This window comes from Butyrivibrio sp. NC2007 (assembly GCF_000421405.1).
Classification (GTDB): Bacteria; Bacillota; Clostridia; order Lachnospirales; family Lachnospiraceae; genus Butyrivibrio.
The window spans coordinates 173,015-230,685 of the sequence record NZ_ATWY01000001.1 but is presented as its reverse complement, the minus strand read 5'-3'; the positions used below and the strand labels follow the sequence as shown (position 1 = coordinate 230,685).

At 41.2% G+C, this 57,671-nt stretch carries 47 protein-coding genes and 1 riboswitch (2 of these 48 running past the window's edge); of the genes, 5 read left to right on the top strand and 42 right to left on the bottom strand.

The features are described 5' to 3' along the window. Positions 1 to 996, bottom strand: partial view of a tyrosine-type recombinase/integrase gene (locus G632_RS0100935; protein WP_022767156.1) — the 5' portion only. It extends 81 nt beyond the left edge of the window; 996 of the gene's 1,077 nt are visible here — the first part of the coding sequence; it begins with the start codon at positions 994 to 996; the stop codon falls past the left edge of the window. A gap of 132 nt (positions 997 to 1,128) precedes the next feature. Here G632_RS0100935 and G632_RS0100930 point away from each other — a divergent pair, with 132 nt between their 5' ends. After that, positions 1,129 to 2,253, top strand: coding sequence for a D-alanyl-D-alanine carboxypeptidase family protein (locus G632_RS0100930; RefSeq protein WP_022767155.1), 1,125 nt, complete (start codon positions 1,129 to 1,131; stop codon positions 2,251 to 2,253). Positions 2,254 to 2,325: 72 nt separating this feature from the next. Here G632_RS0100930 and G632_RS0100925 read toward each other — a convergent pair whose 3' ends face one another. The 28 genes from G632_RS0100925 to G632_RS0100790 all read right to left on the bottom strand — a co-directional run bounded on the left by G632_RS0100925 (position 2,326) and on the right by G632_RS0100790 (position 36,336). Beyond that, positions 2,326 to 3,162: a CPBP family intramembrane glutamic endopeptidase gene (locus G632_RS0100925; protein WP_022767154.1), complete on the bottom strand. Its 837-nt coding sequence runs from the start codon at positions 3,160 to 3,162 to the stop codon at positions 2,326 to 2,328. Positions 3,163 to 3,189: 27 nt separating this feature from the next. Then, complete coding sequence (locus G632_RS20795) at positions 3,190 to 4,029, bottom strand: CPBP family intramembrane glutamic endopeptidase (RefSeq protein ID WP_022767153.1); 840 nt, start codon at positions 4,027 to 4,029, stop codon at positions 3,190 to 3,192. A gap of 124 nt (positions 4,030 to 4,153) precedes the next feature. After that, complete coding sequence (locus tag G632_RS20790; RefSeq protein WP_022767152.1) at positions 4,154 to 7,585, bottom strand: starch-binding protein; 3,432 nt, start codon at positions 7,583 to 7,585, stop codon at positions 4,154 to 4,156. A gap of 252 nt (positions 7,586 to 7,837) precedes the next feature. Continuing rightward, on the bottom strand, positions 7,838 to 8,833 hold the full coding sequence (dhaK, locus tag G632_RS0100910) for a dihydroxyacetone kinase subunit DhaK (protein ID WP_022767151.1): 996 nt from the start codon (positions 8,831 to 8,833) through the stop codon (positions 7,838 to 7,840). A gap of 17 nt (positions 8,834 to 8,850) precedes the next feature. Beyond that, complete coding sequence (dhaM, locus tag G632_RS0100905) at positions 8,851 to 9,246, bottom strand: dihydroxyacetone kinase phosphoryl donor subunit DhaM (protein ID WP_022767150.1); 396 nt, start codon at positions 9,244 to 9,246, stop codon at positions 8,851 to 8,853. A gap of 3 nt (positions 9,247 to 9,249) precedes the next feature. Next, complete coding sequence (gene dhaL / locus G632_RS0100900) at positions 9,250 to 9,870, bottom strand: dihydroxyacetone kinase subunit DhaL (protein ID WP_022767149.1); 621 nt, start codon at positions 9,868 to 9,870, stop codon at positions 9,250 to 9,252. 216 nt (positions 9,871 to 10,086) lie between these two features. Further along, complete coding sequence (locus G632_RS0100895; protein WP_022767148.1) at positions 10,087 to 10,671, bottom strand: DUF6033 family protein; 585 nt, start codon at positions 10,669 to 10,671, stop codon at positions 10,087 to 10,089. Positions 10,672 to 10,889: 218 nt separating this feature from the next. Further along, the gene (locus G632_RS0100890; RefSeq protein ID WP_022767147.1) at positions 10,890 to 11,525 is read right to left on the bottom strand and encodes an AAA family ATPase; all 636 of its coding nucleotides are present in this window, start codon (positions 11,523 to 11,525) and stop codon (positions 10,890 to 10,892) included. Between the two features lie 40 nt (positions 11,526 to 11,565). Further along, positions 11,566 to 12,498: an RluA family pseudouridine synthase gene (locus tag G632_RS0100885; protein WP_022767146.1), complete on the bottom strand. Its 933-nt coding sequence runs from the start codon at positions 12,496 to 12,498 to the stop codon at positions 11,566 to 11,568. Beyond that, positions 12,498 to 13,040 carry a signal peptidase II gene (gene lspA / locus G632_RS0100880; RefSeq protein ID WP_022767145.1) on the bottom strand — a complete coding sequence of 181 codons (543 nt, stop codon included), beginning with the start codon at positions 13,038 to 13,040 and terminating at the stop codon, positions 12,498 to 12,500. Before lspA ends, G632_RS0100885 begins: the two co-directional genes overlap by 1 nt. Before the next feature lie 13 nt (positions 13,041 to 13,053). After that, positions 13,054 to 14,157 carry a 3-dehydroquinate synthase gene (gene aroB / locus G632_RS0100875; RefSeq protein ID WP_022767144.1) on the bottom strand — a complete coding sequence of 368 codons (1,104 nt, stop codon included), beginning with the start codon at positions 14,155 to 14,157 and terminating at the stop codon, positions 13,054 to 13,056. A 75-nt stretch (positions 14,158 to 14,232) separates the two neighbouring features. Beyond that, the gene (locus G632_RS0100870; RefSeq protein ID WP_022767143.1) at positions 14,233 to 14,754 is read right to left on the bottom strand and encodes a cell division protein SepF; all 522 of its coding nucleotides are present in this window, start codon (positions 14,752 to 14,754) and stop codon (positions 14,233 to 14,235) included. Between the two features lie 86 nt (positions 14,755 to 14,840). Beyond that, complete coding sequence (locus tag G632_RS18420) at positions 14,841 to 16,421, bottom strand: HlyD family efflux transporter periplasmic adaptor subunit (protein WP_022767142.1); 1,581 nt, start codon at positions 16,419 to 16,421, stop codon at positions 14,841 to 14,843. Between the two features lie 84 nt (positions 16,422 to 16,505). Beyond that, a complete protein-coding gene (locus tag G632_RS0100860; protein WP_022767141.1) occupies positions 16,506 to 16,925 on the bottom strand; it encodes a hypothetical protein in 420 nt (139 codons plus the stop codon). A 69-nt stretch (positions 16,926 to 16,994) separates the two neighbouring features. Next, the gene (locus G632_RS0100855; protein WP_022767140.1) at positions 16,995 to 17,900 is read right to left on the bottom strand and encodes a D-alanyl-D-alanine carboxypeptidase family protein; all 906 of its coding nucleotides are present in this window, start codon (positions 17,898 to 17,900) and stop codon (positions 16,995 to 16,997) included. 43 nt (positions 17,901 to 17,943) lie between these two features. Next, a complete protein-coding gene (gene mgsA / locus G632_RS0100850) occupies positions 17,944 to 18,339 on the bottom strand; it encodes a methylglyoxal synthase (RefSeq protein ID WP_022763947.1) in 396 nt (131 codons plus the stop codon). 4 nt (positions 18,340 to 18,343) lie between these two features. Continuing rightward, complete coding sequence (locus G632_RS0100845) at positions 18,344 to 19,474, bottom strand: FtsW/RodA/SpoVE family cell cycle protein (RefSeq protein ID WP_022767139.1); 1,131 nt, start codon at positions 19,472 to 19,474, stop codon at positions 18,344 to 18,346. A gap of 8 nt (positions 19,475 to 19,482) precedes the next feature. Then, complete coding sequence (locus tag G632_RS0100840; protein ID WP_022767138.1) at positions 19,483 to 22,335, bottom strand: penicillin-binding transpeptidase domain-containing protein; 2,853 nt, start codon at positions 22,333 to 22,335, stop codon at positions 19,483 to 19,485. Continuing rightward, positions 22,328 to 22,885: a rod shape-determining protein MreD gene (gene mreD / locus G632_RS0100835; protein WP_242826694.1), complete on the bottom strand. Its 558-nt coding sequence runs from the start codon at positions 22,883 to 22,885 to the stop codon at positions 22,328 to 22,330. The genes G632_RS0100840 and mreD overlap by 8 nt, the downstream gene beginning before the upstream one ends. Then, complete coding sequence (mreC, locus tag G632_RS0100830; RefSeq protein ID WP_022767136.1) at positions 22,857 to 23,726, bottom strand: rod shape-determining protein MreC; 870 nt, start codon at positions 23,724 to 23,726, stop codon at positions 22,857 to 22,859. Before mreC ends, mreD begins: the two co-directional genes overlap by 29 nt. Next, a complete protein-coding gene (mreB, locus tag G632_RS0100825) occupies positions 23,727 to 24,731 on the bottom strand; it encodes a rod shape-determining protein (protein WP_022767135.1) in 1,005 nt (334 codons plus the stop codon). A 79-nt stretch (positions 24,732 to 24,810) separates the two neighbouring features. Beyond that, positions 24,811 to 26,097, bottom strand: a complete 1,287-nt coding sequence (locus G632_RS0100820; RefSeq protein ID WP_022767134.1) for a methionine gamma-lyase family protein — start codon at positions 26,095 to 26,097, stop codon at positions 24,811 to 24,813. After that, a complete protein-coding gene (gene miaA / locus G632_RS0100815) occupies positions 26,087 to 27,022 on the bottom strand; it encodes a tRNA (adenosine(37)-N6)-dimethylallyltransferase MiaA (RefSeq protein ID WP_026512298.1) in 936 nt (311 codons plus the stop codon). The genes G632_RS0100820 and miaA overlap by 11 nt, the downstream gene beginning before the upstream one ends. Continuing rightward, positions 27,022 to 28,971, bottom strand: coding sequence for a DNA mismatch repair endonuclease MutL (mutL, locus tag G632_RS0100810; protein ID WP_022767133.1), 1,950 nt, complete (start codon positions 28,969 to 28,971; stop codon positions 27,022 to 27,024). Before mutL ends, miaA begins: the two co-directional genes overlap by 1 nt. Continuing rightward, positions 28,971 to 31,649, bottom strand: coding sequence for a DNA mismatch repair protein MutS (gene mutS / locus G632_RS0100805; RefSeq protein ID WP_022767132.1), 2,679 nt, complete (start codon positions 31,647 to 31,649; stop codon positions 28,971 to 28,973). Before mutS ends, mutL begins: the two co-directional genes overlap by 1 nt. Beyond that, positions 31,646 to 33,097, bottom strand: coding sequence for a tRNA (N6-isopentenyl adenosine(37)-C2)-methylthiotransferase MiaB (gene miaB, locus G632_RS0100800; RefSeq protein WP_022767131.1), 1,452 nt, complete (start codon positions 33,095 to 33,097; stop codon positions 31,646 to 31,648). Before miaB ends, mutS begins: the two co-directional genes overlap by 4 nt. Before the next feature lie 24 nt (positions 33,098 to 33,121). Continuing rightward, positions 33,122 to 34,354 (bottom strand): peptidase T, encoded by a 1,233-nt coding sequence (gene pepT, locus G632_RS0100795; RefSeq protein ID WP_022767130.1) that lies wholly within the window; start codon positions 34,352 to 34,354, stop codon positions 33,122 to 33,124. Next, positions 34,351 to 36,336: an alpha-amylase family glycosyl hydrolase gene (locus G632_RS0100790; RefSeq protein ID WP_022767129.1), complete on the bottom strand. Its 1,986-nt coding sequence runs from the start codon at positions 36,334 to 36,336 to the stop codon at positions 34,351 to 34,353. Before G632_RS0100790 ends, pepT begins: the two co-directional genes overlap by 4 nt. Positions 36,337 to 36,475: 139 nt before the next feature. Between G632_RS0100790 and G632_RS0100785 the strand changes: the two genes are divergently transcribed. Then, complete coding sequence (locus tag G632_RS0100785; RefSeq protein WP_022767128.1) at positions 36,476 to 36,847, top strand: DUF1292 domain-containing protein; 372 nt, start codon at positions 36,476 to 36,478, stop codon at positions 36,845 to 36,847. Here the strand turns inward: G632_RS0100785 and G632_RS0100780 are convergent. Genes G632_RS0100780 through G632_RS0100765 form a run of 4 tightly spaced genes read right to left on the bottom strand, consistent with a single transcriptional unit; the run spans position 36,781 to position 43,231 of the window. Beyond that, positions 36,781 to 38,703, bottom strand: a complete 1,923-nt coding sequence (locus G632_RS0100780) for an ATP-dependent helicase (RefSeq protein WP_022767127.1) — start codon at positions 38,701 to 38,703, stop codon at positions 36,781 to 36,783. The two genes, G632_RS0100785 and G632_RS0100780, sit on opposite strands and share 67 nt — an antisense overlap. Further along, positions 38,693 to 40,156 carry a glutamate--tRNA ligase gene (gene gltX / locus G632_RS0100775; protein WP_022767126.1) on the bottom strand — a complete coding sequence of 488 codons (1,464 nt, stop codon included), beginning with the start codon at positions 40,154 to 40,156 and terminating at the stop codon, positions 38,693 to 38,695. The genes G632_RS0100780 and gltX overlap by 11 nt, the downstream gene beginning before the upstream one ends. Before the next feature lie 21 nt (positions 40,157 to 40,177). Continuing rightward, on the bottom strand, positions 40,178 to 40,615 hold the full coding sequence (locus tag G632_RS0100770) for a dUTP diphosphatase (protein WP_022767125.1): 438 nt from the start codon (positions 40,613 to 40,615) through the stop codon (positions 40,178 to 40,180). A gap of 51 nt (positions 40,616 to 40,666) precedes the next feature. Further along, on the bottom strand, positions 40,667 to 43,231 hold the full coding sequence (locus tag G632_RS0100765) for a heavy metal translocating P-type ATPase (protein ID WP_022767124.1): 2,565 nt from the start codon (positions 43,229 to 43,231) through the stop codon (positions 40,667 to 40,669). A 165-nt stretch (positions 43,232 to 43,396) separates the two neighbouring features. Here G632_RS0100765 and fsa point away from each other — a divergent pair, with 165 nt between their 5' ends. After that, on the top strand, positions 43,397 to 44,050 hold the full coding sequence (gene fsa, locus G632_RS0100760; RefSeq protein WP_022767123.1) for a fructose-6-phosphate aldolase: 654 nt from the start codon (positions 43,397 to 43,399) through the stop codon (positions 44,048 to 44,050). 228 nt (positions 44,051 to 44,278) lie between these two features. Here the strand turns inward: fsa and tyrS are convergent, their stop codons facing one another. Then, a complete protein-coding gene (gene tyrS, locus G632_RS0100755) occupies positions 44,279 to 45,499 on the bottom strand; it encodes a tyrosine--tRNA ligase (RefSeq protein ID WP_022767122.1) in 1,221 nt (406 codons plus the stop codon). A gap of 11 nt (positions 45,500 to 45,510) precedes the next feature. Continuing rightward, on the bottom strand, positions 45,511 to 47,004 hold the full coding sequence (locus G632_RS0100750; protein ID WP_022767121.1) for a carboxypeptidase M32: 1,494 nt from the start codon (positions 47,002 to 47,004) through the stop codon (positions 45,511 to 45,513). Positions 47,005 to 47,111: 107 nt separating this feature from the next. Further along, positions 47,112 to 47,207, top strand: a riboswitch (THF riboswitch). A gap of 60 nt (positions 47,208 to 47,267) precedes the next feature. On the opposite strand from G632_RS0100750, the gene G632_RS18415 reads away from it, so the two are divergent. Further along, complete coding sequence (locus G632_RS18415; RefSeq protein WP_022767120.1) at positions 47,268 to 47,879, top strand: folate family ECF transporter S component; 612 nt, start codon at positions 47,268 to 47,270, stop codon at positions 47,877 to 47,879. A gap of 49 nt (positions 47,880 to 47,928) precedes the next feature. Here G632_RS18415 and G632_RS0100740 read toward each other — a convergent pair whose 3' ends face one another. Genes G632_RS0100740 through G632_RS0100725 form a run of 4 tightly spaced genes read right to left on the bottom strand, consistent with a single transcriptional unit; the run spans position 47,929 to position 52,340 of the window. Then, positions 47,929 to 48,951: an NAD(P)H-dependent glycerol-3-phosphate dehydrogenase gene (locus G632_RS0100740; protein ID WP_022767119.1), complete on the bottom strand. Its 1,023-nt coding sequence runs from the start codon at positions 48,949 to 48,951 to the stop codon at positions 47,929 to 47,931. 15 nt (positions 48,952 to 48,966) lie between these two features. Beyond that, the gene (locus tag G632_RS0100735; protein WP_022767118.1) at positions 48,967 to 49,647 is read right to left on the bottom strand and encodes a glycerol-3-phosphate acyltransferase; all 681 of its coding nucleotides are present in this window, start codon (positions 49,645 to 49,647) and stop codon (positions 48,967 to 48,969) included. Between the two features lies 1 nt (position 49,648). Beyond that, positions 49,649 to 50,977: a ribosome biogenesis GTPase Der gene (gene der / locus G632_RS0100730; protein ID WP_022767117.1), complete on the bottom strand. Its 1,329-nt coding sequence runs from the start codon at positions 50,975 to 50,977 to the stop codon at positions 49,649 to 49,651. 16 nt (positions 50,978 to 50,993) lie between these two features. Further along, positions 50,994 to 52,340, bottom strand: coding sequence for a DUF512 domain-containing protein (locus tag G632_RS0100725; protein ID WP_022767116.1), 1,347 nt, complete (start codon positions 52,338 to 52,340; stop codon positions 50,994 to 50,996). Between the two features lie 106 nt (positions 52,341 to 52,446). Between G632_RS0100725 and G632_RS0100720 the strand changes: the two genes are divergently transcribed. Continuing rightward, entirely contained in the window at positions 52,447 to 53,643 is a 1,197-nt protein-coding gene (locus G632_RS0100720; protein ID WP_022767115.1) for a ribose-phosphate pyrophosphokinase, read from the top strand. Positions 53,644 to 53,688: 45 nt separating this feature from the next. Here G632_RS0100720 and G632_RS0100715 read toward each other — a convergent pair whose 3' ends face one another. The 3 genes from G632_RS0100715 to pgeF all read right to left on the bottom strand — a co-directional run. Further along, the gene (locus tag G632_RS0100715) at positions 53,689 to 56,175 is read right to left on the bottom strand and encodes a sensor histidine kinase (RefSeq protein WP_022767114.1); all 2,487 of its coding nucleotides are present in this window, start codon (positions 56,173 to 56,175) and stop codon (positions 53,689 to 53,691) included. Then, positions 56,172 to 56,867, bottom strand: coding sequence for a response regulator transcription factor (locus tag G632_RS0100710; RefSeq protein WP_022767113.1), 696 nt, complete (start codon positions 56,865 to 56,867; stop codon positions 56,172 to 56,174). The genes G632_RS0100715 and G632_RS0100710 overlap by 4 nt, the downstream gene beginning before the upstream one ends. A 104-nt stretch (positions 56,868 to 56,971) precedes the next feature. Continuing rightward, on the bottom strand, positions 56,972 to 57,671 hold the 3' portion of the coding sequence (gene pgeF, locus G632_RS0100705) for a peptidoglycan editing factor PgeF (protein ID WP_022767112.1). It continues 173 nt past the right edge of the window; only the last 700 of its 873 coding nucleotides appear in the window; the start codon falls outside the window, past its right edge — the gene reads right to left on this strand; it ends in the stop codon at positions 56,972 to 56,974.

The following is a 57,671-nucleotide window of genomic DNA, read 5'->3' as shown; positions in this document are numbered from 1 at the left end:
ATGCTTTCTGGTTGTATTAACGTCCTTGTGACCAAGTACATCAGCAACCAGATATATATCTCCGGATTCTCTGTACAAGTTTGTACCAAAAGTACTCCTCAGTTTATGGGGAGTTATTTTTTTGAGAGTAGTAACATTTCTGGCATATTTCTTAACAAGATTTTCAACTGCTCTTACAGTTATGCGCTTGTTCTGAAGTGATAAGAAAAACGCTTTTTCACTTCCTTCGCAGGCCGGAATGAGCTTTCGCTGCTCATAATAATCGAGAAGAGCAGTTCTTACTTCGTCAGGGAAATAGATGGTTGTGTTATAACCACCTTTTCTATGAATACTAAGACCGTTATTATCGTAGTCAATATCGTCAATATCAATTCCAACACACTCAGAAACACGAATACCGGTTCCAAGAAGCAGAGTTAACATTGCAAGATCTCTGAGCTTGGTCTTTTCATGGTATTTCTGCTGTGATTTGGTGAGTTTTTCACCGGCTTCAACCTGATCCAATAATATGGCTACCTCATTTGGCTCAAGTCTGATGATTTCATGCTCATGGAGCTTGGGCATATCAACAAGCTCAGCTGTATTGCGTTCTATAAGCTCGCTCTTATAAAAATATGTAAACATGGAACGAAGGGCAGACATTTTTCTCTTTTTACCCTGTTCGGTGTTAGAAAGCTCTTTTTCATCCTTCTCATAAAGTGAGAGATACTCCATATATTCCTCGAGGTCTTCACGAGAAACTCTGTTAAGGATCTCCAGTGAGAATTCAGGAATAGGTGTTTTTGAAAGAGACGGATTGTTGTTTTTAAGGAACTCAAAAAAGATGCGAAGATCATAGGCGTATCCAAGTCTGGTTCTGGCGGAGGTTCTCTGCTCGATACCTCTGAAATACTGTCTGCAGAACCTGGGAAGGGTATCTAAGACTTCTCGCATCCTGATAGTGTTTAATTTATCCTGTTCGTTATAGTATTTTTCATCTTTTCTATTGTTTTGCATAGGTCAATTATACCACTAATTGATTCTACCTAAAATAACGCACCAAATATTGTGGCTTTTTTATATTGATGAAGGCATGGCAAAAATGGTAATATATAGCCTGTACATTTCTATTTTGGGTGGAAAAAAGTTTTGGGAAATTCTAGGGCAAATTACAGAAGAAAAGACGGTCAGAGATTGACCGCAGCTGAATATAGAAAAAGGCGTCAAAAAGAAATAATTCTGCATCTTAGCATGCTGACAGCAATATTCTTAGCACTTATCGGAACCAGCATTTTTATTATCGTTAAGGTAACTCATAAGTCTTCAAAGCCTCAACAAGCTGAGATAGTCGAGGATAATTCCACAGAAGAAGTCACAATAATTGATACGGTCGTAGAGGATGTGGAAATAGAAGAGGAGAATGAGTATCTTCTTAAATCAGACGATTCTGCGAACTTTTTTGATGGCTATGTGATCGAACAGGATGAGAATACCGCATATATTGCCAGCGAAGAGGTACAGAGTTCATACGGACTACTTATAAACCTTGATACAGGTAAGGTTGTAGCTTCCAGGGATGGAAATGTCCGCATAAATCCTGCATCCATGACTAAGATTTTGACGCTTCTTGTTGCTGTTGAACATCTCGACGACATTGACAATCATTTCACAATGACTCAGGAAATAGGAGATTACGTATTCAAGAACGATTGTAGTGCAGTTGGATTCGAAGTTGGCGAGGAAATTCCGATCAGAGATCTTTTGTACGGAACAATCCTTCCGTCCGGAGCCGATGCAGCAATGTGTCTTGCAGAATATATTGCCGGCAGCCAGGAAGCTTTTGTGGATCTTATGAATGATAAACTTAAGGAACTTGGCCTTTCTGATACAGCTCATTTTACCAATTGTGTAGGCGTTTATAACGAAGATCATTACTGTACATTGATGGATATGGCCATGATTTTAAAGGCTGCTGAGGAAAACAGTCTTTGTCATGAAATCTTGAATGCAAGAACTTATTTAACATCACCAACATTACAGCATCCTGAAGGACTTCAGATTTCCAACTGGTTCCTTAGAAGAATTGAGGATAAAGATACAAACGGTGATGTTGTCGGTGCAAAAACAGGCTTTGTAAATCAGTCAGGATGTTGCGGAGCAAGTTATCAGATATCCAATGACGGAAGCCATTATATCTGTGTAACAGCAGATGCATGGAGCTCATGGAGATGCATCTATGACCAGGTAGATATCTACAAGACGTATACCAGCTGATTTAGGGAGCTGATTTAGGCGAAATCCTGCATTAACTATTCATAAAACCTGTGTTTTGCGAATAGTTGCCCATCACCACTCGCGCCTGATTTTTTCGAAATCGATAGTCTTTCCAACCTTCTTCCATACAATAAACGTCAGGACTATATTTATTGCAGCAATTGCAAAATATGTTATAAGGATCCGAACTCCGTCTTCACCGGTATTAATATACGATGAACCGGAGTTTTTCACTTGAACAAAAAGACCTTCTGTATAACCTGCAAAAAAGTCAAACAATCCATGTGTGACACCACAGGCCCATATATTTCTGGTTTTCCAATACAGAATAAGAAGGGCTAGTCCGAAAACGCCTGATTCCAATGTCTTGGCTATAGCCTGCCCCCATGCTATAGCGGATGTGGCATCAAATTCTCCGATAATATGAGCTGCCCCAAATACCAATGAAGATACTATTGCACTAAGGGCAAAAACATATTTCTTTTCCCTGAACTTATAGATTATTGCATCGTTTATAACTGCTCTGAAAGCCAGTTCCTCAAAAAGGCCCACGGAAATGAACATAAGAAATACGATGATAAATTCCAATACCGGGTTATCTTTCAGTGGGACCTGCTCTTCTATATTCGAGATCAGCAAAACCGAACCCATAATAAGTGACATCACAAGAAATCCTATAGAATTCTTGATGACATATCCTGTGGAAACATAACTGGATGTCAGGGTCTTATCTCCTGATATCTGGTACAGGAAAAAACATACAGCTCCGCAAAGCATGGTTCTTACAATAAAGAACTGAAAATTTGTCTCTGTATGTACAGTCTTGAAACACACAACCACGTATACTATGCAGAGCGCAGCTGTTATAAGCGGAGATCTTTTCATAAATTCAATATACTTTTTTAGCATTCTTATTCTCCTACTCTGATAATCACATTATTTATTCCACTTTTCTTTCCAAAGTTCCATTATCTCTGGGTAATGTTTAGGTGATAATAGGATAAGTGAAGTTACTATTCCAATCGCAGATGCCACAAGATTAACCCAGTCACTGGCAACAAGCTGTGTCGAAAGACCACCTGATGAAGAATAGTAACCGTTAATAAGCCCGGCAAAATCCAGTGTAAAATGCGCGATCATTACAATCCATAGATTAGCAGTACGCAAATATACCGCACCCAAAATTGCGCCAACTCCGACACAATATATTAGCTGAAAAATACCAGCCACAAGATTTGCGCCTGAAAAGATATTGGTTATATGTATGCCGGCAAACAATAATGTCGACAACCAGAATATATGTTTAATCTGCTTCTCGGACTTGATAGTTCTCATGTAGTTAGCCACACCAAGTCCTCTGAATGCTGCTTCCTCTGTAAATCCGGGTGAAAGTGCGGATAAAAACGCGACAAGCACATTGCCAAATCCAAATGTGTGAATATCAATAGCTGCACCAATATAATCAGCAATAAGGAAAGGAAGCATAACCACAATGCCCCACAAAAAGCCTTTCCAGCCAAGAATGCCTTTGAAGTCAGGCCTGAACCAAAGTGTAAATATAATTACTGCTAAAATAACAAATATAGCGGCTCCGATACCGGACGCAGATGTCACAGTAGAACCCAATCCGGACAGTTCTTTTGCATAACCCGGTATAATGTTTGAGAGTGGTTTATCTATAAGGTCTGCGCCAATAGATGAGAAAACCAAAACAAAGACTAAAAGAATAAAATATCCGATAATTGGATGATCTAAAATGGTATGTTTTCTTGCCATTGGGAGTTCCTCCTGAATGAAAAAATGTACATATTTACAAATATATTATATCAAAATAAAAGGCACTCTCAAACTTACCGGGAGTGCCTTTTACTTAAACAATATAGGGATTTAGATGTTTTAATTACCAGAACAATCTCTTTAAGATGCTAGCTGCTACAGATACAACAGCTTTTACAACTGTTTTAACAACCTTAACAACAGGTGCAATAATCTTAGCGATAGGAATTATTACTACAGGTTTCTCGGGCTGAGTAGGCTCTTCTGGCTGTGTGGGCTCATCAGGCTCTGTGGGCTCAGTAGGATCTGTAGGTTCAACCTGTCCCGGATCGTCGGGATTTGTAGGATCTTCAGGCTCTACCTGTCCTGGATCGTCGGGATTTGTAGGATCTTCAGGCTCTACCTGTCCTGGATCGTCAGGATTTGTTGGATCTTCAGGTTCAACCACTTCGATTCCAAGGAACTTAAGTACGGCTTCTTTGCTCTCAAAAGAGTCTGTTGAGCTGCTTGTAAAGAAGCTCTTTTCTACTGTAATGTTCTTGTTATCTGCGAGCTGAGAACCGGCACCGTTGTTGTTAAAGATGTAAGTAAGTGTACCTGTCTCAATAGCCTTTGTAGGAACTTCTACGCTGTACCAGTTTGTACCTTCCTCTCGATCCATGCCTTTTCCGGGCCATCCGCCAATGAGGTTGTTGTACTCTCCGTTTTCGCCGCCGTAGATGTAAAGGGCTACATTCTCCCAAGCTTCATCTTCTGCCTGTTCATTGTAGAAGTAAACGGTTGTGTAGCTAACGTCTTCTCCTGTTGCAATTGCTGCAAGTGCATCCTTCTTGGAGCCGTATTTCTGGAAGCTGATTCCATTGTGTAAGAAGAATCTGTACTTCATATCAGTAATCTTCATATCACTGGTCTGCTTACCGTTATTGCCGTTGTTAAAGATGATGTTGAGGTCTTCACTTGCACCTGCATTAAGTACAATTTTGTACCAGCCATCTTCTTCCTGAGTCATCTCTGTGCCGGGCCATTCTCCGAGAGATGTTGCACCCCAGGTGTATGCACAAACTGTTTCCCATCCCTGGGTGTTGTAGAAGTATGCTGTTGTGAAGTTTCCTGATACTCCAACTGCCTCTTCTGCTGCTTCTTTTGTGGTAAATCTGTTTACTACAACCTGTCCGCTTGATTTCTCAGCATCAGGTGCTACATAAATATCCTTGCTTGAAGGTGTGATATTCTCAATATTTACGGTCTGCTTGCTGCCACCATCATTGAATATTACGTTAAAAGAGTCTATATCGCCCTTTACTTTTACGTCGGCTCTCCACCAGCCTTCGCCCTCGTTTACAGCTGCTGTTCCGGGCCATCCGCCAAAGAGCTGTGCACCGTCTGAAAGCCATCCGTATACGTTAACATTGGACCAGCCTTCAGTACCAAAGAAGTATACGGGATATGTATGGATTCCTATAGCTTCTTCAGCCTCTTCCTTGCTGAAGTAGAGCTTATCCGACTCATATGTTGCAAATGTTCCTGTTGAAGCAGAAACCTTATAAACAGGTGAAGTCTTGCTTCCGTCGCTGTTTTCGAAAGTAACCTCAAACTCATCATCAAGTACTGTTGCCCAGTACCATCCGTCATTATCATTTACTGTTGAAAGTTTCTCACCGTTTGCATTTGCTACTACATTATCCCAATTATCTGAATTGTAGAAAGAAACGATTGTTCCTGTTCCTTCCTGCTTATCTGAAAGAACTGCAACTGATCTTGCATCAACACTTCCGTAGATAACGCCGTCTTTTACAAGGAAGATATCATCACTTCCCTCAACCATGTTGGTATATGTACCATCTTCAAGAACTGTTTCAGCATTGATTGTTGTTCTTCCAAGTCCGCTGTTGATGATTACAGCGCCCTGTACATCATCGCCTTTTCTTTCTACCATTACAGTCTGAATGTTTCCGCCGGGATTGGAGATGTACTCATCAGCGTCAAGCATCTGCCTGCGGAAAAGATTTACCGCCTTTACTTCAGGAGCCTTATAAATATCGCTACCTGCTGCTCCCATCATGTTGTTACCATATGGGTTATCCTGTGAGCTTCCATCAGGTCTTGAGAAGAAAAGAGGTGTTCCTGCTTTTCTTGCACCGATAAATGACCATCCAAGTATAAGCTGCTCATCATTTATAGATTTCCAGCAGCTCTCTGAGTCATTCATGTAGTTGTCGTGTGACTCAACCCATGTGATAAGCTTCTCTTCGTCTGCTTCATATGTTCTGCCATTAACAGTCTCGTTGCCAATCTGATAGTCTGTGATCTTATTTATTGAAAGATTGCCACTTGCAAGAGCAGAACGAAGGCTTGAACCATAATTGCTTGCTGTTGTTCCGCCAATGTACTCCTGATATGCAGGAAGTCTGTCGCTTGCACCCTGAAGAACTTCACCGTAAACGAAAAGCTCATCATAGCTCTTTGTACCAACTTCTGTTGAATACTCATTAAGAGCTTCTCTCATATTTGGATAGAATGTATTTCTATCAACATCTGCATAATCTGATGGTACAGGATCATCAGGAAGTGAAATATGCTTAGCTGTATCAATTCTGAATCCGTCGGCACCAAGATATACACAGTCCTTTAAGAACTCATAGAAGTATTCCTGGAAGCTGATATTCTCTGTATCTACATCTGGAAGTCCACCCATAGCATAATATGTAAGCTCGAGTCTGTCTGAATATCCGCCACCGATCATACCTGTTGTATGATAAAGAGCATCTTTTCCACCTGCTGCATTGATCAGATCCTCGGACACATTGCCCATAGAAGGTGTTGTGTGGTTAGGAAGAATATCTACAATAACTGCGATGCCATATTCGTCTGCAACATCGCACATATGCTTGAATTCATCTCTTGTTCCGAGCTGATAGTTCCCGATTACCCAGTCTGTAGGCTGATAATGGTAATACCACATTCCGTCGGGACCATGGAGGTTCATACCGGGGTTGGTATCAAGACATTCATTTATAGGTGATGTCTGAACTGCTGTATAACCTGCATCAGCAATATCAGCCATATTATCTGCAATTGTGTTAAAACTCCAGCAAAATGCCTGGAGAATAGCGCCGTCGTGAATGTTGCTTCTATTTACTGAAGCATTATCTGATGGCCTTGGATCTCTTGAAGCACGATGTGTAGTAACTGTTTCGTCTGCAGCAGTTACTGTAAATGCCTGCGCTTTGATTTCAGAAGTCACATCATCTTCTGAAGTTTCTTCTACTTCTTCAACTTTCTCTTCTTCAGTTTCTTCAAGTTCTTCAACTTCTTCAACTTCTTCTGTGTCTTTTTTTACTTCTTCTTTAACTTCATTAACATCTTTTTTTACTGCTTCGTCTGAATCTACTGTACTCTGATCATCAGCATTAATCTGATCATCGTTTTCTACAGTATTTTCAATCGCAGTTACCTCTGTAGCTGCAACAGGAACACTTCCCAAAGTGCTCAAAAATACAGACATACTAAGGCCTGCAGCAGCCAAACTCCTTAGCCACAACTTACTCTTTTTCATGACACCTCCTAATTTGATTAAAGTTTTTTGCTAGTACTGTTAATCGATTAACTCCCAACAAGATAATTATATTTTTTGTCCCCTTTTACTGTCAATTGTGTATAAATATCGAATCTTTCAAAGGCCTGTTATTAATTATGCTTAGTAAAAATGGTTAATTTGCTATATTTTAGGTTAAACGTTTACCTTGCTAAATTTTTGGCAAAAAAAGACTCTGCCACAATGTGACAGAGCCTTTTGAAAATATACAATTTATGCCTGAACAAATGCAGGTGTATCTGCAGGAGCATCAAGGAGTTTCTTGAGTTCATCATCAACCTTAAGAAGTGTGATGGAGAAGCCTTCCATATCAAGGGATGTCATGTAGTTTCCTACAAGAGTTTTATAAACCTTGATATTCTTCTTAGCAAGCTCATCTGCAAGGTGCTTATTAGCTACGAACAGCTCCATAAGAGGTGTTCCGCCCATTCCGTTAACCATAACTGCTACTTCATCGCCTGCATTGTAGATACCTTCAGCCAGGATCTTGCCAAGGAGTTTATCTACGATGTCATTAACAGGGCTGATCTTCTCACGATGTGTGCCGGGCTCACCATGGATACCGATACCGATCTCAACTTCATCCTCTGCAAGGTCAAAGCTGCGCTTTCCTGCTGCAGGAACTGTGCAGGCATCAACAGCCATACCCATTGAACGAACATTAGCGATAACCTTCTCAGCAACTGCCTTAACATCAGCAAGGCTTCCGCCTGCTTCAGCGCATGCGCCTGCGAGCTTGTGAACAAAGATTGTTCCTGCGATTCCTCTTCTACCGGTTGTCCAGGTACTGTTCTCAACTGCTACGTCATCAGCGGTGATAACCTGATCTACTTCGATTCCTTCATCTCTTGCCATGTCGGCAGCCATCTCGAAGTTCATAACGTCACCGGTATAGTTCTTGATTACAAGAAGTACGCCTTTTCCGCCGTTAGCGGCTTTGATAGCTTCAAAGATCTGGTCAGGAGTAGGTGATGTGAAAACTGCGCCAGCAATAGCGCCGTCAAGCATACCTTTTCCAACGTAGCCTCCGTGTGCCGGCTCATGTCCGCTTCCTCCACCGGAAACAAGAGCAACCTTGCCGTCTGATCCGCCGGCTCTTACAACAACATCAAATCCATCAAGTCTCTTAAGGTACTGAGGATAAGCTGCTATCATACCATCCAGCATCTCGTCAACTACATTGTCAACCCCATTGATTAGTTTCTTCATGTCCCTGCCTCCTTAAATTATGAATTTATTTTTTTTACAGTCCGCGTCTGCTCGGCGGCTGCAATAACTGCGTCCATATTCTGACCGCATGCGGCTGTAACAGCTGCTGCGATAGCTCCTTCCACTATCGGAGCATCAGCAAGCTTAACATCTATGCCTTCTCCGTCAAGGAGCTCTATTGCTGTCTCTGCGCTCATGATTCCACTTCCGAGATCAGCTAAAAGAACTACTCCGTCACCGTCGTTTGCTGCCTTAATGGCCTCTGATATCCTGACAGCATCAGTACCTATCTCGCCATCCTCCATTCCTCCGGCTGCGATGATTCCCTTATGACCTGATGCAATCTGATCGGTTAAGTCTTTTATTCCGTCAGCAATCTTGCTGCTATGTGATACCAAAACAAGTCCTACCATGGCTTACCCCTTAATAAAATCTCTGATAACTTCAAGTGTCATAGTTGCTGATGTAGCACCCGGATCCTGATGACCGATACTTCTATCGCCAAGATAGCTTGCACGTCCCTTTGTTGCAGCAATGGTCTTAGTGAACTCTATACCTTCATTTGCTGCCTTACATGCTTCATCGAGTCCGTCTGAAAGGCTTCCGCCTTCTGCAATCTTGGCTGAATATGCATCAAGTGCAGGAATTAAGGAATCAAGCATGGTCTTTTCACCTTTTTCAGCTTTTCCTCTCTTCTGAATACCTGCAATAGCAGCTTCCAGGGCAAGCTTAAAATCTTCTGCAGAAAGAGAATCTTTTCCTGCAAGCACTTTTGCAGCTTCCATATATGCTGTTCCGTATAAAGGACCTGAAGCTCCGCCAACTGTTGACAGAAGTGTCATTCCTGTCTTTTTAAGTGCTGCTCCGATGTCCGGATCGTCCTGAGCAACTTTTTCAATAACGGATGTAAAACCCCTTGCCATGTTTACACCGTGGTCAGCATCTCCGATCTCTCTGTCCAGGTCGGTCAAAAAATCTTTGTTTTCAATAATCTTTTCTCCGATACACTTTAGGCATTCATAGATTCTAGTAGACATATGCAATTTGTCCTCCCGATTTGTTATTGTAAAAGCCTTGCTTAGTATATTATAACAAAACGGTACGGAATTTCCATACATAATGTGTGTAAAATGGCTAATTGTTTAAACAATTTCGAAATATCCTTTGTATTATATTTACAATCTATTGTTTCTCTTGATTAAAAATAAGCATAAAAAAAGAAGCCTGCCAGATATGCTGACAGACTTCTCTTATTATTTGGCTTTCGAAGCCATAAAGTTCTTGATCAGGTCATCTACGGTATCTGCTTTGAACGAACCACCATTGATGTCCGCAAAGAAATTCATTACCCCGTTTTTATCCGTTCTGATGCCGAAATTTGAGATTTCATCCTGCTCATCGGTACTTCCACCGATCTTCTCGCTCATGTCAGATATGGTCTTCATAGCGTCATCTATCTGACCCATGAGCTTGTCCTTTGCTTCTTTATCCTTTGGATCATCTGAAGCAAGGAGTTTCATTTCATCCTCTGAGAGGATGATGCTGTATTCTAAATCTCCGCCAATCTGTGATAAGTCATCTCCGGGTCCTGCCACGAAAACATCGGCATTATCGTATTTCTTTTGCAAAAGATCTACTACCTTGCCGTACATCTCAACCTCAGGTGAAAGTTCTACCTTGGCACTCTCACCAAAAGGATTTGCAGCTTTCTGTAGCTTTCCACCATTATCGACCTTGGACGATGTGTTAACTTTTCCCGCTACCTTACCAGTCTTTATATTTCCCGGATCATTTCCGCGAAAGAGCTGGCCGATACTACCTCCTATGTTGTTAGCCATATGCTTCCTCCTTGAAAGATACACGCAGATTCCATTCTGCGGATGGAGTAAATTGGTTCCTCTTTTAGCAGGGTACAGTTACCCTTATTCTTTGTTAGGCTCAGTGTATCATCATGTTATTGAAAATATTATTAAATATGTATTAAATTTGCCCCAAAATGAAACAAACTTCCGGAAAACAGAAAGTCTTCCGGAAGTAAAATTTCATAAATGTATCATTATGATTTTCTTGAATTCTCAAAATCCTCTATGTACTGGATGATGAACTTAACTGTACCATCAATACCGAGAATACTGGAGTTGATGCAAAGGTCATAGCTATCGGCTCTACCCCACTTCTTGGATGAGTAGTAATTATAGTAGCTCTGACGCTGTTTGTCCTTCTTGTTCATCATTTCTCTTGCCTTGTCATCTGTTGTGATGTCATCAAAGCGTTCTTTTAATCTCTTGATCTTGCACTCTTCGTTGCCATGGATAAAGAGATTTAAGACATTATCGTAATCAGCCAGCGCATAATCGGCACATCTGCCGACAATTACACATGGGCCTTCATCAGCAATCTTTTTGATGGTATCAAACTGAGCAAGAAATACCTTGTGGCTTATGGGCATATCTACAAAGCTTGATGCATTGTAGCCAAATGAATAGGTGTCCATGACCAGATTATATAAAAATGAATTTGTTGGCCTTTCGTCGTGATTCTGGATCATTTCCTCGCAGAATCCGCTCTCCTTGGCTGCTCTGCTTAGAAGCTCCTTGTCATAGCATTTGATACCGAAATGCTCTGCAAGCTTTTCTCCGATTTCTCTTCCCCCTGAGCCGAACTGACGGCCGATTGTAATAATTGTATTCATACGCAGATGCTCCTTCGTATTTTTATAATTTCATTTTATACTATTTGAGAATCTCAATCAAATGGGAAAAATATTCAGGCAGTGGTGCATCCACTTCCACATATTCTCCTGTTGTGGGATGGATAAAACCAAGGGTCTTGGCGTGGAGACACTGTCCGTTTGTTTTAAACTTACTTTTCCTGGATGGACCATACACTTCATCCCCAAGAAGCGGATGACCGATATGAGCCATATGCACGCGAATTTGATGTGTTCTGCCGGTTTTTAGCCTGCATTCTATATAAGTCATCTTATCTTCTTCAAATCGCTTTAAAACGCGAAAATGAGTAAAAGCCTCTTTTCCACCGTTCTTAACTACTGCCATCTTTTTTCTGTCAGTCTGACTTCTTCCGATGGGAGCGTCAATGTCGCCCTCATCTTCTTTTATTACTCCATAGCAAATTGCGTGATATACACGATTTATTGAATGCTCTTTGAGCTGTTCTGCTATCTTGATATGCGCATTGTCATTTTTGCATATTATTACAGATCCGGTAGTATCCTTATCAATCCTATGAACAATTCCCGGGCGCATAACTCCGTTAATTCCGGAGAGATTGTCTTTGCAATGATACATTACTGCATTGACGATAGTGCCTTCATAATGTCCGGCTGCAGGGTGTACAACCATATCCTTAGGCTTGTTGACGATAAGAACATCGTTATCCTCATACAGAATATCAAGAGGAATATCCTGAGGAACAATTTCGGGTACTTCCAGAGGCGGAATCTCGAGTTCGATCCTGTCGCCTTCTGAAACATTATAGCTGGCCTTTACGCTTTTTTCGTTGCATTTTACTTTATCATCGTCTATCAGTTTTTTGATGTAGGAACGTGAAAGAGAATCCATAAGCTCGCTAATAAGCTTATCGATCCTCAGGCCTTCATATTCGTCTGTAACAACAAATTCAAATCTGTCGTTTTCGCGTTCCATTATTTTATTTCCCTGTATTTTTTCTGCTGTTTGAAGCTAAGGAAATTGAAGTCGTTTTCTTTGTAATAGAAAAGGAAAAGAATCACAAAGAAGAAGGTTGATACAGTAACATAAATGTCTGCAACATTAAATATCGGGAAGTTGATTATCACGAAATAAATGAAATCAACAACATAATCCTGTCTGATCCTGTCTATCATGTTTCCTGCAGCTCCGCTTGCTATCATAACAAGAAGAACATGCATAACGTTATACTTTTTATCATCTGGCATTCTGAACAGAACATATGCGATGATAAATAAAATCAGCACTGCAACAAGGATGAAAAAGACCTTTTGATTCTGGAGCATACCAAAGGCTGCTCCGCTGTTTTTCAAAAAGTTAAGTTCAAGTACGCCCTTTATAAGAGGTATAGCGGGTTTGTCTTGGAGATACTCACATGCAAGATACTTTGTGAACTGATCAAGCACAACCAGTAAAATGATCATGATCATATCAACAGCCAGGAAGATTTTTTTCTTTTTTGACATTTTTGTATTCATAGCTTAAAACCTTTTAATCGTTATTTTCAATATAGATAATTTCATCAAGAGCCTTGCTCATCTCATCCCTTGTTACAGTCTCATCAATGAAGGCTTTTCCGATCTTTTTTAGAAGAATAAATTTAATCTTGTCGGAATCGACTTTTTTGTCTGATTTTGTAAGCTCAAGCACAGCTTCCTTATCAACATCTTCGATTGAAATCGGAAGATTGAAAGGAACAAACATATCCCTTATTTCATAGTACTCTTCCATGGAGATAAGTTCTCTTTTCCAGGAAATGAATGCAGCTGCGATTGAGCCAAGTGCAACGCATTCTCCGTGTGTGAGCTCGAAATTCTTGTGCTTTTCAATGGCATGGCCAAGGGTGTGACCATAGTTTAAAAGAGCTCTCTCTCCCTTTTCGGTTGGATCCTTCTCTACAACTGCTCTTTTTATATCACAGCTCTTTTTGACCATTTCCATTACTACTTCAGGGTCTTTATCATTTATCTCGTACATGTTCTCGATAAGGAACTCATAGAATTTCTGATCCTTGATAAGACCGTATTTCATAACTTCAGCAAAACCTGAAGCATATTGTCTGTCGCTGAGTGTCTTAAGAGTTGATACATTGATATATACAAGGCGAGGCATGTAGAAAGCGCCGACCATGTTTTTTACGCCTTCAAGATCAACGCCTGTCTTGCCTCCGACGCTGCTATCTGACTGAGCCAGAAGTGTGGTCGGTATCTGGACAAAAGAGATACCTCTAAGGTAAGTTGCAGCAGTAAAGCCGCACATATCGCCCACAACTCCTCCTCCAAGGGCAACCAAAAGGTCGTGTCTGTCAAAGTGCTTTTCCATGAGGAATTCATAGATTTTTTTGATCTCATCAAGCTGTTTGTTTTCTTCTCCTGCAGGAATCTCATAAATGACAACTGTGTCTGAAATGCTTTCAAGGCTTGTTTTTACTTCTTCGCCGTAGATTTTACCAACGTTTGAGTCTGTAATTACGGCAATTTTTCTGCCTTTAAAGCCAAGGGATTCTACCTCACTTGAAAGTTCGGAAAAATCTGTTGTAAAAACAATATCGTAGCAGGGTTTTTCCTGATAATTAACGGTTAATCTGTTATCCATTTTACTTCTTCTCTTTCTGATTTAATCAAAATAAAAAGCTGTTGACTGTAAAGCTACATGTCAACAGCCTGATATTTAGTCTATTTGCTGTGGCCCTTCTGATATGCCGCCACCAAAGGTTCCGCTTAAGATATTCTGGAAGTCACCGGAGATATCAACAGAAGCAGGTGTGATAATGAATATATATCTTGAAATCTTCTGAAGGTTACCTGCTATAGCAAAGCATGAACCTGATGTGAAATCGATTATTCTCTGTGCGATATCAACATCAAGACCTTCTAAGTTAAGCACTACTGTGCGGTTAGCAAGAAGTGTCTCAGTGATCTCTCTTGCATCCTCTACAGAAGTTGGCTTGATAACGCAAACTTCCATGCCTGAAGCAGATAATGATTTCTTTGTTCTGCTTGGAGCAACCTTGGGAGCAGATTTCTTCTGCTTCTCTTCAGTTACTTCTATGCTTGGGTCATCCTTTCCAATAGGTGCCTGATTATTGATGGAATCTACCTTGGAAGTAAATCCCTCGTCCGGCTCATCATAGTAGCCATCCTCTTCCCCATTAAGTTGAATTGCATTTAAAAACTTGTCCATAAAGCTCATAACAATATACTCCTCGCAATTAATCCCAACAAACCTTTATAATTTTAACGTAAAATGACACATTCTGTCAAATACAGTTAAGATTTTTATCCGTTATTTTCTGAGGTTTCCTCATTTGTGACTTCTGTGTCAGAATTTTCTTCCGTAATCTCTTCTGAGGATTCTTCAGAGCTCTCTACTGTGATTTCTTCTGCAGTTTCCTCTGTTGCAGGCTCTTCGGATTCTTCAGGTAAAGCCTGTGAGGTCTCGCTGACTGACTCTTCTGTTGTTTCTTTTGAAGAATTCTGATCTACAGTTGATGCATCAAGAACAATGTAGTCAAATACGTTCAGTCCGTAAGTTGTATTGGACTTAACAATGGAATATTCATCATTCTGGTATAGGATACTGATCTGTCTGAAATCAGCATAGCCCTTATTGATATTGTAAACTCCGATAAGAGTATCTGTCTTGCTTATGGTATATCTCTGATTTGAATCGGTAAGGATAAGATTATCTCCGCTTCTTAGGTTCTCTGTGCCGAGATAATACATGGTCTCTGATTCATTATAAATATCAACGTTTATAAACTCAGAGGTTTCATTTCCCTGTTCATCGTATTTAACTCTTAGAACACCGGTTTTTCCGTCATTGCCCTTTATTATGTAGTTTTTTGGAACCAGGTAAAAGTTCTTGTTTACTATGGATGAATTGGGAATTTTCAGTCCGGTCTCATCTTCGGTGATAAGCTCAATATTTATAAATCTGTCTCTGCAGAAAGTAATCATTGAATTGGTGAAGGTAAACTTTACAAAGGTTTCACCTTCCGGATTCGTATATGAGGAAACCTTACCCCAGGATTCATGCTGGTTCTTTATAAAACGAACCTTAACATACTCGAGATCAAGAAGTTCCTGTACTTTCTCAGGATCATCCTCTTGTATTACAACGGACCACTCTTCATTTGTACATAGCTTATATACAGGGTCTCCTGATTTCACAAGAGTGTTGTTTATCAGCTGAGTTTTCTCGTAGGTTGACTCATCAAATACAGCAGATGTCATGTTTTCAAGTGCAAGATCTTCATAACCATCTATTGAATATATAACAATGCCGGTATTCTGCGCATATTTGTAATTGATGGACTGAAGTGTTGCACTGTTGGCATTAAGTGACTGGATGTTGGAAAGGATACTGTTATTTGAGAGCTTCTGAACAGTTCCGTCAATACTTACCTTAAAGTCATATACTGGATGGAAATTATGAGGGTCAAAGGATGATTCGAAGTTTACGATCTGAGTACGAAGCTCAGCGAGGTCATCCTCACTAAGTGATACCTCTTCGCTTCCCTGAGACTTAAGATACTCAAGGAGCTGACCTGATTCATCAACGGTGTAAACAAGGTTCCCAACAGCTACTCTTCCGCCTTCTGTGGCAAAATAATTGACATATCCGGCTGTGTCGCTCTCTACAATCTCCTCGGTACGTAGAGCAACAGCATCATAGATATTGTTGGTGGAAAGAGATCCTTCCTTTACCTCATAACCAACCATATGATCCCTGCGAAAATATGTGATAACACTGATGATGATATAGATTGCCATTACGGCAAAAAACACCATTCCAATATTTATATTATTGATATTTTTGGGATATTTGGTAACCTTTCGCTTCTGACTCCCCGCCATCTGTTACCTGTCCTTAACTTGAAATTTTCAGAATATAAGCCGCGGATAGCCGCGGCTTATAAGAATAGTCTTATTAAAAATTGATCAAAGTGAAATGATTACCTTTGATTTTACTGACTCCGGAAGTTCGGATTCATCCAATGAGAGACTAAGCACAAACTCTACCCCGAACTTCTCACTGAGCTTGTCTAATTTCTCAATAACCTCTGAGATGTCTTTTCCTTCAAGACAAGAGATTTTCAAAAAGCTATCAAAATACATTTGCTGGAGATCATGGTCCTGTGAAATGATACCACTGACAAATCCAATAAACTCATCTGGATTGGTGATACTGAAATCCGGTACTACAATTAAACGGATTTTGTTGTTAAGCTCATACATGTGCTTGGTGTTCTTGTCAAGAAATACAACACTTCCAAGAACGTTCTTTACCTCGGTGTTAACCTTGTCTAATAGGCATTTTGTCTTTCCTTTTCCCTTTTTCCCAACAATTAACTGAACCATCGGCATACCCTCCTGCAAGTAGAAATTTTTATAAAAATATTATAAGTCTTTAATACCCAAAAGACAACCTTAATTCACGATTTCATTCAGCAATGAAGACATATCGCTGTAGAGAAGTCCTGAGTCTGTATCTCGCATGATTACTGCAATGTAAGGGTTAGAAGCAGTATCTCTTGCAAGAAGTATAAGACAATGACCTGCAGCCTGTGTGGTACCTGTCTTGCCACCGATTACGGTAACTCCTGCCGGCTGCTGTTTATCACCCTTTAAATAAGCATTTGTTGTACTGACAGTTACCTCTTTTGAAGCTCCGGTGGAGTCGAGATAACTGGTTGAATACTCTGTAGTATTGATGATCTCGCTGAAAGTATCATATTGCATCGCGGCATTAAAGATCAGATACATATCATATGCTGTAACATAGTGCTCATCTGCAGTAAGGCCATGTGGATTTTGGAAATGAGAATTGGTGGCGCCTATAGCCTGCGCTTCCTTGTTCATCAGTCCAACGAAATCCTCAATCGAATTTCCTACGTTTGAAGCTATTAAATTGGCTACGTCATTGGCTGAATAAATGAGAAGAATACGAAGAGCCTGATCAAGAGTAAGTCTGTCGCCCTCTTTCAGACCGATTTTCTGAGCTCCGCTCTCATTGACATAGACATCGGATCCGGCAACCAGAACCTGATCAAGAGATCCGTATTTTAGCGCAACAAGCGCTGTCATAACCTTTGTAAGAGAAGCAGGCTGAACCTGCAAATTGACGTTCTTAGCAAAGAGAGTCTCTTTTTTGTTCAAGTCAAAAAGTCCTCCACATGCCACGTCTTCTATGGAGACCTCTGATGTATTAACATCCTGGTCTGCAACACATAAATCCGAAGCAAATGTAGGATAATAAAGAGTCTTTCTGTTATCTCCTTGTGATGAGGTTACTTCATATTTTGATGAATACGAAAGTCCGGAGCAACCAGTCACACAAAAAATCCCCAATAAAACAATACTAAAAGCTCTAAGCAGCTTATTTGTACATCTCACGCCACTCAAGGTCTCCTCTGTCAAGTGATTTGATCAGTAGTTCCGCTGATGCAAGGTTGGTTGCAACAGGTATGTTGTGCATATCACATAAAGTCATCACATTGTTGATATCAGGCTCATGTGACTTAACAGTAAGCGGGTCTCTTAAAAAGATCACAAGGTCGATCTCGTTGTGCTCGATTGCAGCGCCAAGCTGCTGTGAGCCGCCAAGATGTCCGGCAAGATACTTATGTACTGTCAGGTTTGTAACCTCTTCTATCAAACGCCCCGTTGTACCTGTTGCGAAAAGATCATTCTTACTTAGTATACCCCTATATGCTATACAGAAGTTCTGCATAAGTCTCTTTTTTGCGTCATGTGCTATAAGTGCGATATTCATTAACTTATACCCTCCCTGTAATATATTTATTGCCTTGAAGTCTCACGTTTAGGACAAATCCGATAGCTGCGTAAACACTTATAAGTGAAGTAAGTCCGTAGCTCACGAAAGGTAGAGGAATACCTGTGTTGGGCATAACTCCGGTTGCAACCCCCATATTAAGGAAGCCCTGGAATCCGATCCATGCGCCGACGCCTGCTGCTATCACTTCTCCGGCCTTGGTCTTGGCACGAAGTGATATCATGAAGCACCTGATAGCTATAAGAAGAATAAGTGCAACAACAAGACATGCACCTACAAATCCAAATTCTTCACCTATAACCGTAAAAATAAAGTCCGTCTGAGACTCTGAAATGAAACCACCGTTTAGAACCGAACTGATCTCATTTGTATTGTAACCCTTGCCATAAAGCTGGCCGGAGCCTATCGCCATCATAGAATTCAGTGTCTGATAAGCATCAGAATTGGCATAATCCTCAGGATGAAGCCATGCAAGAATACGCCTCTGCTGATAATCATGTAAAAGACTGCTCTCACCTTGTACTGCATTGTAGATAACAAACAGTGCAGCTGGAACCGTAACTCCAAGTACTGACCATACAATCTTCCTGTTAATGCCTGCAACATAGAGGATTGATGCAAAAATAACCATTACCATGATGCAGGTTGAAAGGTCAGGCTGAGAAGCGATAAGACCTAAAGGAGGAGCCAAAAACAGCAGACAAATAACGATAAATCCTAAGTTCTTGACTTTATCCTTATATTTCATAATAAACTGCGCATAAAATAAAATCAATAAAATTTTGGCCGTCTCGGAAGGCTGGAAAGTGATGCCAAAGAGGTTTATCCACCTCTGCGCTCCGTTGGTACTACTGCCAAGAGGTGACAGTACAAGACCCAAAAGAACGATATTTGCTATGTAAGCAATTATGTATAGCTTAGTGAACCATAAATAATCAAGAAGCGAGATAAAAACCATAGCAAATATTCCCATCACCATACCCGCTATCTGCTTGTTCTGAGATGAGGGATCTGCGGAACTGATCGCCATTATTCCGATGATTGTCAGCAAGATGACCATGAGCACAAGAAAAAAGTCATAGTCAACCAGCTTGTATTTCTTAAAGTAATCCATATTGTTCCTTAGTCAGCGTTTGTTGCTCCATCCTGAAGTGTCTGCGCTGTACCTGATATAATATCGTCTTCGTCTCTGAGTTCGAAGTAATATGAAAGAGCTTCTTTTGTGATCTGAGCAGCATAGCTTGATGTATATCCGAATGCTATTCTTGTTGCTATAGCTATTTCAGGATTTTCATAAGGCGCATAGCAAACAAAGAGTGAGTGGTTAGGCCTGTTGGCTGATTCCTGAGCCGTTCCTGTCTTACCTGCTACTGTAACACCAAGATTTGCATAATATGACTTATCCTGAACAACCTGTCTCATACCGGTATGGATAGCATTCCAGTAAGCTGGTGACATGTCTATGGTGTTGCGTACGCTGGCGCTAAAATCCTCAAGAAGATTGCCGTTTGAATCGGTGGTCTTGTCGATGAGCGTAAGATCATAGCATGTACCGCTGTTTGCAACGGTTGTGACGTATCTTGCAAGGCCTACGGTTGTATATGAGTGTGTACCCTGACCGATTGCCGAACGTACAGCGTCCTGATCGGAAACATTGGGCTCTGACTCTGCTATCTCAATTCCCGACTTCTCAGTAAGTCCGTACATGTCTGCATAAGCTGCAAGCTTCTGAAGACCTGTCTCAGTGGAATAGCTTCCTCCTACAAGCCCAAGTCTGTAACCAACTTCGTAAAAGAAAACGTTGCAGGAATTTCTGATTCCTCCTGTGACATTAAGTCCTCCGTGACCTCTTGGATGAATCCAGCATTTTGGTCCGGGATTCAACTTATCAAACTGACCGCTGCAGTAGATGACAGAATCTGTGGTTATTACGCCTTCGTTAAGGCCTGCTGTTGCAGAAACCATCTTAAAGGTTGAACCTGGAGCGGTCTTTTGCTGTGTTGCATAGTTATAGAGCGGATTTGAATTATCGCTTCTTAGTTTTGCGTAATAAGCTGCATCTACTCCGTTTGCCATAAGGTTGTTGTTATATCCCGGGTATGAAACCAGTGCTAAGACATCGCCTGTATTTACATCGGTAACAACCATGGAACCTGTACAAGGGTCCAGAGCAAGCTGAGCCGGAGTGATATCAAGATTTGATATCCTGTTGAGCATAAAGGTATAAGGCGACTCTCCGCCTCTCTCCCAAACCGAGCGCTCATCTGGATCCATGCTGATTGCATCCTGCTCAAGAAGGAGGTTGCAGACCTGAGTTCCTGATATGTTTCCGTCAAGAAGCAGATACTTATAGAGCCTTGTCTGGAAATCGTAGTCTTCTTCCAGTGTGCTTTCAATATAATTAACTACATGATTAAATATCTCTTCTGAATCGGCGTACTGGTTATCAAGGCTGAGCTTGGATACATCAACCCAGTTCATGGCGATTGTATATTTCAGATATTCAGCAAGTGATATGGTCTCATCTTTGGTCCATGCAATATAAACGCTGTCATCTCTATCCACCTTGGAAGAATCGATGATACCGTTTGAATAAAGCATTGCAGCTATATGACTCATGTACCACTGATATTCCTTGGTCAGATTTTCGTAAGGTGTATGAGTCTCGGTAAGCTCAAGCCTGAGCTTATCAAGTACAGCACTGTTCTTGGTTACAAACTGTTCGTAGACAGCTTTTTCTGTTTCCTTGGCATTTGATGCGCTGAAATGGCTTATATCTACTACGTCGTTATCAAAGATTGCGTAGTAAACATCATAAATAGGTATAACAATATTGCTGGAGCTGGATGTTGACGAGAACGTATAGGTCTTTACGTTCTGGATCTTTGATGCCAGGATTCCTGCAAGTGACTGTTCAATAATGTTGTAGCAGGCCTCTGTAAGGTCTTTATCAATAGTCAGATAGACATCATTGCCCGCAACTGCATCAACATAGTTACTGGTCTCGATTACCTGTCCTGTATTATCAACGTAGACGGTTTCAGATCCCTTAGTACCTTGAAGCACACTCTCCATTGCCTGCTCAATACCTGATTTTCCAACGGTATCATTCATGCCGTAGCTGGGATTTGTCAGTGACAGAGTCGCAAGCTCATCCTCGGAAATCTTACCGGTGTAGCCAAGTAGCTGTGAAAAATACTCAGAATCTACGTATTTTCTGGCTGTGCTCTCTTCAATGGAAACACCCTCGAGAATATCTGCGTTTTCCATTACGTCTGCAACGGTTTTGTCACTTACATCTGATGCAACAGTTGTATCAATGTACTTCTGATAACTGTTCTGGCTCATGTTGTATCTGATGTTAAGGATCTTAAGAGCCTTAGACTTGGAGTAGCCCTTCATGGCAACAAAATCACCTGTAGTCTCGTCTGTATCGCCGACCTTGAAGCTCTTGCACATGTCTTCTACAACTTCGTCAGCCGTCTTTGTCTTTTCCTCATACTTAAGATCGTTTATGGAGCTGTGACCATAAACGTCGGCCAAAAATCTTAAAAGCTGATTGCCTTCAACGGTAAATTCAAAACTGTTAGCGTCATTCAAAATGATGTTAAAATCCTGATCAACGCTATCGCCGTTCTTTTCAATGATATCAATAAGCTTATCAAGAGTTGAATTGATTGCCTTACTCTTTCCCGAACCGGATTTATATACGTCCTCTATAGTCACAGAATTGGCCAGTTCATTGTAGGCAAGAAGATTACCATTCCTGTCATAGATATTTCCTCTTGCAGCTGCAATGGTCTTTTCTTTCTTGATCTTTAGCTTGAAGGAATCCAGATAGTACTCTCCGTTTATAACCTGCAGAGAAAAGAGCCTGTAAACCAAAAGGCAGGACAATACAACAAGAACAGAAGAAATGATTATCGCTCTTGATGTTATTAACTTTTTGAATTCTTCCCAAAAATTATCAAACAAACTTCTTAGCGCTCCTTAATTCTCTCTCGTCTATGGAATTATTCATCCAAAGTATCACCGGGTAGAAGAAAATTGCTATAACCGCAGTATAGACGAGCTCAGGAATAATGATATTCATCATATAATAGCCAATATCAAACTTTGTTCTAAACAGGAACATAAGAACATAGCATATAAATCCAAAAACAAAGTCAGCAAAGCTTATTATCACGATCGGAATAGCAAGATTCTGAGTAAAGAATATTGCGTGAAGTTTGCCGACAACAAAGCCTATGTACATGTAGATAAGTGCATAGAAACCGATATATGTACCAAAAAAGATATCGATCAAAAGTCCGCTGAAAAATCCAACCAGGAGCCCCGGTTTATCTCCTTTTATAAATGCTGTGGAAGCAGTTAGAATGATCATGAGATTAGGCGCTATGCCACCAAAATCCAGCGCCCTGAAAACCGTCGTCTGCAGGATAAAAGAGACGATGACCAGTATGAAATTGTATAAAGGACGCCTGAAATTCATCTCATCAATCACCAATGTTCTTCTTTTGATCAAGAAGCACCAAAACCTCATTCATGTGTTCGAAATCAACTGCGGGGGTTATTCTACCTGACTTTGTAAGGTTGTTGGAATCATCATCTATGGTAGAAATATAGCCTATCAGAATACCTGGAAGATATTTATCACTGATATTCGAAGTTACAACCTTATCTCCTACGCTTACCTTATCAGCTTCATCAACAAGCTTGGAAAAACTGACAAAGCCCTGCTTATAGAGCTCCAAGTCACCTGAAACAATTAAGTTATCAGAAGAGGAAAGAACCATTCCACTGACAGCTGCATTATCTGCGATTATGGACTGAACTTTGGCCCAGTCTGGACCGACATCGATTACTCTTCCTACCAGTCCTCCACCGGCTATAACGTTCATATCTATCATGATTCCGTCATCGGAGCCTTTATCAATCACAAAGGAGTGATACCAGTTACCGGCATCTTTAGCGATAATCCTCGCTCCGGTCTTCTGGTAATTCTCATACAGCGCATCGAGTTCATAAAGGTTTCGAAGCTCTGTAAGCTCGTATTTTTCCTGCTCGAGATTTGTATTTGCAATTGTAAGTTCATCAATCTGTGCCTTTAATTCCTGGTTCTCGTCAAGTAGCTTGGTTATTGATGAAAGCTTATCTGTTGTATCACGAAGGAATGTGCCAACCGTTGTCATTCCCTTTTGAAAGGGCACAACAAAAACACCAGCAAAGGAATTCAGTGGTCCGGTAAATAAGCTGGTGTTAAAGGTGATTATGATCATTCCTACACAAACGATTGTTAAAATAAAGAGGAGATATTTACTTGGTAGTGTAAATTCCTCTCCTCTTCTCTTGACAATGGGACTCATTTATTTATCCTCTTCAATTCCATATGCAAGAGCTTTATACTGGTCGTCCTGAATAATCTTCGCAAGACCCATAGCAACAGAACCAATTGGATTTTCTGCAATATTGACATTGAGGCCTACACCATTGCTAAGTCTCTGAGCAAGGTGGACAACCTGTGAAGCACCTCCGGTAAGGTAGAGACCGTGCTTAAAGATATCAGCAGCAAGCTCCGGCGGTGTCTTCTCAAGAGCAGCCTTGATGTTATCAAGGATTGCATCAAAGTTCTCGACAAGTGACTGATTTATAAGATCTGTAGGGATCATTCTCTCAACAGGAAGTCCTGTTACGATGTCACGACCGTATACTACAGCGTCTTTTCCTTCTTTCTCAAGGTCCTTAAGAGAAATCTTAACATTTTCCGATGTCTTTTCACCAATAAGAAGTCCAAACTCTTTACGAATGACGTTCCTGATGGACTCATCAAACTTCTTTCCACCAACCTTTATAAGCTTGCTGACAACGATTCCTCTAAGTGACAGGATTGAAATCTCGGTTGTATCATAACCCACGTTAACAACCAAAACGCCCTGGGAATTCATGACATCTACATTCATTCCGAGACCGTCTGCAAGAGGCTTTTTAACCATCATGATCTTCTTGGCCTTGATTCCGGCATCGTTGATAAGATCATGGAAAGCTCTTCTCTCAACTTCTGTTACATCCTTGGGTACTGCGATGTAAACTTCACAAGGCTTAACATTGCCCTTCATCTGATCTGTGATAAAGAGCTTGACCAAAGTCTCCATGTGCTCAATATCAGCGATAACGCCGCTGTTAAGAGGATAAGAGATCTTGATCTTGTCAGGAGCCTTCTCGTACATCTCATATGCTGAATTACCATAAGCGAAAACATTTGTCTTGTTTTCGATGGCGATCATATTCTTTTCTACGGTAAGTCCGTCGTCGTCTTTGTTGTAAATCTTGATATTGCTGGTTCCAAGATCAATTCCAAATATATTAGCCAAAACAGCCTCCTTAAATTTCAATAATTTATTCAGTGATAGTCAAGCATGAAAACTGCTAGAGCTTTGAAATGCCTATCATTCATTGTATCACAACAAGTCCTCTATCCACAAGCTTTTGCAACGTCTTAAGAATACCGAGTTTAGCATGTGGCCAGGTAAGTCCACCCTGGAAGAACACTGAGTAGGGCTCTTTGATTGGGCCGTCTGCCGAGAGCTCTATAGATGAGCCTGAAATAAAGGCGCCGGCAGCCATGATAACCTGAGCATCATACCCCGGCATATCCCATGGCTCGGGAGCAACAAAGCTGTCAACAGGAGCAGCTGCCTGTACTCCTTCACAGAAAGCTATAACGCCTTCGGGCTTTCCGAAGGTAACAGCCTGGATTATATCAAATCTGTCTTCTGTAGCATTGGGAACCACATCAAAACCAAGCTTCTCATAAATGTTTGCAGCAAATATAGCACCCTTAAGCGCAGATGCTGTAACTGTCGGAGCAAGGAAAAATCCCTGATAGATCTGTGGAAGTATTCCCAGTGAAGCTCCAACCTCTTTTCCAAGTCCCGGAGAAGTAAGTCTGAATGCGGCATTTTCAACGCACTCTTTTTTACCTGCAATGTATCCTCCGATGGGAGCAAGTCCGCCACCGGGGTTTTTGATAAGTGATCCTACAACCATGTCTGCGCCCACATCGGTAGGCTCAGTGGTCTGAACAAATTCTCCGTAGCAGTTGTCGACCATACAGATAACATCAGGTCTTATGCCCTTAATAAAGCTGATCAGCTCTCCTATTCTCTCAACAGAAAGTGTCGGCCTTGTCTGATAGCCTTTTGATCTTTGAATTGTTGCAAGTTTAATATTTGTATTCTCTAATAGAGCTTTTTTAATATTGTCAAAATCAAAGCTTCCGTCAGGTAATAAATCAACCTGAGTATAGTCAATCCCATACTCTTTAAGTGATCCCTTTGAAGGTCTGATGCCAATAACCTCTTCAAGAGTATCATAGGGCTTGCCTACAGGGGAAAAGAGCATGTCGCCGGGGCGAAGGTTACTCATAAGAGCAAGCGCAAGAGCATGTGTTCCGCAGGTAATCTGTGGCCTTACAAGAGCATCTTCTGTATGGAAGACCGAAGCATAAACAGCTTCGAGTTTTTCTCTTCCGATGTCATTGTAGCCGTAGCCTGTTGTTCCAAGAAGGCATGCTTCGCTTACCTTGTTCTCCTGCATTGCCTTTAAAACCTTGAGCTGGTTAAGCTCTGCAGTTTCATCAATCTTTTCAAATCTTTCCTTTAAGCCTTCTAAAATATTCTGGCCAAAGTCGATAACTTTCTTTGAAATTCCAAGTTCTTCGTAAATTTTACTGTTCATAAATCCTTATCATCTCTTTCAAAATTTCTTCATCGTTTCTGTTAAAGTCGCGTTTATCAATCCAGATTACATCTCTTTCTCTCTTAAACCAGGTGAGCTGGCGCTTTGCAAAATGCCTGGTGTTTCTCTTTATAAGATACACTGCTCTGTCAAGGTCATATTCACCTTCAAGATAACCGATCATCTCTCGATAGCCAAGACCCTGCATGGATGTGGCTTCTTTTGGAATATCCATAGCCAAAAGCTCTTTTACCTCAGCTTCGAGGCCTTCATCAATCATCTGATCAACGCGCTTTTCTATGCGTGAATACAGAACTTCTCTGTCATCTGTCAGAACAAAATACTTAAAATCGTAGGGTGATGTTCTTTGATGCTGCTCAGTATTGTGCTCTGAAATCTTCTTGCCGGTCTTTTTATAGTATTCAAGCGCTCTTATAACACGCTTTGAGTTGTTTTCGTGAATAGCATCTGCAGACTCGGGGTCTACTGCCCTCAACTCTTCATGGAGTACATGTACGCCTTCTGAAACAGCTCTTTTCTCAAGTTCATGTCTGTAGGTTTCATCTTCATCGGTCTCTGTAAAATCGATGTCGTAGAGGACAGCCTGAATATAAAAACCTGTTCCTCCGACTATGATCGGAACCTTTCCTCTTGAAGCAATGCCTTCAATCGCCTCTTTGACAAGCTTCTGAAAGATAAAGACATTAAAGTCTTCATGGGGATCCAAAAAATCTATAAGATGATGAGGTACACCTTCCATCTTATCCCTTGAAATCTTGTCGGTTCCTATGTTCATGTACTTATACACTTGCATAGAATCAGCGGAGATTATCTCTCCGCCAATTCTTTTTGCAAGTTCAATTGATAGCTTAGTCTTACCTACAGCCGTAGGACCTGTTATTACAACAAGTTTTTGTTTATCCATTACTCAACTACTCTCTTAAACTTCTTGTCAATCTCATACTTGCTCATGGAAATGATGGTTGGCCTTCCGTGAGGACAGTTGTATGGATTATCAAGGGTGAGAAGCTCATCCAAAAGAGCTTCCATCTCGGCTCTGCTCATCTTGGTATTACCTTTTACAGAAGCCTTGCATGCCATGCTGGCAATCTTATAGTTGATGACATCCGGCGTCCTGTCAAGACCTGTCTCGTGTGAGAGCTCATCCAGGATCTGAATGAACATATCCTTTTCGCTCTCGCATCCGAACAGATCAATTGGAATAGCTCTCATAGCATACTCTCGTCCGCCGAAGTTTTCAATATTAAATCCGAGCTTTTCAAAATATTGTCTGTAGCTTAAAAAGAGTTCTTCTTCTGCGCTGGTGAGAGCCACGATTACAGGAGGATTTACCATCTGTGAGAGCATCTCTCCGCTTTTGTATCTCTTTAGCATGCGCTCATAATTGACCTTCTCATGAGCAGCGTGCTGATCTACCATAAATATCTTGTCCTTAAAGGCTATTATCCAGTAGGTTCCAAAAATCTGTCCCAGGATTTCATATTCCTTGACATTTTCTTTGGTAAGGACCTTTTCATCAAAGAGGTCGAGCTGAGTTACCTTTTCAACAACAACGGCGTTGTCGGATTTGATGATTGGCGAGGGATGTTCCTTTTTCTCTGCAATGCTTCCGTCCGAATCTCCGAATATCCTTGTCCATACAGCTGACTTGTTGCTGTCTTCGATCTTGATAGGCTCAGCTTTTACGCCTTTTGCAAATATCGGAGTATCCTCGCTGATCTTATGCTTTTCAAAGCGAAGTGACTCAAAGGGCTGTGGCGCAATGGATTTTGAAGGTTTTTCCTCAGCTACAGGTGCATCGGCCTGTAAAGGCTCTTTTACCTCTTCCTCATCTTTTTCTCCAAGGAGTGCATCGGGAATCATTTCTCTTTTACTGAGAGCATCATCCACACTGCGGCTGATGAAATCGTAGAGCTGCTGCTGATTGTTAAAGCGTACCTCCATTTTGGCAGGATGTACGTTAACATCTACTCTGGAAGGATCAATCCTAAGGTGAAGTATTGCAAACGGAAACTTGTGCATCATCAGATACTGCTTGTATCCTTCTTCCAGAGCTTTGCTCATTACTTTATCCTTGATGTATCTTCCGTTTACAAAGAATATCTCAAAGTTTCTGTTGGAGCGGTTTATAGCCGGCTCGCCCAGATAACCTTCAAGGACCATTCCATCTTCTTCTGCCTTAAAAGGAATTACGCTGACTGAAATGTCTCTTCCGTAGATCCTGTATATTATTTCTTTTAAGTCTCCGTTTCCGGAGGTGGAGAATTTGTCGTCTTTATTGTTGATGTAGTGAAAAGAGATTGTGGGATTATCAAGGGCCATATGCTCCATGACATCACCGATATAGCTGCCTTCTGTCTGAGGCGTTTTCAGGAATTTCTTTCTGGCAGGCGTATTGTAAAAAAGGTTCCTGATGATAAGTGTTGTTCCGTCAGGAGCACCTATCTCCTCAAATGCAGCTTCTTCGCCGCCGTTTATGCAGTACCTTGTTCCGACAAGTTCATCACTGGTCTTGGTGATAAGGTCAACCTGTGCAACAGAAGCGATACTGGAGAGCGCTTCTCCTCTAAAGCCCAGAGAATGTATGGAAAAGAGATCTTCTATACTCTTTAGCTTACTGGTTGCATGTCTTTTAAAGGCTTTTCTGATCTGACTCTTCTCAATACCTGAGCCATTATCTGTAACCCTTATCATGTCGATTCCGCCGCCCTTGATCTCGACTGTCACGGCCGTTGCTCCGGAATCTATGGCATTTTCAACCAGCTCTTTAACTACACTGGCGGGCCTTTCTACAACTTCTCCGGCTGCGATCTGATCTATTGTGTTTTTATCAAGTTCATTGATAAATGCCATTAGCTTTTCCACCTGTTCTTAAGATCACTCTGTAATTTATAGAGAGTGTTTAATGCGTCCATGGGAGTAAGAGTTGTGATATCTATCTCCTGAAGGCGACGCAGTACTTCTTCGTCGGTTACGGTATCAAAAAGTGACATCTGGTTGGTATCAACATCATCGTAGTGCTTAACCTTCACCTTTTTATCATTTTTATTCTCTTTGGCAATAGCCTGAACTTTATCTGTTATGTCGTTATCTGTGAGCTCGGCAACAATCTCTTTTGCCCTGTCAATGACCATGTCGGGAACGCCGGCAAGCTTGGCTACCTGGATACCGTAGCTCTTATCAGCACCACCCTTGATGATCTTTCTCAAAAAGACAATGTCATCGCCGTTTTCTTTTACCGCAATGCAGTAGTTGTTGACGTTGTCCATCTTACCTTCAAGCTCGGTAAGCTCGTGGTAGTGAGTTGCAAAAAGCGTCTTGGCACCGAGAATCTTTCTGTTTGAGATGTGCTCTGTAACAGCCCAGGCAATTGCAAGACCGTCATAGGTTGAAGTTCCTCTTCCAATCTCATCAAGAATAAGAAGTGAGTCGGGAGTAGCGTTTCTTAAGATGTTAGCAACTTCATTCATCTCAACCATAAAGGTTGACTGTCCGCTTCCGAGGTCATCAGAAGCTCCTACTCTGGTAAATATCCTGTCTACAACACACATATCTGCCTTATCGGCAGGTACAAAGCTTCCTATCTGGCACATCAGAACAATAAGTGCTGTCTGCCTCATGTATGTGGACTTACCGGCCATGTTAGGACCTGTAATGATGCTGATGCAATGCTTTTTATTGTCAAGATAGGTGTCATTGGAGATGAACATATCGGCTGTATCAAGCATTCTCTCAACTACAGGGTGACGTCCGTTCTTGATGTTGATCTGTCCCTTATCGTTAAGACTTGGCTTGATATAGTGATTGCGCTCAGCTACATAAGCAAGGGATGCATATACATCCAAAAGAGCTATAGCCTTAGCTGTAGTTTGTATCCTGTCAATCTCAAGAGCTATTGAGTCTCTGATCTTGCAGAACATATCATATTCGAGGTTATTTAGCTTATCCTGTGCATTAAGAATTGTGTCCTCAAGCTCTTTAAGCTGGGGCGTTGTATATCTCTCGCAGTTGGTCAGGGTCTGCTTTCTGATGAAATAATCGGGAACCTTGTCCTTGAAGGAATTGGTTACTTCAAAGGAATAACCGAAAACATTGCTGTACTTGATCCTGAGGTTCTTGATACCTGTCTTTTCCTTCTCTTCCTCCTCCATCTGAGCAAGCCACTGTTTGCCGTTTGTGCCTGCTTCTCTGAAGTGGTCGATGTCGGCATCAAAACCGTCCTTTATGATTCCGCTCTCTTTTATAGCAAGAGGAGGTTCCTCAACGATTGCCTTGTCGATAAGGTCATGAATATCTGTAAGAGGATCAAGATCGCCATAAATCTTATCTATTCCGGGATCTCCTGAAATATCCTGAAGTGCTGTGATTATAGCAGGAATCATTTTTATTGAATTTCTAAATGCCAGAAGATCTCTTGGATTAGCGGTCTTGAATACGATCTTGGACATGAGTCTTTCAAGGTCGTAAACAGGATTCAGATATTCTCTGATTTCTTCTCTTGTGACTACGTTTTTAACCAGCTTCTCAACAGCGTTCTGGCGAAGAAGAATCTCCTCCTTGTCTATAAGAGGCTGTTCGATAAAGCTCCTGAGTGTTCTTGCACCCATGGCTGTCTTGGTCTTATCAAGAACCCAGAGAAGTGTGCCTCTCTTTTGCTTATCGCGCATGGTCTCAACAAGCTCAAGATTTCTTCTGGTGGAGCCATCAAGAAGCATGTATTTGCTGGTGAGATACGGATATATATGAGTGATATTGCTGATATCCGACTTCTGCATATCTACAAGGTACTGAAGAAGCGCTCCTGAAGCTACAATTCCGTTAGGAAAATCATCGATTCCAAGGCCGATAAGGGATGAAACCTTAAAGTGCTTCATAAGAAGTCTCTTGCAGGAGTCTTCATCAAAATACCTGTTATCTACAGGATTGATAAAAATATTAAGTCTGTTCCTGATCTCATCAAGGTCTGCTCCGGAAAACTCAAATGCATTGTTGCAGATGATCTCTGTAGGTGCATATTTTCCAATCTCATCCATGACAGCGCGAAGAGATTCAACTTCTGTCAGATAATAATCTCCTGTTGTGACATCAGCAACGGAAATTCCAATATTATCAGGAGAGTAAAAGATACTCATAAGATAGTTATTCTTACTCTCCTCTAAGGACTGCATATTCAGATTGGTTCCGGGTGTTACGATCCTTGTGACTTCTCTTTTTACGATGCCCTTGGCAAGCTTGGGGTCTTCCATCTGTTCACAGATGGCAACCTTATAGCCTCTTGAAACAAGCTTATTGAGGTATGAATCCACAGCATGAAAAGGAACTCCGCACATAGGAGCCCTCTCTTCAAGGCCGCAGGCCTTACCTGTAAGTGTTAGCTCAAGCTCTTTTGAAGCAGTAAGAGCATCATCAAAAAAGATCTCGTAGAAATCTCCCAGTCTGTAAAAGAGGATGCAGTCACTATACTCCTTCTTGGTGGCAATATAATGCTGCATCATGGGAGATACTTTTGTGGTATCAATACTTTCAATCATTTAACTAACTTCCCCAAATAGTAAAATCCATGACATTCTAAAAGGCTTACCGGCACAAGTTCCCCTATAAGTTCTTCTCCCCCCGGGAAATGTACCAGTGTATTATTTGACATTCTTCCTGTTAAAAGACTCTTGTCATGCTCGTTAACACCTTCGACAAGGACAGTTTCTGTGCGTCCCTGGAGCTTGGCTGTCTGCTCTTTGGCTGTTTCCTGTACAACTTTAAGGAGCATGTCAAAGTTCTCCTTAACCACTTCCTCGGGGACCTGATCCTCAAAGGATGCAGCCGGAGTTCCGGGCCTTTTTGAATAGATGAAGGTAAAGGCATTGTCAAATTTAACCTTGTTAATAACGTCTATGGTGTCCAGGACAGCTTCCTTTGTCTCTCCCGGGAATCCTACAATAATATCTGTGGTGATTGCTACATCAGGGAGCTTTTCTCTTATCTTGCCTGCAAGCTCAAGATAGCTCTCTTTGGTGTACTTTCTGTTCATTCTGCGAAGGATCTCGCTGTTACCTGCCTGGAGCGGTAAGTGGATGTGCCTTGCAATCTTAGGGTTCTTAGCAATAACATCAAGAAGCTCATCTGAGAAATCCTTAGGATGAGGAGTCATGAATCTTACTCTCTCAATTCCTTCAACCTCGCAAACAAGCTCAAGGAGCTTCGCAAAAGAGATCTTGTCCGGATTATCATCACTAAAATCAAGGCCATAGGAATTAACATTCTGGCCAAGAAGCATTACTTCCTTAACTCCGTCAGCAGCAAGCTTTTCACACTCGCGGATTATATCCTTGGGTGATCTGCTGCGCTCTCTGCCCCTTACATAGGGAACTATGCAATAAGTGCAGAAATTGTTGCAGCCAAACATGATGTTGACTCCGGATTTAAAGGGATATTTACGAAATACAGGAAGATCCTCAACAATCTTGTCTGTTTCCTTCCAGATACCAATTATCATTCTGTCTGAATCAAGAACTGTATTAAGGAGCTCAGCGAACTTGTAGATATTGTGAGTTCCGAAAATAAGATCTACAAATCTGTAGCTCTTCTGGATCTTCTCGACTGCGCCTGCCTCCTGCATCATGCATCCGCAGATGGCAATTTTCATATTTGGATTCTTTTTCTTGAAATTACTTGTCTGACCAAGCCTTCCAAGAACTCTCTGGTCGGCATTGTCACGAACTGAGCAGGTGTTGTAGATTACAAAATCAGCATCTTCGCTTTCGGTTTCTTCATAGCCTGCAAGCTTAAGAGTTGCAAGGAGCTTCTCTGAGTCTCTTGCATTCATCTGACATCCAAAGGTTACAACGCAGGCTGTGAGCTTTCTGCCAAGCTCTTTTTCAAGGGCTGAAACCTTATCTTTTGCCTGTTCAATGTACTCAAGCTGCTTTAAGCTCTCGCTGTCCTGTATATCTGCTTTATTACTGTTTAAAATATTGATTCCCATTAACTAAAACTCTTTCTAAATCTATTATTCTTTGTATGCATCAACTATTCCGAGAAGGATCTTTACTACCTGTTTCATCTCCTGAACTGATGCATACTCGTACTTTCCGTGATAATTGTATCCGCCGGTGCAAAGATTCGGACATGGAAGTCCTTTGTAGGAAAGGGCTGCTCCGTCTGTGCCTCCTCTTATAGGATTATCGATAGGTGTAATACCAAGATCGGTCATAACCTTCTTGGCGTTATCAATAAGATGCATGTGAGGCTTAATCTTCTCGATCATGTTGTAGTACTGATCTCTGACTTCTACAGTTACAGTGCCTTCTCCGTATTTTTTGTTAAGAAACTCAGCAGCATCCTTAAAGAGCTGTTTCTTGGTTTCAAAGAGTTTCTCATCATGATCTCTGATGATGTAAGATGCTGTAGCGCTCTCACAGCCACCGTTTATCTCGGTAAGATGAAAGAACCCTTCTCTTCCCTCTGTGTACATGGGATTCTGGAATGCAGGAAGAAGTGACTGGAACTCATAACAGATAAGTGATGCATTAACCATCTTGTTCTTGGCATCTCCGGGATGAACGCTTCTGCCCTGGACCTTTATAACACCTTCTGCAGCATTGAAGTTCTCATATTCAAGCTCTCCGAGCTTGCCACCATCAACGGTATAAGCATACTTTGCGCCGAATCTGTCTATATCAAAATAAGCTGTTCCTTCACCAATTTCCTCGTCGGGAGTAAATGCAATCTTAATATCTCCATGCTTGATGGACGGGTCAGATAAAAGAGTCTTGGCCATGGTCATGATCTCGGCGATACCTGCCTTGTCATCGGCTCCAAGAAGTGTTGTTCCATCAGTGACTATCAGGTCTTCTCCTATGTGATTCTTAAGCTCAGGGAAGTCACTTGGAGATAAAACTACGCTTCCATCCTTTGAAAGCACGATGTCCTTACCGTCATAATTTTCAACAATTCTTGGATTTACATTTTTTCCGCTGACTTCATCGGATGTATCCATATGCGAAACGAAACCTATTGCCGGTGTATCAGCGCCGGTATTTGAAGGTATTGATGCATACACATAGCAGTGCTCTTTGTCATAATAGACGTCACTTGCGCCGATCTCTATAAGCTCTTTTTCCAGTAAAGAAGCAAGATCGTGCTGCTTGGCTGTTGAAGGAGATGCTCCTGTTGTATCATCGGATTGAGTATCAATCTTCACACATCTTAAAAAATCATCAATAACGTTTATATTACTCATTTGTTCTTTTTACCTGTTACTTTCTTTTTGGTTTTCTTTTTATCCTGAACGCTCATATAGATGCGCGTTGACCTGTCAGCAAGAAGTTCTGTAAAAACATTGTTTTCAGGCTCTGTTTCTTTCGCTTTGGTTCCTGTTTTTGGCTTAGAGATGGGCTTTAAGCCTCTATCGTCCGTATCTAGCACTATCTTCCAGGAATATCCGTCCGGAAGATCAGGAAGAGCCAGCTCCTGTGGTGTCCAGTTCATGTTAAAGGCAACATAGATAAACGGCTGATCCTTGCCCTCATAAAGCCCGCAGAAAAGCATTCCCAGCATGTGGCTATGACCGGAAAGATCCGGCCTCCAGGCTTCTCTGCCGTGGCATGAGAGATCCGGATATCCGCAGGATATGTAATCCATCAGCTTAAACGGAGCACTTTCATGAAGAACCTTGTGACTGAATCTTAGCTTGGATAAGTACTTCACATAATCAAGGATATCGGAATTCTTATCCATGGCTTTCCAATCAACCCAGCCTATCTCATTATCCTGGCAATATGGATTGTTATTGCCGCTCTGGGAGTTGCCAAATTCATCTCCGCTAAAAATCATTGGAGTTCCCTGAGCTACAAAAAGCATGGTAAGAATATTCTTTATCTGCTTCTTACGAAGATTTAAAATGTCGTGCTTACGGGTACGGCCTTCAATTCCGCAGTTCCAGCTTAAGTTGTTGTCTGTGCCGTCCTTGTTATTCTCACCGTTTTCCTCGTTGTGTTTGTGCTCATAGGATACAAGGTCAGCGAGTCTGAAACCTTCATAGTCACAGATATAATTGATGATTCCGTGATCGTTACTGCCGGCAATCATTGCCTTCATAAAGTCAGAGACTGCATTGTCGTCGCTCTTAAGGAATCTGCGGCTGTTGTAAAGAAATGCGTTATTGTAGTCGGCAAGAAGTCTGCTTGCAGGCGCTTTGCCTTCATAAATCTCGCCGTAGTTAAAGTACTCATTCCATATCTTTATATCCGTAAACAAGGGCTCGTTTGTTATAAGCCTTAGAGGAATCTTGCTTCCCTTCAGATGGAATCCATCCACATGATAGGTGCATCTCCAGAATCTGAGGGCATCTATGATAAGAGTTCCACTCTCATACTCATCGAAATAGAACTGCATTATAACTTCAAGGCCATTTTTATGCATGGTCTTAACAAAGCTTTTAAACTCATTTTCTGCATCCTGAGGATTCTCACAGTATGCTGTTCTTGGGGCAAAGTAATAGCCTTTCTTATAGCCCCAGAAATTAGGCCGAAGTTCAAGCATATTTTTGTCGGATATATTGCCGTTGTTCGAATAAAGGCTTGCTCTTCTCTTATCGGACCTCTTCAAAGATTCATCGATCTCATTCATCTCATATGCAGGCATAAGCTCAACGGCTGTAACGCCAAGAGATTTAAGATACGGGATTTTCTCAAGTATGCCTGAAAAAGTTCCTCTTTTAGAGAGCTCGACTCCGCTGCTTGCAGACCTGGTGAAGCCTCTTACATGGAGCAGGTATACGAAGCTGTCCTCGTATTTGGTGAAGGTGTGATCATCACCGGTCCAGTCAAAGGTATCATGTGAAGTCTTAAAAGAAGCCTTGTTATCAAGCTTGGCTCTTATCTGAGCATCGGGAACAAAGTGGCCAAACTTCTCAAGACCGTAAAACTGCTTGGCATAAGGGTCGCAAAAGAACTCCTCATCGCAGAAGTAGTTATAGGTCTTATAATCATCAATATTATCGATTCCGGAAATACGTGCCGAATAAATATCGCCTCTTTTAAGAGACTTTGGAAGTTCGATCTTAAGAGGATTTGTAGCTTTATTCTTATCAGATGGATAAAGAACTATTCCACAGCTCTTATTGTCATCGAATACGCTTCTTACAACAAGGCTCTTGTCATAGTCGATATAACAACCCAGCGGATAAGGTTTTTCCATTGAAATCTTGATATTAGACGTCATTTTGCACCTGTTTCCCCATTTTTTTCAATACGCCGTATTATTTTAACACATTTGCCCTTAATATGCACACCAAAACGCTAGGTTTATGCTATACTAAGGCTATAAATAGTAATTTTTATCATTACCCAAGGAGGCTGGCATGGAATTTTCCAAGATTGCAACTGACATGAACACCAAGATTGAAAATGATGAGCAGATGACCGTTGATGTTGAGATAGAGACTAAAGATGGCAAGATCGAGGTTGTCACCTGTGCTATCATCATTGTTCTTACCGTAAATAGCAAGGATTATATCGTTCTTCTTCCTCTCGATGAAAATGGCCAGAACAACGACGGAAATGTATGGTTCTATGAATTTATTGTAAATGGAGACGATACAGAACCTGAGCTTGGCTATATCAGCGACGATGCAGAATATGAAGCTGTGGCTGAGGCATTTAACCTCTATCTCGATGATGTAGAGTTTGATGAGCTCATCGATCTTCCCGAAGATGGCTCAGAAGAAGTCTGATTCTTATAGGTCTTTTCCCAAAGATCTCTTATTGGACGAATAAATCTTGTGGGGAGCATCTGATTTTCCTTGTTTCCCGTAATATATGACATTATGAGCGCCTTTTTTGCCCTTGTCATTGCGACGTAGAGCATACGGCGCTCTTCTTCTATCTGCTCTTTTGATGTTGCGCTCCTTGACGGTATGATACCTTCATTAAGATCAGGGAGCCAAACTATCTCAAATTCCAGACCCTTTGACCCGTGCATGGTCATGATGTTGACTCTTTTCCCATCAGATACACGATTTTCTTTTATAGAATCTTTACTGCTTTCTTCTCTTTTTGCTAATAAATATTCCAGGAATTTCCTGCTGTCTGTAAAGTCTAGTGCTATTCTTTCGAGTTCATCAAGCGCGATTATCTCACCGGGAAAAAGACTCTCAATTCCAACCGTTCTTCTTAGATACCTCATCATAAGCGTGGGTCTTAAGTGCCTTATCATCTCAATTTGGGAAAAGAAATCCCGGACTGTCCGTAGTCTGTTGTTATTGTTTCTGTAAAACCTGCTTATGACAGCTTCCTTTACTATTTCATCCGGCGCACAGTCTCGTGAAATATACCTCATTGGTTTATTTATTATCTTATAGAAATCGCTTCTCCTCTGACCTTTATAGGCAAAAGACATATAGGAAATGCAAAGCTCAACTGACTTTGCGCTAAAAATGCTCTGATCACTCTTATCTATAGTTGTCGGAATCCCATATCTATTTAGAACCATCTCAAGCTGCTGTGCTTCTGAGTTTGTTCTGTAGAGAATCGCTATGTCATCTAGCTTATCCAAATGTTTTTTTAGGAAAAGAGCTATCATCTCATTTTGAATCTTTCTGCTCTCATAACGCCTTGTTATTACTGATCCTTTGCCGTTTCCCTCAAATGCTGAAAGAATCTTTTTGAATCTGATCTCATTTTCCTCAATTACTCTTAGAGCATTGTTTAGAATGTCACTTCCACAGCGATAGTTGATGCTGAGGTTAAAGACTTTTGGATTTAGCTTTGCAAAACTGTCTTTAAAATCAAGCATTATATGCGGATCTGAACCTCTAAAGCCATAAATTGACTGATCATCATCCCCCACTGCAAAAATATTTGCCCTGTCTCCAAGAAGAAGCCTTAGAACGCTGTATTGAACAGGATTGATATCCTGATATTCATCAACAAGTATATACTTAAACCTATCCTGCCAAAGTTTAAGGATACCCGGCTTATCTTCCAGCAGCTTCTTGCATCTTACCAGCATGTCGTCAAAATCAATCATGCCGAATTCTATAAGTCTTTTATTATAATATTCAAAGACATCAGGAAATACGCTGCATGCAGACAAGCTTTCCAAAGCTTCTGCAGGCTCTATGCCAAGGTTTTTGATCCTTGAAATCTCAGAGATTATGTCAGAGAGCTCTAAAAGAGAATCCTCATAGATGCGGTCATCAATTTTTCTTTTGCTTCTAAGCATTGACAGACAATCTCTCAGGATTTCATATTTTATCTTTTCCGGTGCTATTTCAATGTTTTTTTCGCTTTTGGATTTACTGTTCCGAATGATCTTGTAAAAGACAGAATGAAAAGTTCCAAAGACTACTTCGGGATAAGAACTATCCGTGATTTTTAAGAATCTGTACTGCATCTCTATGGCTGCAGCCTTAGTAAATGTGATAACAAGAATTTCAGAAGGCGATATGCGGCTGTTTTCTATCATGTATCTGAGCCGTTCCACTATCACCTTGGTTTTGCCACTTCCCGGCCCTGCAAGTACTATTGCAGGGCCTTTTACGTGGCTTACAGCTTGTAGCTGTGAATCGTTTAGTGTATTAAGCTTCAAGTAATTCAATTCCTTTTTTAATTCTCTTAATGGTCTCGTCCTTGCCGATTACTTCCATGAGCTCTGTTGCTCCGCAGGGAGTCATCTCTTTTCCTGAAACTGCTATTCTTACAGGCCAGAGTACATAACCGTTCTTGTACTCATTCTTCTTGATATAGTCTGAAAGAAGCGCATAAAGAGCATCATTTGTGTAATCGTCATGTGCTTCAAGTAAAGGAAGAACCTCTTTGAGAACCTTAAGTGAGGAATCCTTGTCTGTCTTCATCTTCTTGTGAGCATAGATTGCTGTGTCATACTCAGGAAGCTCATCAAAGAAGTCTACCATTGCTTCGATATCAGGCCAGATCTCAATTCTGGTCTTAACCATGTTTGAAATCTTCTTAAGATCCAAAGGCTTCTTGATTGCTTTCTCAAGATAAGGACGTGCCTGTGCAAAGAACTCATCCTCGTCCATCTTCTTTAAGTACTCGCCGTTCATCCATTTGAGCTTTGTGTAGTCAAATACGGCAGGTGACTTGTTGATTCTCTTATAGTCGAATTTCTCAACAAGCTCTTTTAAACTCATAATCTCGCTGTTATCTTCCGGAGACCATCCAAGAAGAGCTACAAAGTTTACAACCGCCTCAGGTACAAAGCCCTGCTCAATGAGATCTTCGAAAGATGAATGACCGGATCTCTTTGAAAGCTTGTGGTGCTCCTCGTCTGTGATAAGAGGACAGTGAATGTACTTGGGTACTTCCCAGCCGAATGCATCGTAGAGTCTGTTGTATTTAGGTGATGAAGAAATATACTCATTACCTCTTACAACATGTGTGATTCCCATGAGATGGTCATCTACTACGTTGGCGAAGTTGTATGTAGGATAGCCGTCTGACTTGATAAGGATCATGTCATCAAGCTCTTTGTTCTCGACGCTTACATCTCCGTAGAGCTCGTCGTGGAAGGTTGTTGTGCCTTCTGTAGGGTTGTTCTGTCTGATGACGAACTTCTTGCCTTCAGCAAGGTTTTTCTCAATCTCTTCCTTGGAAAGATGCAGGCAATGCTTGTCGTATACGCTGATCTCTTTTACTTCGCCCTCTACTTCAATCTTCTGAACAAGGGTCTTAAGTCTCTCCTCGTCACAGAAGCAGTAATAAGCCTCGCCTTTGTCGATAAGCTCTTTTGCATACTGCATATAAATTCCGGCCTTCTGACGCTCTGACTGAACGTAGGGACCTACAGGGCCGCCGATATCGGGACCTTCATCGTGGATAAGACCTGTGTCCTTAAGAGTCTTGTAGATGATCTCTGTTGCACCTTCAACAAATCTCTCCTGGTCTGTATCTTCGATACGAAGAATATAGTCTCCGCCTTCATGCTTGGAAATAAGATAAGCATAAAGAGCTGTTCTTAAATTGCCCACATGCATGCGTCCTGTTGGGCTCGGGGCGTACCTTGTACGAATCTTAGTCATTTTAACTCCTCTTTGTGATGATTATTTTGTTCCTGTAGAACCAAAACCACCTCTGTCTGCGCCTTCTAAGTGGTCACACTCCTCAAAGACGATGGTTGGCTGGTTCTCCATGATCCTAAACTGACAAATACGGTCATTAAAGCCAATATGAGTATCTCTCATGGCTATAACAGGGACGAACCACTGGTCATTATCTCCGCAATATGAGTGATCGATAATACCCATGTGATTGGCCTGGATGATTCCGAAGTTCTTAAAGGTTGAGCTCCTTGGAACAACATGAGCCTCATAGCCTTGCGGAATTTCCATGGCTACTCCCAGGGGAATAAGATGAAATTCTCCCTCTTTCAGATCAACGTCCTCTGCACTTCTAAGGTCGATCCAATCGGACTTTCCGTCAATATACTGCAGCTTCTCAATCTTGTCATTGAAGTATTTGATCTTGATCTTTTTCTCCATACTTCTCCCCTCCCCATAAATTTTGGCCGTCTAAATATAATACCACAAAAATCAATTAATGGAAGTAACTTTGTAGTCTTTATCTTCTACAGCCTTTTTGAGAACGTCATCTGCAACGTCACCTTCAAGTGTAACAACAGCTGTTCCTTTCTCGTGGCTTACTTCTGCAGCACTAACTCCTTCTAAGCTCTCAAGAGCCTTCTTTACGGACATCTCGCAGTGTCCACACATCATTCCCTCAATGTTTAATGTCTTTGTTGCCATATTTTTTTCCTTCCTTTCGTTTATTGTTTTATCTGTCTGGCTTTTTATTTCATTAAGTACTTCTGTTGTAAGTATTTCTTTAGTAATTGCATTCTTAAGTGGCTTATCCTTGGACGGGTCATGTACTTTCAAAAGATTTAATCTCAGTGCATTGGTCACTACAAAAAAGCTTGAAAGACTCATGGCCGCAGCACCAAACATAGGGCTAAGCTCCCAGCCGAAGGCCTTTATGTAAGCGCCTGCAGCAAGAGGAATTCCGATAACATTATAGAAGAATGCCCAGAATAAGTTCTGATAGATATTTGTAAGAGTTGCTCTTGAAAGCCTTATTGCAGCGGAAACATCTTTCAGACTTCCTTTCATTACCACTACGTCACCGGCATCAATTGCAACATCCGTTCCTGCACCAATGGCGATTCCTGTATCAGCTCTTGTAAGAGCCGGAGCATCATTTATTCCGTCTCCAACCATTGCAACCTTGCCATATTCTGAGAGTTTTCTGATTACAGACTCTTTTCCCTCAGGCATTATCTCTGATGCTATCTCATCAACACCTGCTTCATCACCGATGGCCATTGCTGTTCTCTGGTTGTCACCTGTGAGCATTACAACATGAATTCCCATGTTTTTGAGCTCTTTAATAGCCTCTGCTGAATCTTCCTTAATAGAGTCAGCAACTGCAATTATACCGATCAGTTTACCGTCTTTTGCAAAGCAAAGAGGTGTTTTCCCTTGATTTGCAAGTCCTATTGCTTTTTCCCTGGCTTCAGGAATTATTTTGCATATAGTGCTGATATATTTGAAGGATGCACCAATTACTTCACTGCCTCTGTAGTTTGCCTTAAGGCCCTGGCCCGGAAGGACTTCAAAATCCGTCACATCATCTTTCTCTTCAGCATAAGGATCTTCTGTATATGAGTACGGATCACCTACATAATCAACAATAGCTTTTGCCAGAGGGTGTTCACTCTTATTCTCCAAAAGACCTGCTATCTTAAGAAGCTCATTCTCTGAGTTGTTTATCAGTGAATAGCCGCTTCTTGAGATGGAATCTACGGTGAATACATCTGTGACAATAGGCTCGCCCTTTGTGATGGTGCCGGTTTTATCCAGTGCTATAATCTGAGTCTTACCTGCGTTTTCCAAAGACGTTGCGGTCTTAAACATGATCCCGTTTTTGGCACCCATTCCGTTGCCGACCATAATAGCAACCGGAGTTGCAAGTCCAAGAGCGCATGGGCAGCTTATAACAAGAACTGCGATGGCTCTTGATAAGGCATAGCCAAATGGAACGCCTACAATCATCCAAATAATGAATGTAATTATGGCAATGCAGATAACTATAGGAACAAAAACAGCGGAAACTTTGTCTGCAATCTTGGCTATTGGCGCTTTTGTGGCAGAAGCATCACTTACCATCTTAATAATCTGTGAAAGTGTTGTATCCCTGCCTACTCTTGTTGCTCTGCATCTTATAAATCCTGAGTTATTCATTGTAGCAGCGCTAACTTCTGATCCAATGAATTTATCTACAGGAATACTCTCGCCTGTAAGTGCTGACTCATTAACTGCGCTGTTTCCTTCAACAACTACTCCGTCAACAGGAATGCTCTCTCCCGGTCTTACAACAAAGATATCACCTACTTTTATCTGCTCAATGGGAATCTCTTTTTCCTTGCCATAATTATCAACGATAGTAGCTGTCTTAGGTGCAAGCTTCATAAGGCTCTTTATTGCATCAGTGGTTCTGCCTTTACTCTTTGCCTCAAGCATTTTGCCGACTGTGATAAGGGTAACAATCATGGCAGCTGACTCGAAATACAGGTCATTTCCCGGAATTATGGAAAAGACACTGTAGATGAATGATGCTGAACTTCCAAGAGCTACCAGCGTATCCATATTAGGTGAACCATGGACAAGTGAGCTAAAGCCGCTTGTAAAGAACTTCTTATTGATGATCATCACTATAAGTGAAAGGATCATCTGTGTGATTCCCATAGCTATGTGGTTATGGGTCAGAAACATAGGAAGCGGAAAACCAAACATATGGTGACCCATTGAGATGTACATAAGAACTATCAGAAATGCTAAAGAGGTGATCAGTCTCTTTTTCAGAACCGGAGTCTGCGTATCCTTAAGAGCCTCCTCTTCTGCATCCATAAGGCTTGCTCCGTAACCTGCTTCTTCTACGGCTTTTATAATTTCTTCTTTTGACGCACTTCCCTCTACGCCCATTGAGTTTGTCAGAAGATTTACGTTACAGGATGAAACCCCATCTACACTATTTACTGCTTTTTCAACTCGTGCCTGGCATGCAGCACAGCTCATGCCGGTTATCATATATTTTTCCATGAGTCTATTGTAACACAAATTTTTTAAAAATAAATTGTAAACAATTTATGTAATTCGCGTGATATTTGATAGGAAAATAGCAAAAATTAACCACATAAAACCAAGAAATAGTGTTAGAATGTTTTTTGGTAAATAAAACAACACAGCTAAAAAGGAGTGAGAAAAATGAAGTTATTCTTAGACACTGCCAATATCGAAGAGATCAAAAAGGCAAACGAAATGGGAGTAATCTGCGGCGTTACAACAAACCCTTCTCTTATCGCAAAAGAAGGCCGTGACGTTTACGAGGTTGTTCAGGAAATTGCTTCTATAGTTGATGGCCCTATCAGCGGGGAAGTTAAGGCTACAACAACAGATGCAGAAGGCATGATCACAGAAGGTCGCGAGATTGCCAAGCTCCACAAGAACATGGTTGTTAAGATCCCTATGACAATCGAGGGACTTAAGGCATGCAAAGTTCTTTCAAGCGAAGGAATCAAAGTTAACATGACTCTTATCTTCACAGCAAATCAGGCTCTTCTCTGCGCAAGAGCAGGCGCTGCATTTGTAAGCCCATTCCTTGGAAGGCTTGATGATATCAGTGTTCGTGGAACAGACCTTATTTCAGAGGTTGCTGAGATCTTCAACATCCACAACATCCAGACAGAGATCATTGCAGCAAGCGTACGTCACCCTATGCACGTAACAGACTGCGCTCTTGCAGGTGCTGACATCGCAACAGTTCCTTACAAAGTAATCGAGCAGATGACCCACCACCCTCTCACCGACGCCGGAATCGAAAAGTTCCAGAAGGATTATCTTGCTGTATTTGGTGAGTGATTTACTTTATCGATAAGCCTTGGGGGATCGGGTAAATATTTCCATTTTTGCTCGGATGCCTCAAGAACTCAATGAGCCTTATACAAAAAAAGCAGGTGCATAGGCACCTGCTTTTTTAAGTCTCCTTTCATGGGCATAACTCACAAAAATGTAAATATTTACCCGATCCCCCATGGATTGTGGAAGAATGTAAAAGCATTCAATCAAATAGTATAAAAGATAGATGAATTATACTGTAACTTTTTTGAAGTTTTTCTTTCCCTTACGAACCATTACTCCATCACCGAAGGATTCCTTGGTGTAGGTAGTTTTTACGTCGGTTACTTTTTCGTCGTTAAAGAGTACGCCGCCCTGTTCTACTGCGCGTCTTGCTTCGCTACGTGTTGCGCAGAGGCCTGCGGATACGAGGACTTGAAGAATGTCTACTACGCCGTCTCTAAAGTCTTCTTCCTTGAGAGATACGGATGGAACGTTTGCCATGTCTCCGCCGCCTGCAAAGAGTGCTCTTGCTGCATCCTGAGCTTTCTGAGCTTCCTCTTTTCCATGTACAAGACTTGTGAGCTCAAAGGCAAGGATCTCTTTCTTTTCGTTGATTCTTGAAGGATCCCACTTCTCCATCTCCATGATCTCTTCGATAGGAATGAAGGTGAGCATCTTGATGCACTTATCTACGTCTGCATCGCCAACGTTTCTCCAGTACTGGTAGAAATCGAAAGGTGATGTCTTATTTGGATCAAGCCATACAGCGTTTCCTGCTGTCTTACCCATCTTATTTCCGTTAGAATCTGTAAGAAGTGTGATTGTCATGGCGTGAGCATCTTTTCCGAGCTTTCTTCTGATTAGCTCTGTACCGCCGAGCATGTTGCTCCACTGGTCATCTCCGCCGAACTCAAGGTTACAATCGTACTTCTGGAACATGTAGTAGAAATCGTAGGACTGCATGATCATGTAGTTGAACTCAAGGAAGGAAAGACCCTTCTCCATTCTCTGCTTGTAGCACTCGGCACGAAGCATGTTGTTTACTGAGAAGCATGCACCAACCTCGCGAAGAAGCTCGATGTAATTAAGGTTCATGAGCCAGTCAGCATTATTGACCATCATAGCCTTGCCTTCACCGAAGTCGATGAATTTCTCCATCTGCTTCTTGAAGCACTCTGCGTTATGATCGATGTCTTCTCTTGTGAGCATCTTTCTCATGTCGCTTCTTCCTGAAGGATCACCGATCATTGTTGTACCGCCTCCGATAAGAGCGATGGGCTTGTTGCCGGCTTCCTGAAGCCTCTTCATAAGAGTAAGTGCCATAAAGTGACCTGCTGTAAGTGAATCAGCTGTACAGTCAAATCCAATGTAGAAAGTAGCCTTACCGTTATTGACAAGGTCTCTTATCTGCTCTTCGTCTGTAACCTGAGCGATAAGGCCTCTTGCTTTTAGTTCCTCAAAAATCTTCATTTCTTTCCTCCTTAACCGTATATCTTCTTATATTTTTCTTTGAAATATCTGATCAGTGGCTGTGCTGAAAGCTCTTTATGACAAACAGCATCAAGTACCTCTTTGGAAGTTCTTGTGGATCCATACTGATGAATATTCTTATTGAGCCATTTTGTGATCTTTTTGATATCTCCTGCAGCCAGGATATCGTCTATGCTTCCGAGGTCTTTTTCTATAGCCTCGAGGAACATTCCGTCATAAATACTACCAAGCAGATATGATGGGAAGTATCCAAAACTTGCATCGGACCAGTGCATGTCCTGAAGGACACCCTCAGCATCAGTCTTTGGAGTAATGTGTAAATACTTCTCCATTAACTCATTCCACATCTTAGGAAGCTCTTTTACATCTGCACCGTCTATAAAAATTGCTCTCTCAATATCATATCTTAAAATTACGTGAAGGCAATAGGTAAGTTCATCAGCTTCTGTTCTGATAAAGCTGTTCTGAACATGATTTATCTCTTTTACAAACTCCTCAAGCGTAATATCCATAAATTCAGGAATGATCTCTAAAACCTTAGGCCAAATGGGCTTCCAGAAATTTATGTTTCTGCCGAGGATGTTCTCATAAAATCGGCTCTGAGATTCATGAAGTCCCATCAGATTGATCTGACCGCCGGCTGTATCATCATATTTATGATCTACATTTTGTTCAAAGATCGCATGACCACCCTCATGAATTGCTGAGAAAATCGGCTGTATAATGTCATTTTCATGATAATGGTTTGTTATCCTGACATCTCTTGGAGCTATGGTTGTGGTAAATGGGTGCTCAGTTTCAGCCTGTGCAAAGCAGTTCATATCCATGCCCATATATTCAACAAGCATCTTGCAAAGCTCGGCCTGTTTATGCGCCGGAATAAACATTGTAAACTTGCTGTGATCGGGCTGAGGCTTGCTTAAAATATCTTCAAGCAGCGGAACAAGCTCCTCTTTTAACTCTCCAAAGACTCTGTCGATTGTAGCTGTATCCATTCCCTCTTCAAACTGATCAATGAGGGAATCATATACTTCCATGTCAGGTCTTTTATACTTCTGATATTTCTTTACCGCCTCTATTGTCTTTTTAAGAGGCTCCTCATAAAGCGCATAATCATTGGTCTGCTTGGCTTTAGGCCAGATCATGCTGGAATTTGTGGTTGTTTTTACATATTCCTCATAAAAATCAGCAGGGATTCTTCTCTTTTCATCCAGGTCTTTTTTAGCCTTCGTGATGTCGAATTTCATGACATCATCAAGTTTATCAAATTCTATAGGGTCTGAAAGATCACAAACCAGTTTGTAGATCTCATCACTGGTTGATTTCTTAAAAATTTCTGTAGAAAAATATGTTATGCTCTCAGAAAGTCTTTCCTTGGCTCCGTCAGGGGCTGTTGTCTGCATATCCCAATACATGAGATTTACAGCATGTGCAAGGTGTGCGAGCTCTTTATTTATTTTCTTGTACTCTTCAAGCTTAGTCATCAGTACTGCTCCTTACTAATTTAAAATTACACCATCAACAATTTTACCAAAATTGTATTGTATTACAAGTAAAAATGAAGTATTATAAGCACGAAAATAATATGTTATGCAGAGTAGACGTTAAAGCGTTAAGTGCCTTTTGAACAGGGAGTTGTCATCAGGACGAAGGATTATCCGCGGTTTTAATGTCGCATCCCGCTGCTACATCGATTGTGTTCGTGTCCTCCGATGTGGTTAAAGGAAACTGCAAAGGAGGTGTTTTTATGTCTGAAAAAAGAAGTGACCTAACTCTCAAAAACAGCGAAAGACTCAGCTACAAATCAATGCTTGAACTTCAAAGGCTTCCTGTGCTGTGCTTTTGCGGACTAATGGGCGCTGTTGCCATTGTTCTTGGCACAGTAGCTACTATCAGGATTGGCGATTTTTTGAGGATCGGCTTTTCAAGCATTCCAAATCAAATAGTTGCATATTTGTTCGGACCCTGGATCGGTGCCTGCTTTGGTGGTGCCATGGATATCATCAAATGGTTTATAAATCCTACCGGTGAGTTCTTCCCGGGATACACCATCACTGCTATTGTGGCCGGCATTATCTACGGTATCTTTCTTTACAAAAGACCTGTTAAACTCTGGAGAGTAATTGCTGCAGAAGCCTGTGTAAAAGTATTCTGCAACCTCGGTCTTAACACTATCTGGGTTATGATGACCACAGGAAATGCATTTAAAGCAATAATGGTTCCCAGGATTGCGGCAAATGCAGGTAAGCTTCCCGCCGATGTAATTATTCTTATGATATTATTACCGGTTGTGAACAAGGTTATCAAGCCAGCTCTTAGTATAAATTTGAAATCTTTAAAGCATAAGAAAGTAAGCTAATCAAAAAGCCGAAGTCATTACCCCGTGGCAATGATTTCGGCTTAAATTTTTACCAGTCAAGAGATGAATTCTCTATTCTTCGTTCTCTTATCATTAGTTCTGTGATTCCCTCTTCAACGGATTTTCCTTCAAAGAGGATCTCATTAACTCCCTGAACTATCGGCATATCTACATCATACTGACGGGCAAGAGCAAGGGCTGCCTTGGCACTGTATACGCCCTCGACTACCATCTTTACTTCATCCATGGCTTCCTGCATGGATTTACCCTGCCCTATAAGGATTCCGGCTCTTCTGTTTCTTGAATGCATTGAAGCACAGGTAACTACAAGGTCTCCTATTCCCGAAAGTCCGGCAAAGCTCTCGAATTTGCCGCCCATGGCCATTCCAAGCCTGGATATCTCAGCGATTCCTCTGGTTATAAGAGCTGCCTTTGCATTATCTCCAAGGCCGTATCCATCAGCCATTCCGGCTGCAAGTGCAATTACGTTTTTAAGCGCTGCTCCGATTTCAATTCCCAGCATATCAGGACTTATATAAACTCTGAATACATCGTTCATAAATACGTTCTGAACTTCTTTTGCAGTCTCTTTATCGAATGCACCGACAACTATGGTTGTGGGAAGCTTTTTACCTACTTCCTCAGCATGGGAAGGTCCTGATAAAACACAGACACGCGCTCCGGGAAGTTCATCGAGGATTACATCACTCATGACCATCAAGGTAGATTCTTCAATACCTTTGGTGCAGTTTACAATTATGGGCTGGTCATCAGATTCCGTATCGATGAAAGGAGCAACGAGCTTAACAGTCTCTCTCATATGAGCAGATGGTACAACTAAAACAACCATGTCTTTTCCTGAAACTGCCTGTTGCATACTGCTGGTAAATTTAACACTGTCACTTAAGATTACGCCGGGAAGCTTTTCTTCATTACCGTGATAAGCAATAAGTTTATCAACCGAAGCCTGACTTCTTGACCAAACCGTAACTTCATGTCCGTTGTTTGATAAAAGAAATGCCAAAGCAATTCCAAAGCTTCCGGCGCCTATGACGCCAATCTGTTTACTCAAAAAATCCCTCCAGTTTTAATCAATTTTATTCTTTTTGAAAATATATGTTTTTCTTTCGTTTCCTGCAAGGAGCTTTTTTATGTTACCCCTGTGCTGGAAATAAGCAAGAGCAGTTAAAAGGAAAAGGATCACATATACTTCGATCAAAGCTCCCTGAGGAACTGCTCCGAACTTATCAAGGAAAAAGCCGTTCTGTCCGCAGATGATAACCATGATAAAAAGTGCTGTGTAATAACAGAGACTGCAAACAGATACTATATGGCAGATATTGAGCGGCAGGAAAAATGCGATAACTCCCATAAGAATGAAGCTCCAATGGAAGACAATTCCAAGGTGAATTGTATATCCTGCTGTGCAGGCAATTCCCTTTCCGCCTTTAAATTTAAGATGAAGAGGAAAATCGTGTCCAAGTACAGCGCCGGCTGCTGTATATGTCATGTAAAGGATCTGAAGGTTTGGTGTATTTCTTCCAAAAAGGAAATAAGTTACTAAAATGGCTGCCATACACTTGAGCATGTCACCAAGAAGAACTATAAGTCCGGCCTTTGCACCCATTACTCTTAAAGTGTTGGTGGTTCCGGCGTTTCCGCTTCCTACCTTTCTGATATCGATACCTTTAAGTTTTCCATACATTACAGCGGTCTGAATATGACCAAAAGCATAGCCTACAAGTAAACAGATTATTCTCTCCAACATACTATTTGTCCTCTTTTCTCTCCCTAATTATGAATCTAAGCGGAGTACCTCTGAATCCAAAGGCCTCACGGATCTGATTCTCAATATATCTTGTATAGCTAAAGTGCATCAGGTTTTTGTCGTTGACGAAGATTACAAATGTCGGCGGCTTAACGGATGCCTGAGTTATGTAAAAGAGCTTTAGAATCTTGCCCTTATCACTCGGTGGCTGTTGCATTACAACTGCCTGAGTCATGATCTCGTTAAGGACACCTGTTGCAACTCTGAGTGCATGATTTTCGCTTACCATGTCGATCATGTCGTAGAGCTTAACAAGCCTTTGGCCTGTCTCAGCCGAGATGAACATGATCTCTGCATAATTCATGAAGGCAAGAGTGTTTCTGATGTTCTTGGTAAACTCTTTAACAGAGTGATTATCTTTTTCAATAAGATCCCATTTGTTAACTGCTATGATAACAGCCTTTCCGCTTTCATGGGCTATTCCGGCTATCTTGGCATCCTGCTCGGTTACACCATCTTCTGCATTTATAACAAGGACTGCAATGTCTGCTCTCTCAACTGCCCCAACAGTTCTGACTATCATATAGTGCTCAAGAGCATCTTTTACCTTATTCTTACGGCGAAGACCGGCAGTATCAATAAATACGTACTTTTTGCCGTTGTGTTTAACCTCAGTATCGATGGCATCTCGTGTTGTTCCTGCAATGTCCGATACGATAAGTCTGTTCTCTCCGATGAGTCTGTTGATGATCGAGCTCTTTCCTACATTGGGCTTACCGATTATGGCAACCTTTATTGAATCATCCTCTTCTTCCGCAGTGGAGTCTTTCCTGAAGTGGCTAACTACTTCTTCAAGAAGATCGCCGATTCCCTGCTTGTTGGCAGCTGAAATCGGGAAAGGCTCTCCGATTCCGAGATTATAGAATTCGTAAACATCCATGGAATCGCGGTTAAAGTTATCAACCTTATTTACACAAAGAACTATGGGCTTACCTGAGCGTCTAAGCATATCTGCAACCTTGGCGTCAGCATCCACAAGTCCCTGCTTAACATCTACCATGAAGATGATAACGTCTGCAGTATCAATGGCTATCTGAGCCTGCTCTCTCATCTGTGAAAGGATAACATCCTTTGAATCAGGCTCGATACCACCGGTATCAATGATAGTAAAGCTGTGATTAAGCCACTCTACATCCTGATAGATCCTGTCTCTTGTTACACCCGGTGTATCCTGTACAATAGCGATCCTGCTACCGGCCAGGGCGTTAAAAAGTGTGGATTTTCCTACGTTCGGTCGTCCTACAACCGCTACAATATTTTTCTTACTCATTTTGTTTCCTTATCTTTTAAATTTCAATTCCAAATAGTTCACATACAAGATCTCTTCCGGCGCTCTTTGCAATGCCTACCGTAGTGCCAAGCTCTCTTTCAATATCTGAGACCTTAACATCATCCAGAAGATAATCTTCTCCGCTTCTTAAGAGATTTTCAGGAAGATACAGCATTGTTCCCAAATCTTTTCCCTTAAGCTGTTTTATAATATCCTGTCCGGTCAAAAGACCTGAGACAGTAATTCTCTCTCCGAAGAACTCATTTACTATCTCGTAGACCTTAACGTTAAGTCCCGGGCATATATCCATAGCTCTCTTAGCCATATCTCTTATGCAGGGATAAACGAGTCTTCCAGTTGCAATGGAAATATTTCTTTTTATAGATGGCAGCTCTTTTGAATGAGATGTGATGATCTCATCAAATGCCTCATCAAATTCGTTGATAAGAAGCCTCATCATACCAACGCCGTTTTCAAGCTGAAGAAAGCCATCATATCGCTCTTCTTCAGGGAAATCTCTTCCTGCGAGGAAATACCACTCATCGCTGGCATGTATGAAATGCATACCGTATTCATTATAGACCTTTTTTTGCCAGCTCTCTATTGTTTCTATCACTTTTGCTGCATCTTCTGAAGTAAAAGGCTCAAGCGGATACAGACCATCCCTGTATTTGGATAAACCTACAGGAACAACTGATACGCTCTGAAGATTCGGAAGATATTTGGTGAGGTCTCTTATTGACCTTTCAAGTTCATCCCCATCATTAACACCTTTGCAGAGCACAATCTGGCCGTTAAGCTCTATACCTGAGCCATCTGCGCATAGTCTGTCCACCTTTTTAAGAGCGTCTCCTGCAAATCTGTTACCCAGCATCTTACAGCGAAGCTCAGGATTGGTGGTCTGAAAAGAAATATTGATGGGAGAAAGGTGATATTTAAGGATTCTGTCAATGTCTGCGTCGGACATGTTTGTCAGGGTCACATAATTCCCCTGAAGGAAAGAGAGCCTGGAGTCATCATCCTTGAAATAAAGTGTAGGCCTCATACCCTTGGGCATCTGATCTATGAAGCAAAAGATACACTTATTGCTACAGGACCTGTAATCGTCCATAAGTCCATTTTCGAACTCTATGCCAAGATCCTCATCAAAGTCCTTGTCTATATCAAGAAGCCACTCTTCGCCATCTGCTTTCTTAATGAGAACATCAAGATGATCGTCCTGAACAAGATACTGATAATCAAAGATATCCTCTATCTCGTTATCATTTATCTTAAGGAGCTGATCGCCTGTTTCAATTCCCATTTCCTCGGCAATACTACCCGGTGCTATTGATTTTATAATGTGAATACTGTGTTTTTTCATAATTTACCTTTATCATCATATTATAACTTATTCTCCTTGACGTGTCAGTAATTTGAATGGTAAAACAGATATGTACCGACATACAAAACGTAAGGAAGGATTAAACATGCCAGATTTTCACCAGCTTGAGTCTCTCATTCCTGTAGCTCCTCTCAATCTTATTGTTATGGAGTCAGCCAAAGAACTTGGTGAGAGCGTTGACAAGTATATCGCAGAATTCAGAAGAAATCTACACCAAATGCCCGAAGGCGATCCTGCTTTTCACGGATATGCCAAGGACAGCTATCAGATAGCCTACTCTCTTGATCGCTTCGGAAGCGGAGAAGCCAAGGCTACAATCAATGAATCAGTTCGTGGTCATGATGTGTATATCCTTACTGATGTATGTAACTACAGCATCACTTATAAGATGTACAATTATGAGAATCACAAATCTCCTGACGATCATTATCAGGATCTTAAAAGAGTCATCGGCGCAATCACAGGAAAAGCCAAGAGAATAAATGTTATCATGCCCTTCCTGTACGAAGGACGTCAGCATAAGAGATCCGGAATGGAATCCCTTGATGCAGCTCAGATGTTTAAAGAGCTTCATGACATGGGTATATCGAACTTTATCACTTTCGATGCTCATGATCCCAGAATATCCAATGCCAAGCCTTTAGGAGGCTTCGATAATTTCCTTGCTTCCTATCAGTTTATGAAGGCACTTCTCTCACACATCAATGACCTTACAGTAGATAAAGACCATCTTACTGTAATCAGCCCGGATGAGGGTGCTTTGGACAGAGCCGTATATTTTGCCAACGTAATCGGCGCAGATACCGGTATGTTCTATAAGAGGCGTGACTACGCTCACATCGTAAACGGATCCAATCCTATCGTTGCTCATGAATTCCTTGGTTCAGACATCAAGGGACGTGATGTCATCATCATCGATGATATGATCTCTTCAGGATCAAGTATGATAGATACTGCCCGTCAGCTTAAGAGCATGGGCGCTAAGCGAGTATTCATCTGCACAACCTTTGGTCTTTTCACAGATGGAATGAAGAAATTTGATGAAGGTTATAAGGAGGGGTACTTTGACGCAGTCATTACTACTAACCTCACCTACATGAATGACGATGTTAAGTCAAGAGAATACATCTTCATCGCAGATATGGGTAAATTCCTTGCTACGATCATCGATTTCCTCAATCATGATGCATCAATGTCAACGGTTAATATGCCAACTGACAAGATCCATGAGATCGTAGACAAATACAATAAGGGTCTTATAGCACCTGAACTTTACGAGTAATAAATAGCCTCCGGATTATCTCCGGAGGCTTCTTTTTTGGATATTTTATTTGCAGGCGTCAAATGTGATAACTACTTTAAAGAGATCTCCATCAAGCCTTATATCAAATGTTCCGCCCTGTGCAGTTGTCAGGTTCTTGGCAATTGAAAGACCCAGTCCACTGCCTTCTGTTGTTCTTGATTCATCTCCTCTTATAAATCTTTCAGCAAGTTCTGAAGCATCGATGTTCAGCTCTTTTGCTGAGATATTCTTGATTGAGAAAATAACCTTTTCAGCATTTTCAACAGTCTCATAATGCATATCGAGATAAACTCTGGTCCCTGTAAGAGCGTACTTACATACATTGTTTAGAAGATTCTCAATAACCCTCCACAAATGTCTTGCATCAGCCATAATTGTCATATTAGACTGCTCAGGCTTAAAGATAACAGAAAGGCCGTTATCTTCCAGCTTTTCATAGAACTCTCCTATTGTCTGATTAACAAGCTCAACGAAATTGATCTTGGTAAGCTGAATGCTGATATTTCCGGAGCTTATCTTAGAAGCTTCAACAAGATCTTCAGTCAATTGTTTTAACTTCTGCGACTTAAGTTCAAGGACATCAACATATTCTTTTACCCTCTCATTATCAATATCTTCTCTCTTGATAAGATCAACATAATTGATAATGGATGTAAGAGGCGTTTTTATATCGTGGGACACATTGGTTATAAGGTCTGCCTTGAGCTTTTCATCCTTCATACTTGTGTTTACTGCTTCTTCTATTCCTTCACCGATGGAATTAACGGCTTCTGCAAGAGCTATATTGTCTGAATGAAGCTCTTTTACCTCGACCTTGGATTTCACATTGCCGTTCTTTATATCATTTATAACAGCAATGATTTTATCTCTGTCGAGGTTCTGCCTGTAGAGGTAAATTCCTACAAGAAGATCAAGGAGGCAGGCTATTACAATTCCTGCAATTCCTATTCGGGTAAGTAATATGTTCATCACCACAAAGAATACGAATGGAATCCAGGTCCTGATTATGACATTACCGTTGTCAGTTGTATTAGTTATCAGGTTCTTAACAGAAAGGATAATGGTTCTAAGCAAGCTGTCCTGATAAGCAGTCTTATTCTTAACCTTGCGGATAATTCCATAAATTGCGAACAGCAGGCCAATATTAAATATAAATCCTGCCAACGCGCATGCATAAGGAAAATATGTCTCACGCATTATTGCTGAAAGACTGCCGGTCATAAACCTTAAAAGGAACCCTCCGACAATTGGAACTGCCATTATCAGAACGCCGATGAGAAATACACCCTCAGTGTAGAGTCCATGAGACTCTGCAGGAGCTTCTTCTGTCGATGAAACCGGAATTTCCTTTTTGTTCATAAGCCTGAGATAAAGAACAAACAGGAAAATGTAAATAAACGCAAATACTATTCCCAGAATATAAAGCTGTGATTTATAAGGCATAAACCTGTTAAAGCTGTTACGACCATCCGTAAAGGCATCCGAAGCAGGGTAATCATTAGTGTCAACTGCGATGTACATCTTAATCTGATCAGGATAAGCATAGCTAAAGGATTTGACTATTGTTCTTAACACGCCTTCTTTTATCAGCGTATTAGTCTCATAATTTAGCTCGTAAGGACAGTAATAGATATATTTCCCGTAATCTTCAAAGATAGACTTGATGTTTTTGCCTGTTGTCTCGCCGGATAGCTCTGAAATATTGGTATAGACATCATTTTTCCCGTTTATGGTCCTTACAATATAGTATCTAAGGTTGGTTGTTGCGTAATCATAGTAACCTTCAGCCTTGTTGTACTCTTCATAATTGGACAAAAGATCTTTTGCTGCCTCTTCTACATAGGAACATACAAGGTTATACTCTTCCCAGGTAGATACAATATTCTCTATGTTCTTGCCGTCAACGGTCTGATATCTGTTTATGAGATATGTGTGCTCTCCACCTTCCTTTGGAACCGAGTTGCCGGAAATTGAGAAGTTTAAGCTGTTTCCTTCTATCTGTGAATTAAGATAAGAATTAAGACCACCGGAATAAGCGTTACTCTTTAGATGCGTATAAGTCGTTGTCGGACTTAAGAAAACTTCACTCTCTTCCTCTGTGAAATTCTTGGTTTCATAATTAAAGCCGCTCTGAGCCCATTTAAGAAGATCTGAGAGGTAGTAAACAGCAGTTACATAGTCTCCGGTCAGATTTGCACCTCTGTTAACATAAGCTGTAACATCAACCTTTTTCTTGCTGTCATATATGCCGTTTGTTTCCATCTGAGTCTTGATGGCAACGTGTCTTAAAACATCGGATATATTGTTTCCAAGAATATTATTAAAAAGATATGAGTCCTCGTAAGACCTGTTTCTATCTGAATCATACAGGCTATATGAATAATATCCGTTTATACCCTGTATCATAATGCTGCTTCCTGCGAGAGAAGTTGCAATAACAAAGGCAATCAATGCTGCCAGAACATGCTGAAAAAACCTAATTGCCTTCATCTTTGTTGTCACACTTTTCATTTTCTGTCATCCTCAATTTTGTAGCCGACACCCCAAACCACCTTAAGGAACTTGGGTTCTCTCGGGTCTACTTCTATTTTTTCTCTTATGTGCCTGATGTGAACTGCTATGGTATTGTCGGTGCGCACAGAAATATCGTTCCAAATATTCTCATAGATCTGATCAATGGAATAAACTTTACCTTTGTTCTTGGCAAGGAAAACAAGGATCTTGTATTCAATGGGAGTAAGCCTGATATCTTCTCCAAATACTGTGACCTTCTTGGCATTATCATCGACCATAAGCCCACCTGAAGTATAGACATTAGCTCTTTCAACCACTTTTCCAAGAGATGTATATCTTCTTACGTTAGATTTAACCCTGGCAACCAGCTCAAGCGGATTAAAAGGCTTGGTCACATAGTCGTCGGCACCGATATTAAGGCCAAGGATCTTGTCGGAATCCTCTGATTTTGCAGAAAGGAATATTACCGGTATGGTACTGAATTCCCTTAGCTCTTTTACCAGATGGATACCATCAAGCTTGGGCATCATGATATCGATGATCGCAAGATGGATTTCCTCATGACGAAGAACGTACAATCCTTCTTCACCGTCGTAGGCTTTGTAGACGTTAAAGCCTTCCTGTTCGAGATAAATCTCAATGGCATCAACTATTTCCTTGTCGTCATCACAAACTAAAATATTCTCCATAGCATCCTCACATAATCTCTTATAAACTATTAAATCATTAAAATCTTAAGATTTACCGTCGAAATTTCTTAAGATTTCTTAAGAAATAGACGTATTTACGATAATTACTTTTTGATTGACAGAAAAGCACATAAATTTCCTCTGTTTTCATGGTGTATACGGTGAGAAAACAAAAGATCCGGATTACATCTTGTACAGATATCGGTAACCAGAATATTTTCATTTTTCACGCCACTTTGAAGAAGTGTCAGTTTTATGGCATTCCAGAGATACAGCCTGAATTTATCTTCCGGATAGGGAATCAGAATCTCATATTCAGATAGTTCTTTTTCGGTAAAAGAGCTTCCAAACTCCTCTGCAACGTCCCTTCCGATCTCATAACAAGGTCCGCATATAGACGGTCCGATTGCGCAAACGAGATCTTCTGGATTTGACCCATAGTTATCTTTCATTTTTTCGATGGCTTTTGCAGAAATTTTACCTTTAGTGCCTTTCCAACCCGAGTGAACCAGGCCGATAGCTCTTTTGACAGGATCAATTATATATACAGGAGGACAATCTGCGTGAAAGCTTCCGAGTATTATGCCCGGAACATTGGTTATAAGGCCGTCTATATCCGTATAATCACGAAGGCGCGCAGGACCTTTGCCTCTGTCTTCTTCTGTTACAACCTTGATGTTTGTTGTATGCGTCTGGAAAGTGCAAACAAAGTCATCAAGCGTTTTGCCGTGTCCAAGTGCATCTGCAACTAATCTGTAATTTTCATCTACAGCTTCTTTATCATCGCCCCTTGTATAGCTTAGG

What these genes read in the sequence shown, in the direction of transcription:
- G632_RS0100860 (WP_022767141.1), bottom strand. Translation starts at nt 16,925, where the DNA reads ATGGTTCAGTTAATTGTTGGGAAAAAGGGAAAAGGAAAGACAAAATGC.
- mreC (WP_022767136.1), bottom strand. Translation starts at nt 23,726, where the DNA reads ATGAGTCCCATTGTCAAGAGAAGAGGAGAGGAATTTACACTACCAAGT.
- G632_RS0100890 (WP_022767147.1), bottom strand. Translation starts at nt 11,525, where the DNA reads ATGAATACAATTATTACAATCGGCCGTCAGTTCGGCTCAGGGGGAAGA.
- lspA (WP_022767145.1), bottom strand. Translation starts at nt 13,040, where the DNA reads ATGAATACAAAAATGTCAAAAAAGAAAAAAATCTTCCTGGCTGTTGAT.
- G632_RS0100765 (WP_022767124.1), bottom strand. Translation starts at nt 43,231, where the DNA reads ATGGAAAAATATATGATAACCGGCATGAGCTGTGCTGCATGCCAGGCA.
- G632_RS0100735 (WP_022767118.1), bottom strand. Translation starts at nt 49,647, where the DNA reads ATGTTGGAGAGAATAATCTGTTTACTTGTAGGCTATGCTTTTGGTCAT.
- mgsA (WP_022763947.1), bottom strand. Translation starts at nt 18,339, where the DNA reads ATGAATATCGCACTTATAGCACATGACGCAAAAAAGAGACTTATGCAG.
- fsa (WP_022767123.1), top strand. Translation starts at nt 43,397, where the DNA reads ATGAAGTTATTCTTAGACACTGCCAATATCGAAGAGATCAAAAAGGCA.
- G632_RS0100895 (WP_022767148.1), bottom strand. Translation starts at nt 10,671, where the DNA reads ATGGCTAACAACATAGGAGGTAGTATCGGCCAGCTCTTTCGCGGAAAT.
- mutL (WP_022767133.1), bottom strand. Translation starts at nt 28,971, where the DNA reads ATGGCATTTATCAATGAACTTGATAAAAACACAATAGATCAGATCGCA.
- dhaK (WP_022767151.1), bottom strand. Translation starts at nt 8,833, where the DNA reads ATGAAGAAACTAATCAATGGGGTTGACAATGTAGTTGACGAGATGCTG.
- G632_RS0100710 (WP_022767113.1), bottom strand. Translation starts at nt 56,867, where the DNA reads ATGGAGAATATTTTAGTTTGTGATGACGACAAGGAAATAGTTGATGCC.
- tyrS (WP_022767122.1), bottom strand. Translation starts at nt 45,499, where the DNA reads ATGAAGATTTTTGAGGAACTAAAAGCAAGAGGCCTTATCGCTCAGGTT.
- G632_RS0100750 (WP_022767121.1), bottom strand. Translation starts at nt 47,004, where the DNA reads ATGACTAAGCTTGAAGAGTACAAGAAAATAAATAAAGAGCTCGCACAC.
- miaB (WP_022767131.1), bottom strand. Translation starts at nt 33,097, where the DNA reads ATGGGAATCAATATTTTAAACAGTAATAAAGCAGATATACAGGACAGC.
- G632_RS0100720 (WP_022767115.1), top strand. Translation starts at nt 52,447, where the DNA reads ATGCCAGATTTTCACCAGCTTGAGTCTCTCATTCCTGTAGCTCCTCTC.
- G632_RS0100885 (WP_022767146.1), bottom strand. Translation starts at nt 12,498, where the DNA reads ATGGAACGCGAAAACGACAGATTTGAATTTGTTGTTACAGACGAATAT.
- aroB (WP_022767144.1), bottom strand. Translation starts at nt 14,157, where the DNA reads ATGGATAACAGATTAACCGTTAATTATCAGGAAAAACCCTGCTACGAT.
- miaA (WP_026512298.1), bottom strand. Translation starts at nt 27,022, where the DNA reads ATGGATAAACAAAAACTTGTTGTAATAACAGGTCCTACGGCTGTAGGT.
- G632_RS0100845 (WP_022767139.1), bottom strand. Translation starts at nt 19,474, where the DNA reads ATGGATTACTTTAAGAAATACAAGCTGGTTGACTATGACTTTTTTCTT.
- G632_RS0100770 (WP_022767125.1), bottom strand. Translation starts at nt 40,615, where the DNA reads ATGGAGAAAAAGATCAAGATCAAATACTTCAATGACAAGATTGAGAAG.
- G632_RS18415 (WP_022767120.1), top strand. Translation starts at nt 47,268, where the DNA reads ATGTCTGAAAAAAGAAGTGACCTAACTCTCAAAAACAGCGAAAGACTC.
- pepT (WP_022767130.1), bottom strand. Translation starts at nt 34,354, where the DNA reads ATGAGTAATATAAACGTTATTGATGATTTTTTAAGATGTGTGAAGATT.
- G632_RS0100715 (WP_022767114.1), bottom strand. Translation starts at nt 56,175, where the DNA reads ATGAAAAGTGTGACAACAAAGATGAAGGCAATTAGGTTTTTTCAGCAT.
- G632_RS0100925 (WP_022767154.1), bottom strand. Translation starts at nt 3,162, where the DNA reads ATGCTAAAAAAGTATATTGAATTTATGAAAAGATCTCCGCTTATAACA.
- G632_RS0100790 (WP_022767129.1), bottom strand. Translation starts at nt 36,336, where the DNA reads ATGACGTCTAATATCAAGATTTCAATGGAAAAACCTTATCCGCTGGGT.
- dhaM (WP_022767150.1), bottom strand. Translation starts at nt 9,246, where the DNA reads ATGGTAGGACTTGTTTTGGTATCACATAGCAGCAAGATTGCTGACGGA.
- mutS (WP_022767132.1), bottom strand. Translation starts at nt 31,649, where the DNA reads ATGATTGAAAGTATTGATACCACAAAAGTATCTCCCATGATGCAGCAT.
- G632_RS20795 (WP_022767153.1), bottom strand. Translation starts at nt 4,029, where the DNA reads ATGGCAAGAAAACATACCATTTTAGATCATCCAATTATCGGATATTTT.
- gltX (WP_022767126.1), bottom strand. Translation starts at nt 40,156, where the DNA reads ATGACTAAGATTCGTACAAGGTACGCCCCGAGCCCAACAGGACGCATG.
- G632_RS20790 (WP_022767152.1), bottom strand. Translation starts at nt 7,585, where the DNA reads ATGAAAAAGAGTAAGTTGTGGCTAAGGAGTTTGGCTGCTGCAGGCCTT.
- G632_RS0100870 (WP_022767143.1), bottom strand. Translation starts at nt 14,754, where the DNA reads ATGAGCTTTATGGACAAGTTTTTAAATGCAATTCAACTTAATGGGGAA.
- G632_RS18420 (WP_022767142.1), bottom strand. Translation starts at nt 16,421, where the DNA reads ATGGCGGGGAGTCAGAAGCGAAAGGTTACCAAATATCCCAAAAATATC.
- der (WP_022767117.1), bottom strand. Translation starts at nt 50,977, where the DNA reads ATGAGTAAGAAAAATATTGTAGCGGTTGTAGGACGACCGAACGTAGGA.
- G632_RS0100820 (WP_022767134.1), bottom strand. Translation starts at nt 26,097, where the DNA reads ATGAACAGTAAAATTTACGAAGAACTTGGAATTTCAAAGAAAGTTATC.
- G632_RS0100785 (WP_022767128.1), top strand. Translation starts at nt 36,476, where the DNA reads ATGGAATTTTCCAAGATTGCAACTGACATGAACACCAAGATTGAAAAT.
- dhaL (WP_022767149.1), bottom strand. Translation starts at nt 9,870, where the DNA reads ATGTCTACTAGAATCTATGAATGCCTAAAGTGTATCGGAGAAAAGATT.
- G632_RS0100725 (WP_022767116.1), bottom strand. Translation starts at nt 52,340, where the DNA reads ATGAAAAAACACAGTATTCACATTATAAAATCAATAGCACCGGGTAGT.